Annotated in this window: 50 protein-coding genes, 1 tRNA gene and 1 pseudogene; 12 read left to right on the top strand and 40 right to left on the bottom strand. The window is 49.7% G+C overall.

What is annotated here, in order from left to right; translation table 11 throughout:
* The 3 genes from KJB30_RS18565 to KJB30_RS16960 all read left to right on the top strand — a co-directional run.
* The coding region (locus KJB30_RS18565; protein WP_367619012.1) for a cytochrome c3 family protein at window positions 1-75 on the top strand (75 nt) is incomplete at its 5' end.
* Window positions 76-195: 120 nt separating this feature from the next.
* The gene (locus KJB30_RS16965) at window positions 196-1,035 is read left to right on the top strand and encodes a cytochrome C (RefSeq protein ID WP_214301562.1); all 840 of its coding nucleotides are present in this window, start codon (window positions 196-198) and stop codon (window positions 1,033-1,035) included.
* Between the two features lie 42 nt (window positions 1,036-1,077).
* Window positions 1,078-1,617: a menaquinol oxidoreductase gene (locus KJB30_RS16960; protein ID WP_214301561.1), complete on the top strand. Its 540-nt coding sequence runs from the start codon at window positions 1,078-1,080 to the stop codon at window positions 1,615-1,617.
* A 65-nt stretch (window positions 1,618-1,682) separates the two neighbouring features.
* Here the strand turns inward: KJB30_RS16960 and KJB30_RS16955 are convergent, their stop codons facing one another.
* Together KJB30_RS16955 and KJB30_RS16950 are read right to left on the bottom strand one after the other, a co-directional pair.
* Window positions 1,683-2,630 carry an L-lactate dehydrogenase gene (locus KJB30_RS16955; RefSeq protein ID WP_214301560.1) on the bottom strand — a complete coding sequence of 316 codons (948 nt, stop codon included), beginning with the start codon at window positions 2,628-2,630 and terminating at the stop codon, window positions 1,683-1,685.
* 176 nt (window positions 2,631-2,806) lie between these two features.
* A complete protein-coding gene (locus KJB30_RS16950) occupies window positions 2,807-4,360 on the bottom strand; it encodes a cytochrome B6 (RefSeq protein ID WP_214301559.1) in 1,554 nt (517 codons plus the stop codon).
* 315 nt (window positions 4,361-4,675) lie between these two features.
* Between KJB30_RS16950 and KJB30_RS16945 the strand changes: the two genes are divergently transcribed.
* Window positions 4,676-4,861 carry a hypothetical protein gene (locus KJB30_RS16945; RefSeq protein WP_214301557.1) on the top strand — a complete coding sequence of 62 codons (186 nt, stop codon included), beginning with the start codon at window positions 4,676-4,678 and terminating at the stop codon, window positions 4,859-4,861.
* On the opposite strand, the gene KJB30_RS16940 is transcribed toward KJB30_RS16945, so the two are convergent.
* From KJB30_RS16940 to KJB30_RS16920, 5 genes are all read right to left on the bottom strand, one after another.
* Window positions 4,862-7,330, bottom strand: coding sequence for a PAS domain-containing hybrid sensor histidine kinase/response regulator (locus KJB30_RS16940; RefSeq protein ID WP_214301555.1), 2,469 nt, complete (start codon window positions 7,328-7,330; stop codon window positions 4,862-4,864).
* Between the two features lie 182 nt (window positions 7,331-7,512).
* Window positions 7,513-7,776 (bottom strand): hypothetical protein, encoded by a 264-nt coding sequence (locus KJB30_RS16935; RefSeq protein WP_214301550.1) that lies wholly within the window; start codon window positions 7,774-7,776, stop codon window positions 7,513-7,515.
* Window positions 7,777-7,912: 136 nt separating this feature from the next.
* A complete protein-coding gene (locus tag KJB30_RS16930; RefSeq protein WP_214301549.1) occupies window positions 7,913-9,688 on the bottom strand; it encodes a putative bifunctional diguanylate cyclase/phosphodiesterase in 1,776 nt (591 codons plus the stop codon).
* Window positions 9,689-9,998: 310 nt separating this feature from the next.
* On the bottom strand, window positions 9,999-11,345 hold the full coding sequence (locus tag KJB30_RS16925) for a sensor histidine kinase (RefSeq protein ID WP_214301548.1): 1,347 nt from the start codon (window positions 11,343-11,345) through the stop codon (window positions 9,999-10,001).
* A gap of 60 nt (window positions 11,346-11,405) precedes the next feature.
* The gene (locus KJB30_RS16920; protein WP_246545768.1) at window positions 11,406-13,964 is read right to left on the bottom strand and encodes a chemotaxis protein CheB; all 2,559 of its coding nucleotides are present in this window, start codon (window positions 13,962-13,964) and stop codon (window positions 11,406-11,408) included.
* Window positions 13,965-14,187: 223 nt separating this feature from the next.
* Here KJB30_RS16920 and KJB30_RS16915 point away from each other — a divergent pair, with 223 nt between their 5' ends.
* The gene (locus KJB30_RS16915) at window positions 14,188-15,501 is read left to right on the top strand and encodes a BamA/TamA family outer membrane protein (protein ID WP_214301547.1); all 1,314 of its coding nucleotides are present in this window, start codon (window positions 14,188-14,190) and stop codon (window positions 15,499-15,501) included.
* Here the strand turns inward: KJB30_RS16915 and KJB30_RS16910 are convergent.
* The 20 genes from KJB30_RS16910 to KJB30_RS18550 form a co-directional block, all read right to left on the bottom strand.
* Window positions 15,498-16,463, bottom strand: a complete 966-nt coding sequence (locus KJB30_RS16910; RefSeq protein WP_214301546.1) for an Lnb N-terminal periplasmic domain-containing protein — start codon at window positions 16,461-16,463, stop codon at window positions 15,498-15,500. The two genes, KJB30_RS16915 and KJB30_RS16910, sit on opposite strands and share 4 nt — an antisense overlap.
* A 61-nt stretch (window positions 16,464-16,524) precedes the next feature.
* On the bottom strand, window positions 16,525-16,668 hold the full coding sequence (locus tag KJB30_RS18560) for a putative endonuclease domain-containing protein (protein WP_367619008.1): 144 nt from the start codon (window positions 16,666-16,668) through the stop codon (window positions 16,525-16,527).
* A 64-nt stretch (window positions 16,669-16,732) separates the two neighbouring features.
* Complete coding sequence (locus KJB30_RS16900) at window positions 16,733-16,849, bottom strand: DUF559 domain-containing protein (RefSeq protein ID WP_214301545.1); 117 nt, start codon at window positions 16,847-16,849, stop codon at window positions 16,733-16,735.
* A 122-nt stretch (window positions 16,850-16,971) separates the two neighbouring features.
* Window positions 16,972-17,355 carry a hypothetical protein gene (locus KJB30_RS16895; protein WP_214301543.1) on the bottom strand — a complete coding sequence of 128 codons (384 nt, stop codon included), beginning with the start codon at window positions 17,353-17,355 and terminating at the stop codon, window positions 16,972-16,974.
* A 1-nt stretch (window position 17,356) separates the two neighbouring features.
* Window positions 17,357-17,662 (bottom strand): hypothetical protein, encoded by a 306-nt coding sequence (locus tag KJB30_RS16890; RefSeq protein ID WP_214301536.1) that lies wholly within the window; start codon window positions 17,660-17,662, stop codon window positions 17,357-17,359.
* Window positions 17,649-18,215 (bottom strand): RNA polymerase sigma factor, encoded by a 567-nt coding sequence (locus KJB30_RS16885; protein ID WP_214301534.1) that lies wholly within the window; start codon window positions 18,213-18,215, stop codon window positions 17,649-17,651. The genes KJB30_RS16890 and KJB30_RS16885 overlap by 14 nt, the downstream gene beginning before the upstream one ends.
* 9 nt (window positions 18,216-18,224) lie before the next feature.
* Window positions 18,225-18,704 (bottom strand): Spy/CpxP family protein refolding chaperone, encoded by a 480-nt coding sequence (locus KJB30_RS16880; RefSeq protein WP_214301532.1) that lies wholly within the window; start codon window positions 18,702-18,704, stop codon window positions 18,225-18,227.
* A gap of 408 nt (window positions 18,705-19,112) precedes the next feature.
* The gene (locus KJB30_RS18555; protein ID WP_214301530.1) at window positions 19,113-19,820 is read right to left on the bottom strand and encodes a zf-TFIIB domain-containing protein; all 708 of its coding nucleotides are present in this window, start codon (window positions 19,818-19,820) and stop codon (window positions 19,113-19,115) included.
* Window positions 19,821-19,999: 179 nt separating this feature from the next.
* Window positions 20,000-21,109: an SPFH domain-containing protein gene (locus KJB30_RS16870; RefSeq protein ID WP_214301528.1), complete on the bottom strand. Its 1,110-nt coding sequence runs from the start codon at window positions 21,107-21,109 to the stop codon at window positions 20,000-20,002.
* A gap of 80 nt (window positions 21,110-21,189) precedes the next feature.
* Window positions 21,190-21,468, bottom strand: a complete 279-nt coding sequence (locus KJB30_RS16865) for a type II toxin-antitoxin system RelE/ParE family toxin (protein WP_214301526.1) — start codon at window positions 21,466-21,468, stop codon at window positions 21,190-21,192.
* Window positions 21,465-21,932 (bottom strand): ParC-related protein, encoded by a 468-nt coding sequence (locus tag KJB30_RS16860; protein WP_214301524.1) that lies wholly within the window; start codon window positions 21,930-21,932, stop codon window positions 21,465-21,467. Before KJB30_RS16860 ends, KJB30_RS16865 begins: the two co-directional genes overlap by 4 nt.
* A gap of 226 nt (window positions 21,933-22,158) precedes the next feature.
* Window positions 22,159-22,467 carry a hypothetical protein gene (locus KJB30_RS16855; protein WP_214301522.1) on the bottom strand — a complete coding sequence of 103 codons (309 nt, stop codon included), beginning with the start codon at window positions 22,465-22,467 and terminating at the stop codon, window positions 22,159-22,161.
* A gap of 57 nt (window positions 22,468-22,524) precedes the next feature.
* Window positions 22,525-23,619, bottom strand: coding sequence for an ATP-dependent 6-phosphofructokinase (locus KJB30_RS16850; protein ID WP_214301520.1), 1,095 nt, complete (start codon window positions 23,617-23,619; stop codon window positions 22,525-22,527).
* 76 nt (window positions 23,620-23,695) lie between these two features.
* Entirely contained in the window at window positions 23,696-24,157 is a 462-nt protein-coding gene (locus KJB30_RS16845) for a pyridoxamine 5'-phosphate oxidase family protein (protein ID WP_214301518.1), read from the bottom strand.
* Between the two features lie 361 nt (window positions 24,158-24,518).
* A complete protein-coding gene (locus KJB30_RS16840; protein ID WP_214301517.1) occupies window positions 24,519-27,050 on the bottom strand; it encodes an MMPL family transporter in 2,532 nt (843 codons plus the stop codon).
* Between the two features lie 270 nt (window positions 27,051-27,320).
* Window positions 27,321-28,472, bottom strand: coding sequence for a double-cubane-cluster-containing anaerobic reductase (locus tag KJB30_RS16835; protein ID WP_214301515.1), 1,152 nt, complete (start codon window positions 28,470-28,472; stop codon window positions 27,321-27,323).
* Window positions 28,469-29,233 carry an acyl-CoA dehydratase activase gene (locus KJB30_RS16830; RefSeq protein ID WP_367619011.1) on the bottom strand — a complete coding sequence of 255 codons (765 nt, stop codon included), beginning with the start codon at window positions 29,231-29,233 and terminating at the stop codon, window positions 28,469-28,471. The genes KJB30_RS16835 and KJB30_RS16830 overlap by 4 nt, the downstream gene beginning before the upstream one ends.
* Before the next feature lie 105 nt (window positions 29,234-29,338).
* Window positions 29,339-29,626, bottom strand: a complete 288-nt coding sequence (locus tag KJB30_RS16825) for a type II toxin-antitoxin system RelE/ParE family toxin (protein WP_214301513.1) — start codon at window positions 29,624-29,626, stop codon at window positions 29,339-29,341.
* Complete coding sequence (locus tag KJB30_RS16820) at window positions 29,623-29,913, bottom strand: type II toxin-antitoxin system Phd/YefM family antitoxin (RefSeq protein WP_214301511.1); 291 nt, start codon at window positions 29,911-29,913, stop codon at window positions 29,623-29,625. Before KJB30_RS16820 ends, KJB30_RS16825 begins: the two co-directional genes overlap by 4 nt.
* A gap of 225 nt (window positions 29,914-30,138) precedes the next feature.
* Entirely contained in the window at window positions 30,139-30,867 is a 729-nt protein-coding gene (locus KJB30_RS18550; protein ID WP_214301509.1) for an NYN domain-containing protein, read from the bottom strand.
* A 135-nt stretch (window positions 30,868-31,002) separates the two neighbouring features.
* On the opposite strand from KJB30_RS18550, the gene KJB30_RS16810 reads away from it, so the two are divergent.
* Window positions 31,003-31,263 carry a hypothetical protein gene (locus KJB30_RS16810; protein ID WP_246545767.1) on the top strand — a complete coding sequence of 87 codons (261 nt, stop codon included), beginning with the start codon at window positions 31,003-31,005 and terminating at the stop codon, window positions 31,261-31,263.
* Between the two features lie 47 nt (window positions 31,264-31,310).
* The gene (locus KJB30_RS16805) at window positions 31,311-31,622 is read left to right on the top strand and encodes a helix-turn-helix domain-containing protein (RefSeq protein WP_214301506.1); all 312 of its coding nucleotides are present in this window, start codon (window positions 31,311-31,313) and stop codon (window positions 31,620-31,622) included.
* 321 nt (window positions 31,623-31,943) lie between these two features.
* Here the strand turns inward: KJB30_RS16805 and KJB30_RS16800 are convergent, their stop codons facing one another.
* From KJB30_RS16800 to KJB30_RS16745, 12 genes and pseudogenes are all read right to left on the bottom strand, one after another.
* Entirely contained in the window at window positions 31,944-32,570 is a 627-nt protein-coding gene (locus KJB30_RS16800) for a dihydrofolate reductase family protein (RefSeq protein WP_496198539.1), read from the bottom strand.
* Window positions 32,571-32,602: 32 nt separating this feature from the next.
* Complete coding sequence (locus tag KJB30_RS16795; protein WP_214301504.1) at window positions 32,603-32,929, bottom strand: hypothetical protein; 327 nt, start codon at window positions 32,927-32,929, stop codon at window positions 32,603-32,605.
* A gap of 60 nt (window positions 32,930-32,989) precedes the next feature.
* The gene (locus tag KJB30_RS16790; RefSeq protein ID WP_214301502.1) at window positions 32,990-33,271 is read right to left on the bottom strand and encodes an XRE family transcriptional regulator; all 282 of its coding nucleotides are present in this window, start codon (window positions 33,269-33,271) and stop codon (window positions 32,990-32,992) included.
* A pseudogene (locus tag KJB30_RS18140) lies at window positions 33,268-33,387 on the bottom strand (type II toxin-antitoxin system RelE/ParE family toxin); the annotation flags it as partial. The gene KJB30_RS16790 and the pseudogene KJB30_RS18140, both read right to left, overlap by 4 nt.
* A 148-nt stretch (window positions 33,388-33,535) precedes the next feature.
* Window positions 33,536-34,051, bottom strand: a complete 516-nt coding sequence (locus tag KJB30_RS16780; RefSeq protein WP_214301500.1) for a putative signal transducing protein — start codon at window positions 34,049-34,051, stop codon at window positions 33,536-33,538.
* A 21-nt stretch (window positions 34,052-34,072) separates the two neighbouring features.
* Complete coding sequence (locus KJB30_RS16775) at window positions 34,073-34,516, bottom strand: hypothetical protein (protein ID WP_214301498.1); 444 nt, start codon at window positions 34,514-34,516, stop codon at window positions 34,073-34,075.
* A gap of 90 nt (window positions 34,517-34,606) precedes the next feature.
* Complete coding sequence (locus tag KJB30_RS16770; protein ID WP_214301496.1) at window positions 34,607-35,149, bottom strand: hypothetical protein; 543 nt, start codon at window positions 35,147-35,149, stop codon at window positions 34,607-34,609.
* Between the two features lie 745 nt (window positions 35,150-35,894).
* Window positions 35,895-36,677, bottom strand: coding sequence for a transposase (locus tag KJB30_RS16765; RefSeq protein ID WP_214301494.1), 783 nt, complete (start codon window positions 36,675-36,677; stop codon window positions 35,895-35,897).
* A 601-nt stretch (window positions 36,678-37,278) separates the two neighbouring features.
* The gene (locus tag KJB30_RS16760) at window positions 37,279-37,806 is read right to left on the bottom strand and encodes a hypothetical protein (protein ID WP_214301492.1); all 528 of its coding nucleotides are present in this window, start codon (window positions 37,804-37,806) and stop codon (window positions 37,279-37,281) included.
* Between the two features lie 129 nt (window positions 37,807-37,935).
* On the bottom strand, window positions 37,936-38,490 hold the full coding sequence (locus KJB30_RS16755; protein ID WP_214301490.1) for an Sbal_3080 family lipoprotein: 555 nt from the start codon (window positions 38,488-38,490) through the stop codon (window positions 37,936-37,938).
* 91 nt (window positions 38,491-38,581) lie between these two features.
* Entirely contained in the window at window positions 38,582-39,100 is a 519-nt protein-coding gene (locus KJB30_RS16750; protein ID WP_214301488.1) for a hypothetical protein, read from the bottom strand.
* A gap of 142 nt (window positions 39,101-39,242) precedes the next feature.
* Window positions 39,243-39,593 (bottom strand): hypothetical protein, encoded by a 351-nt coding sequence (locus KJB30_RS16745; protein ID WP_214301486.1) that lies wholly within the window; start codon window positions 39,591-39,593, stop codon window positions 39,243-39,245.
* Window positions 39,594-39,694: 101 nt separating this feature from the next.
* On the opposite strand from KJB30_RS16745, the gene KJB30_RS18135 reads away from it, so the two are divergent.
* The 3 genes from KJB30_RS18135 to KJB30_RS18125 all read left to right on the top strand — a co-directional run bounded on the left by KJB30_RS18135 (window position 39,695) and on the right by KJB30_RS18125 (window position 40,603).
* Entirely contained in the window at window positions 39,695-39,982 is a 288-nt protein-coding gene (locus KJB30_RS18135; RefSeq protein WP_246545766.1) for a hypothetical protein, read from the top strand.
* A 130-nt stretch (window positions 39,983-40,112) separates the two neighbouring features.
* Window positions 40,113-40,466, top strand: coding sequence for a site-specific integrase (locus tag KJB30_RS18130; protein ID WP_246545765.1), 354 nt, complete (start codon window positions 40,113-40,115; stop codon window positions 40,464-40,466).
* Entirely contained in the window at window positions 40,460-40,603 is a 144-nt protein-coding gene (locus tag KJB30_RS18125) for a tyrosine-type recombinase/integrase (protein ID WP_367619007.1), read from the top strand. The genes KJB30_RS18130 and KJB30_RS18125 overlap by 7 nt, the downstream gene beginning before the upstream one ends.
* Window positions 40,604-40,700: 97 nt before the next feature.
* Here KJB30_RS18125 and KJB30_RS16735 read toward each other — a convergent pair.
* Window positions 40,701-40,777, bottom strand: a tRNA-Arg gene (locus KJB30_RS16735).
* Window positions 40,778-41,030: 253 nt separating this feature from the next.
* On the opposite strand from KJB30_RS16735, the gene KJB30_RS16730 reads away from it, so the two are divergent.
* A complete protein-coding gene (locus tag KJB30_RS16730) occupies window positions 41,031-43,550 on the top strand; it encodes an ATP-binding protein (RefSeq protein ID WP_214301484.1) in 2,520 nt (839 codons plus the stop codon).
* Between the two features lie 311 nt (window positions 43,551-43,861).
* Window positions 43,862-45,037, top strand: coding sequence for a hypothetical protein (locus KJB30_RS16725; RefSeq protein ID WP_214301482.1), 1,176 nt, complete (start codon window positions 43,862-43,864; stop codon window positions 45,035-45,037).
* The last annotated feature ends 115 nt before the right edge of the window (window positions 45,038-45,152 follow it).

Here is a 45,152-nt window from a genome sequence, read left to right as displayed (position 1 = left end):
TGCGGTGCGTGTCATGATGGAAAGCAGGCCTTTACGGTGAAGCAAAACTGCGCCACGTGTCATAAAGCAAAGTGAAAACCTGATTTGGTACATGCAAATCACGAAGAGAGGCGGATTCTTTCCCGCAGCTCTTCGTGTTCTTAATTCCTAATGTGTTGAATTGGCGTAAATGATCTGCAGAGAGGGAGAGGCAAAATGTTCAGAACCCTTGCGGGAAGGGCGCTCGTGCCCGTTGGATTGGCAGTTACCGGTTTTGTCGTGGTTTGCTTCCTGCTGTTGTACACGGCCATCAAGAATGTTGTCAGAAACGATGCTGTTGCCCACGCCACCAATCTCGCCGATATCATTCTCAAATCAGCACATGATGCCATGCTCAAGTCCGAGCGCCAGACCCTCACCACAATCATCAACAATATCGGCGAGCAAAAAGGTGTAGAACATATCAGGATCTTCAACAAGAAGGGCATCGTCAACTTTTCCAATCATCCCGAAGAGCTTAACCGCCAGGTCGACAAGAAAGAGCAAGGATGCATCAACTGCCATGCCGGCGCGACTCCTTCGCTGACATTGGGTAAGATGGACCAGTCGCGAACCTTTAAGAACAGGGCGGGGACTGAAGTGCTGGCAATAACGGCCCCCATTTACAATGAGCCGCAGTGCTCCAATGCTGCCTGCCATGTACATCCGCCAACCCAGAAAGTACTGGGGACACTTGATATCGGTCTTTCCCAGGATCTGATGCTTGCTACTCTCTCATCCATCCGCACTGAAATGATTATTTTCACTCTGATGATTCTCGTGTTGACCGTTGGGGGTGTCACAGCACTGCTGCGGCGAAGCGTCTTCATGCCGGTACAGAAACTTAATGAAATGGCGGTACAGGCGGACCATGAAGACGATGTGTGCCCGCCCCCCGGCCACTTCCCGCTTGAGCTCGACAGGATTGCCAAATCGTATTACAACCTCTGTCAAAGACTGCGCAAGTCAAAACAGGAATTGGACTCGATCCGCAACGGCGCCAACCGGCCCCAATAGCCCCACCGGTAAATCAAAGGCAATGCCAGAGATGGATCATTCATGAAAAACAACGACATCAGCCAGCAGGCATCAGCTTTTTATCAGGAAACAAGCGGAACAGAAGCGGCCAGCATACGGTTGGAAACCGAGATAGCCGCCCTGAGGAAAAGGTCCAATCGTGGTATCTATGCGCTTGCCCTTTTTCTGCTGATCGCTATGATCGCCTGGCAAGGGTTCACTCAGCTACCTTCTCCTGAAAAGGTCATTGCGGTCCTGGGAACTCCTCCATCTGCCCAGATGATCAGCATCGCGCTGTTGCTGTACACCTTTTCCGCCATCATGCTCAGCCTGTCTCGCATGATGGGAGGTATCGAGCACAAAAGCAGTTTCAGCCATGTCGGCTATCTCACCGGTTTCTTCCTCTTCTACCATTTTGCCAAGGGACTAGATGACAACTATTGGGCGGTTTTAGGCTCCGGAATGACCATTCTCGGGGTCGAAAGCTATCGCATCTGGACCTTCTGTAATGAAGCAATCGTCAGAAAAATTGAACAACTGGATTACATCAGGAGGACAGGTCGGCTGCCGCTGGAAGATTAAGAACCCAGAGCTGCCGATCTGAACATCCTGTCACAAGGTTTCACCACTCCCCTTCCCTTCTTTTATCAACCGTGCATGCCGATACTTTCTATGGAATTCCGTACAATCTGGGCGCTCTCACGCAGCGCCCTCCGTTCCCTCTCATCCAGAGTAGGCGGAAAGGTCTCCAGAATCCCGCTGCCCCCTATCAGATGTGGCAATGAAAGGGTCACGTTCCCTACCCCCTCGCAATCCACCAGTGGCGTGCAAAGCGTTAGTATCGAACGCCGATCATTCAGGATAACGTCAGCCACATTAGCGATCGCACTGCCAATACCATAGTAAGTTGCCTGCTTTCCGGCAATTATCTTATAGGCGGCATGTCTGACCTGATGATCGATGGATGCTATCTGGTCAGGATGAAGCGGCAAAGATCGCCTTTTTGCAAATGTTTCAAGCGGCATCCCACCAACCGTGACCAGTGACCATCCAAGAACCTCAGAATCCCCATGTTCTCCAACTACGTGGGCATGCACATGCCGGGGATCTATTCCGAGCGCATTGCTGAGCAGACTGCGGAAGCGGGCAGTATCCAGAGTTGTACCGGTACCGATGATACGGGATCTTGGAATCCTGAAATCCCGCGCCAGTGCGGCCGCCAGGTGAGTCATGATATCCACGGGATTGGTAGCCACCAGCAGCACAGCCTCCCCTGCATGTTTCAGTACAGCAGGTATCACTGATCTGAATACCGCGGCATTTCTCTCCAGCAATTGAAGTCGCGACTCCCCTGGCTTCTGACCGACTCCGGCGGCTATCACCACCAGTGAAGCTCCATTGAGATCCTCATACTCCCCGGCAGTGACTTCAAGGGCATGGGCAAAGGGGACGGCGTGGGAGATATCGGCAGCCTCGGCCCGCGCTCTGTCCCGGTTAAGGTCCACCATGACAATTTTTCTCCCAACACCGCGCATGACCATGGCATATGCCGCAGTGGCTCCGACAAAACCGCAGCCAACTATTCCTATCTTCATGCTACCCCCTTTGTATGTTTACCTGAATCCGTGACGCCTTCGCGCTTGCACAGTGTTATCGGTTTGGTCTTTGCATTCAGCCTCCCCTCCCGCAAGGGAGGGGAACTTTAAGGCAAATGCAAAAACCACGGTCAACTTCGGCATTCCGAGTGTTCCAGCGCGCAGACGTTACGGATCTACAGTGCCCGCATGAAAGCAACCAGGCTTGTTTTTTCCTCTCCGGTCAGTTTCAGGTTAAGTACGAGATTGAAGAACTCCACCGTATCCTCAAGAGTGAGACAGCGGCCATCGTGCATGTAGGGGGGGCTGTCCTTGATGCCGCGCAGAGTGAAGGTTTTCATCGGACCATCACCCGGTTCCCGCGTGAAACGCTCAAGCTTCAGATCGTGCATCTGCTGATCCATATAAAACGGAGGAATATGGCAGGAAGCGCATTTTCCCTTTTCAAAAAACACTTTTTCCCCGGCCAATTCTATCGGGGTCGCCTTTTCGGGATCAAGACGCCCTCCAACCGCAAGTTTTGGCGCTGGGGGAACATCGAACATGTTCTGCATCTGGGCCATGTGCGGCACCAGCAGACGCGGAATCTCCACGATGCCTTTCTTCATGGCATGGATCGGGTCCCCGTTGAAATAGGCGGTACGCTGCTCAAACTCGGTAAAATCTTCAACAGAGCGAAGGCTTCGTTTGGAAGCATGGATCTGCTGATTGAACATACCCCTCAGACTGGTGGTATCCAGCCTGAAGCGGCGCTCCTGGGGACGAATATCCGGACTGAGATGGAACTGACCGGTGGTGTGACCGTTGACGTGACAATCCATACACGCAACTCCCAGGGTGGGCTGTGCAGTCTTGCGATCATCGGTTAGATTGAATTCTTCCTGGGGAAGCGGAGTCAGCAGCAAGCGCAGACCATCGAGCTGTACCGGCGTAAGCAGGTCCTTGAACAGACGGTGGAAATTGTTGATGGACACGACTTCGCCCCGCGAAACATCACCGAGTTCCGGTCGGTTCTGAAGAAAAATAGCGGGAGGAAATTCCGGCAGGAAGGCCTCGGGCAGATCGAAATCAACGTCGAACCGCTCCAATCGCGGAAACATCTCTATCTGCATCTTCGGAAACACCTGGCCGCCGGCCACCTGCTTGGGATGAGGCAGCGGTGGATAAGGGAACTGATTATTCCTGCGGATTTCCTCTGCCTTCATGGAACTCAGACTATCCCAGGTAGTGCCTTCGGGAAGTCGCGCAGTCGGCCCCACAGGCAACGGTTTCCCGCGACTCATGGTTGACTCCTTGTCCAGCTTCGGGGTCAGGTCGTATCTCATTTCCAGCAGTTTCTGCTGTTTCTCCATCACAACAGGTTTGGCAGCCACATCTGCCTCGTACACCTCTTCAAAGGTCATCATCGGTTTCTTGGCGTTCAAGGGATCACGATAAAATTCGAAACCGTTAAGCTTTCCTTCTTCAGGCTGGTCCTTGAATGCGGTAGAAGACGGATCTGCCTTTACAGCCGTGAAAACATCGGATTTATCCCGCTCTGTCTTGCGCTGTTCGGGCCGCTTTATCTGCACTTCCTGTGGAGTCTGGGCGTCCAGTACAGCATCATGTGGTGCAGTCTTTGTTTTACCCGGCTTTGACGCACCTGATTGGGTCCACGATTCAGAACCGATAAACAGAAGACCAACTGCCACAAATCCGGCAGCAATACCTCGTATGCTACTTTTTTGCATATGCCTTCTCCTTTGTAGTTGGGATAAAAATCCGTTTAACAAAGGTTACCACTCGATTTTAAAGGCTATGCTCAGAATTTGTCTGTTTTTTTTATGTAAGCATTTAATCTAATTAGAAAAAAATCCAGAACAATAATGCTCAGCCCTTGCGCTAAATCACGTAACTCGAAAATAAATCTTCCCACAAAACCCCGTAAATACTACCTTTCCCGCTTCATGACTTGGTCTTTTCACTGAAAATATCAATTAAGAAATTGACATATAATAACGTGAATGTTAAAAAACAAATTAATAAAAAATTACAAGAGACAGCATATGTGCGATCCGGAAGAGCCAGAAATATCAGCTTTGAACAGAGTCATTGCTCATTTTGACGAGGGTGATGAACTCCAGATGAAGGATAAGGCACAACTTGTTTTTTATCGGGATAAAATTCTTGAACTGAATAAAGACATTGCAGAAATAATGGCGAGACTTGAGTTGGAAAGAAACAAGGAATAATTATGAATTGTGTTGAAAAGCTGAACAATCTGTCATCTGTTCACCTCTTTGGACAAGACAGGTAATCACCTGCAAACCTTTCTTCAAATCCAGCGGTTTCGGAAGAAAAGCATCCATCCCGATCTTTAGACAGTAATCTTCATCTTCCTTGTTGGCATAAGCCGTAATAGCCACAATGGGCGTATGTTTGCCGACAGCGTTTTCCTTTTCACGAATGATGCTGGTCGCTGTAAGGCCATCCATTTTCGGCATCTGCACATCCATGATAATCAGGCCATAGTCGTTGTTTTCCCATTTCGAGATAGCCTCCTGGCCGTCGTGGGCGACATCCCATTCAAAACCTTCTATTTCAAGAACCTTCCCCAGAATCTCCCCTGCCAGAACGTCATCCTCTGCCACAAGTATCCGCACTTTCCCGTAATGATTAACAGGGGCAGCAACAGGCACTTCTTCAGCTTGCAAAGGTGCCGGCTCTTGAGTAACAGCTTCCACCCGGAAAGGAATCGAGAAGGAAAACGAACTGCCGGACCCCACGCTGCTCTCGATGTCTATAGCTCCACCCATCATGCGGATGATATTTTCGCTGATAGGAAGACCGCTGCCAATGCCGCCGTAACGGCGGGTGTGAGACTCGTCAAGCTGGCTCAGCGGTTTGAAGAGCAGGTCTTTTTTGTCGGGGGAAATACCGATGCCGGTATCGGATATCCTGAAGAAGATTTCCACACTCCTGTCATCAGATCCCGGACCGGCCGAAATCTCAAGCATCACCGAACCCTGCTCAGTAAATTTGAGAGCATTGTCGATCAGGTTGATGAGAACCTGCTGCAAACGGACATAATCTCCCCATACCTGTAGAGGAACCTCATCAGCAATGGAACAGGTGAGGTTGATGCCTTTCTTCTGGGCTTTATCGGCAAAGAGCTCGACCCCCTCCTGAGCGCATTGCCGGATACACATGCTTTCCTGCTCAATAGACAAGGTTCCCGCTTCAATCCTGGACATGTCCAGCAGATCGTTCAAAATCCGCAGCAACGACTTTCCGGCGTCATAGGATTTTGTCAGGAGCTCGCGCTGTCTGCTTTGGAGAGGTTCCGCATACCCTTCGAGCACCAGTTGAAGTGTACCCAGTATGCCATTCATTGGGGTGCGGAGCTCATGACTCATGTTTGAAAGAAACTGGCTTTTAGCATTGCTGGCGTTTTCAGCCGACTGTTTTGCATTCTGAGCCTCTTGCAGAAGCCTTCTCTGGTAGGTCAGATCGGTGGCAACAATAATAATGCCGCATGGAGCACTGCCGGGGTCGCAATCAGGGGCTATGTTTACCCGCAGGAAAAATTCATCACCCGACCGGTGACACGTAACCTCACCTTCAAACTCGCTCGCCACACCTGCGATTCCCTTTTCAAACCTGTCGCCAAACAGTACTTCAGCAGCCGTGCGGTGTACCTCGGTAAAGGTATGGCCAAGTACTTCCTGCTGCTGCAGCGAGAATTTGTGCAGGTACTCGGCATTCACAAACACGAAGCGCTGATCCCGATCAAGGTACCCGATTGGAACAGGTGCCGCGTCAATAATCAGCTGCAGCTGCCGCCTGCTCTCCTCACGGGCCCGTTCAGCCTGCTTCCGGTCAGTTATGTCTATCACACCGGTCCGATACACAACGGCACGTTTAGGGTAATCTGCAGAGGGAACACTTGAAAGCTGTACATCCAGTACGGCGCCGGTGCGGTGCTTCAACTTCAGTTCAGTGTTGATTTTGGTCCCTTCCTTGCGGCAACGGCTCATGTGCTCAAGAAAAAGATCCAGGTCTTCCTTTGAAGCGAGAAAAACGCCGAAAGGAGATCGGAGCACCGTTCGCTGATCAATGCCCATCATTCCCACAAAAGTAGCGTTAGTTTCCTCAATAATCCCGTCATGGTTAATGGTGATATATCCGACAGGAGCAAAATCATACAGGTCGCCATAACTTTCGCGGGACTCCTCCAGAAGATGCTGGGTATTACGCAATTCGGACGTAAGAAGATCAATAACAGCTTCACGTTCAAGAAGCCTGGTGTTCAGGTTCCGATTTTGGGAAATCTGCTTTTCAAGAGAAATTTCCATTTCAAGCTGTTTGCTGTCTTTAGCCATTCCGATGCCCTGCCTGTATTCTATTTCTTCAAATACCAGGAGGATCTTGCCGTCCCCCCCCTCTTCTTGAAGCTTGCGTGCATTCAGCAGCATTCGCCGCTTGCCCAGCCTGGGAAAATCGTGCTCAATTTTATAATCGCTGAAGGATATCTCCCGTGGGAGGATTTCTTCGAGAAGCCGACGAAACTCGGGGATATTCCACTGGCCGTTTCCAAGATCGTAGATGTAGTTGAATAAAGGCCATGCCGGTATCAGAGGGAAGAGCCTCCAGAAGCGCACAGAAAGCCTCAATTCCGCCTGCCGAAGCGCCGGTTCCCACCACAAAGGGAATGGAATCATTCTCTGACTGCGTTTGGTCGGTCTGGGCTTCTTCTTCGTTCACAACTTCTTGCGTGTCATCAACGCCGGGCATGGTTTCCTCCTGTAAACTCCAGTTCCTGGCAAAGCCGGCAAAGATTAATTTAATTTTAATTAATTGTCAATCGATGTTCTTCTGGAGTGGCCACAGGATGTTTTTTTCTTTATAAATTCCGGATCAGTTGTTGGATTATAATCTTCTGCTCTATCAGCTCACTGACCTGTTGTTCATACCTCTGATTCTCTTTAGGCAGCTTTTCTTTTATTTCCTGTGCTATCCGGCGCAATGAAGCGATTTTTTCCTCAAGTGTCCGCATAGCCGAATAAAGTGCCGTCGTCACCGCTCTGGTCTGGTCTGCCAACAAACTTTCAGGCAGATAAGAGTGACCGATATGGCAACGAAAGCGCAAATATTTCCCTTCCTTCAATTCCCATAACGCTCCATTACACTCAGGACAGGTAAAACTTTATCAAATGAGCATAACGGGATCTGGGTCGAAGTAAAAGTTGAGAACCTGGCTCCGGCGTGACACACTCATTCCATAGTGCAAATTGCTTCGACTGTTAGTGTGCTCCCCTGGCTGCCAGTAAGGCGGCAAATTCGTCGGCAGGAACAGGCCGGCTGAAGTAAAAGCCCTGTCCTTCCACACAGTGATGGGATTGCAAAAATGCCAGCTGGTGCTGCGTTTCAATCCCCTCGGCCACGACACGCTGCTTGAGGCTCGAGCCCATGGCAATAACCGCGCTGACGATGGCTTCGCCGGAAAAGCCGGTATCGTCATCATCCAGGTCACGCACAAAGGAACGATCAATCTTAAGCGTGTCAATCGGGAAGCGCATCAGATAGCTGAGGCTGGAATAACCGGTCCCGAAGTCATCAATGGCGATATGAACGCCCAGCTTCTTGAGCGCGTGCAAGAGCACCGTTGTCGGCTCCGTATCCTGCATCAATCCACTTTCGGTCATTTCCAGTTCCAGGTGCCCCGGATCCAGACCGGTTTCATTGAGAATAGCAATAAGACCTTCCAAAAAATCCTTGCTATGGAATTCCCTGGAGGAAACATTGACCGCAATCTGTCCGATGTCAAGACCCGCTTCCAACCAGGCTTTTGCTTGACGACACGCTTCACGCAGTGCCCATCTCCCTATCGGCAGAATCAGACCGCTCTCCTCGGCAATCGTGATGAAGTTCATAGGATAGACGAGCTGGTCGTCAGTTTCCTGCATGCGGATAAGAGCTTCTGCGCCGGTAATTGCACCGGTATCAAGATTAACTTTTGGCTGGTAATGCAACAAGAACTTGTGCTGCTCCAGCGCCCGGTGCAGCGCCTGCTCAATGGATTGTCGCTCTACTGCGCGAATATTCATTTCAGGAAGAAAAACCTGAAAGGTGTTACGACCGCTATTCTTGGCCTGATACATCGCAGTATCGGCATTTCTCATCACCGTCTCCACATCCATGCCGTCATCGGGATAGATACTGATACCGATACTGACGTTAACGCGGAGTTGGTGGCCAAGGATGTAGTGTGGCTCAACCATCGCGTCCAGCAATTTATCCGCGGAAAGTACGGCGTCCTGCACCCCGTCAATTTCCGAAAGCAGCACCACAAACTCATCTCCTCCCTGACGACTGACCGTATCGGAAAGACGTACGCTTGCTTGCAGACGCTTTGCAACTGACTGCAACAACTGGTCACCGACCGCATGTCCGAGGGAATCATTAATGTGCTTGAAGTGGTCAAGATCGAGAAACATCAAAGCGACCTTCTTTTGATGACGTTGGGCCAGCGCTATTGACTGGGAGAGGCGATCGGTCAACAAAGACCGGTTCGGCAAGCCGGTCAGAAAATCGTGTTCAGCCATATACGACATCTGCGCGGTGGCCAGTTCGGCAGCCGCTGTCATCGTCTGGGCACGAATTGTAGCGAGGATGAGGCGTTCGTTAGCCTCTCGTATCCTGGCATTGGCGTGCTCACTGTTTATAGCTTTTACTCTGGCTCTCTCTTCACGCTGATCAGCAGCATCCTGGCGCAGATCAGCGGTATCCTGGCGCAGGTCTGCAGTACCTTCACGCAGATCAGCAATTTCTTCACGCTTGTCGGCGGTATTCTGGCGAAGATCAGCAATTTTTTCGCGTTGATCGGCAGTGGCATTGCGCTGTACTGCCGTATCTTGCCGCAACGATGCTGCTTCCTGGCGCAGGCCTGCAGTACCCTGTCGCAGATCGGCGGCCTGTTTGCGCTGACTGGCATCCACATCGGGAGATCCTGCATGTTTGTTAGCCGCAGGCAGATTCCTGGCAACACCCTTTTGATCTTTATTCCCTTTCTTGCCCATAATGTTGACCTCTATCGATATTTAATACTTTATCCGTGTCGATTGCTCGCCAGACTCCTCTCGCAGTCAGATACCTGACCGGCACAAGAAGGACGCTGGACACTAAATTATAGCAAGTAACTGCATAAAGTCCGCTCATAGCATTAAGTTGTATGAAACGACATTTCAGGGGAATTTTGCGGTTTGGGGGATACAGCGAGGGACATGTAGACTTATTGCTACTCAGGTTGTTCAAAAAGGTGCAGCAGCGCTACGCCGTACAAGGTGGCTTTCGAGGACGGCGGCGAGATGGCTGTTTTTCAACAACCTCTCAGACTTCGATTCTGAATTCCGCGCCGCTATCGGTATTGCGCACCGTCAGTCGTCCTCCCATGTTTTTCTCGATTATAATTTTGGACATATACAGGCCGATTCCGGTCCCCTTGTCCGGTCCCTTGGTGGTGAAGTACGGATCGAACAGCTTTCCAATAAATTCCTCCGCAATGCCGCCGGCGTTATCGCCGATAGTCGCCACCGACCTTTCACCTTCTGCAAACGCATAAATCGTAATCATGGCATCCACCGGGTGGCGTTCAAGTATGACATCGCGGGCATTCATCAGGATATTCAGGAGAACTTGCGCATATTCATTCGGGTAGCCATTGATCACAGGATCACCTTCTGGGTTAAAAGCAATACCGATCTTGTGATTTCCGAATGATTTATCTACGAAAGTAAGTGTATGCGAGATCGCCTCGTTGAGATGAAAAACAGTCATCTTCTTGTCAGACCGGAAAAATCCCCTGAAGTCATCGATGGTCCGTGACATTTGCTGGATCACCTTCATTGCCATTGCAACGTTTTCATCCAAGAAATCTTTGCTTAGGCTTCCCGTCTCGTGGGCAAGCGGCAGGTGTTGGACAACCAATCCCAGCGTGTTAAGCGGCTGACGCCACTGATGGGCGATGTTCTCGATCATTTCGCCCATAACAGCCTGGCGGTCCTGCAGAATCAGCACCTGGTCCTTCTGGCGCAAATCATCCACCGCCGTGGCGATGCGTGCTTCCAGATCCTTGTTGAGCTCTTCGAGTTCCCGTCGTTTCTCCTCGAGCTCCTCCTGGGCGCGCCTGCGCTCAGTGATGTCAATGATGCCCAAACGGCACTCCCGCCCGAGCTCATCCCACAAGGCCTCGATTTGCACCCAGCGGGATTGGCCATCACTGTTGTCGAGCAGCACTTCCAGGGAAGCTTTCTGCCTATTGTCCAATGCAGTGCCGAGAAAAGCAGAGAAAGCCTGGCGGTCTTCCCTTGAAACACGAAGCTCAAAGGAACGGCCTACCAGCCCTGATCGATCGCTCCCCAAAAGGGAGGCCCCGGTAAGGTTCACCTCATGAATGATCCAGTCATGGTCAAGGGTACAGTAACCGACCGGGGCAAAATCATAGAGGTCGGCATACCGCTTCAAAGCGGTTTCCACCTCATCCCTGGCCTGGCGGAGCTCTTCATTCTGCATCTCCAGCTCAATATGATGCACCTCAAGTTCATGAACGAGCCGCTTGGTTGCCTCTTCTCCTTCGGATGGGGACAAGCCAGCCCTTTTAGCATTCACACGCTCTTCGGCCCGGCGGCGCAGCTCTTCACGATTCATTTGTAAGGTTTTCTCTTTGTCGATTGGCATAGTATTCCTGCCTTGATAGATTTTCGAAAATTTCTAGTCGTTGATCGTGCGAGCTTCAGCTTAAAGCTGACTTTTGAGGTGTGAGATTTCTTCGCGCAGTTCCGCTTCCAACACCTTGGCCGCGGTGATATTTGCAAAGGTAATCACCACGCCGCCGATGACGTTTTCCATCGTGCGGTAAGGCATGATACGCACAAGGAACCAGCACCCGTCAGCGGACGATATCTGCCTCTCCGAAAAGACCAGCGTCCGCAGCACTTCGCTGGCTGTTTCGGTCATCTCGGGATAAATGAGGTTGTTGACGATGTCGGACAGCGGTCGCCCCACATCACCCGGGATCAATTTGAAGATATTATCGGCCCCCGGAGTGTACCTGCGCACCTTGAGCTCGTTATCCAGGAACACGGTGATGATTTCCGTACTGTTGAGCAGGTTCCTCATGTCGTCATTAACCCGCGACAGTTCGTTCATCTTGGATTGCTGCTCGGCATTGATTGTCTGCAGTTCTTCGTTGAGGGACTGCAGCTCTTCCCTGGAGGTGGTCAGCTCCTCGTTGGTGGATTGCAGCTCTTCATTGGTGGACTGCAACTCCTCGTTGGTGCTCTTCAATTCTTCCTGCGAAGTCTGCTTCTCTTCGCGAGTGGCCTGAAGTTCCTCGCGGACCTGCTGAAGTTCCTGCTCCAGTTCGAGAGCCCTGGCACCGCAAGGAGAAGAGCTCTTGGGGGCGCCGGACATTTTCTTCGCCGGTGGAGTTTCCACGTCGGTAAAGACGATCATCACCATTCCCCGCAGCGCCTCCGGCTCTTCGATGGCCTGCACTGTGATGTTGACGGTCTGACTGCCGGCACCCTCCCCGACCTTGAGCCCTTTGACGGTGACACTCTCTTTTTGGCGAAGAGCCTTCTGAAAGGCGCTGCCCAGATCGAAACGAAGCCCTTCTCGTGCCATGGCGAAAATATTCCAGTTGGCCTTGCCGGCCGCAGGCTCAAGATATTTGCCGGTTCGACCATTGATATAAAGAATATCCCCCTTTTCGTTGGTTAGCACGGCAGGCGGAGAAAAATGCTGCAGCAGCAGCTGATCGGCAAGCGATTGAAGATTAACTGCTGGTTTCAACATCGGCAACTCCATGGGGGCCCCTTTTTGGCCGGTGGCAAATGAGGCCGGAAAGGAAACCGGCTCAGCGGGCAGTACGGACTCGCGTTTTCGATAGAGTCGCATCTTGCTGTTGATTGGAGTGAACAACTGTTCGAAAGAGCCCACTGTTTCCGAAGTACCTAGAAGAAGGACACCGCCCGGGTTCAGGCTGTAATTAAAAAGCGGCAGAAGTTTTTTCTGCAGTTCCGGTGTCAGATAGATCAACAGGTTACGGCAGATGAGAATATCGAGCCTGGTAAACGGCGGATGCATGATGACATTCTGGGTGGCAAAAGTGACCATCTCGCGAATCTCTTTTCCCACCCGGTATTCGTTCTGATCCTTGATGAAAAACCGCTGCAGGCGCTCAGGTGACACATCGGCGACAATGTTCTCGGGATAGACACCCTGGCGCGCTTTATTGATGGCGTCGCTATCCAGATCGGTGGCAAAGATCTGCAGTGTGAAATGACCGGGGGGCTTGATCTTTTCCAGCGCCTCCTTGAAGATCATGGCCAGGGAATACGCCTCCTCTCCGGTTGAGCAGCCAACCGACCAGGCCCGCAGTATACCGCCGGTCGCAAGGTTTGCCAGGAGCGCCGGAAGGGCCACGTTCTGCAACTGTTCCCAGGCCGCCGGATCGCGAAAAAAGCTGGTCACGCCAATCAGAAGCTCCTTGAAGAGAATCTCCACCTCCTGGGGGTTCTCCTGCAAGAAACGAACATAGGAGCCGATACGTTTTATCTGGTGAATGCCCATGCGTCGCTCTACCCGCCGGTCCACGGTGTTCTTCTTGTACATCGAAAAATCGTGGCCGGTCCTGGTCCGTAAAATAATCAGGACTTTTTCCAGAGCGTTGTAGTCCCTCTCCACCAGAGGTGATTCGCTTGTGGCAAGCACACGGGCATAGCGTAAATAGTCGATGATCTTGGTGGGTAGATCCTGGGCCGGGGCTATCAGGTCGGCCAACCCTGCACCAATGGCACTCCTCGGCATACTGTCGAATTTGGCCGTGGCAGGTTCCTGCACCAGCGCCACCCCCCCCTTTTCCTTGATTGCCCGAAGGCCCATCGTGCCGTCCGAGCCCATGCCGGAAAGGATCACACCGATGCTTCGCTCCTGCCGGTCATCGGCAAGCGAACGGAGAAAGTAATCGATGGGGAGGCGCAGGCCGCGGGGAGCCGCGGGCTCGAACAGGTGCAGCACACCGTGCAAAACGGATAAATCCTTGTTGGGGGGAATTACATAGACGCAGTCCGGCTTGACTCGCATACGGTCCCTGATCTGGAGAACCTGCATGGGGGTGGCGCGTTGGAGCAGTTCGGGCAGGATACCCTTATGATTCGGGTCAAGGTGCTGAATGACGACAAAGGCCATGCCGCTCCCGGGGGGCACATTCGCCAGGAATTGCTCCAGCGCCTCCAGTCCGCCGGCGGAAGCGCCGATGCCGACAATTGGGAAAGGGAGCAGTTCAGGTGCCAAGGGTTTTTCCGGGGGGGGGGGGTAGCTTGCCCTTATTTGTTGGGTGCAGTTTCTTTACCATGTCACTTTGTATAGCAGTATTCTTAAAAATCACAAAAATATTTCTGCTGTGCAATCGACAGTTTATTTAACCTTGCCATCCTTGAATCGGCAGCAACGCATGATATTTTTATAAGGCACTTTAATTACTCTTCCCTCCCCTTGAAGGTGGAGGAACTTTGAAGTGAGAGCCAGCATGTTCAGGCACCACGTTAAAATTTTATGTACTCTGGCTTGTGTGTTTGTTTTCGCCACTGCCCGGGCCGAAGAGCCACTGCCCGTGGAGCAGCGCGCCGGTCAAGCCTTGGATGGTGCGCATGATGAATATCGCACCCCCCTTGCCGGTGATGAATTGAACACTACTTTCTTAGGTTATCCCATTCATGTCCCACAACGCAATCGTGACAATGTCTTTGCCGTGATCACCCTGGGTGGCATGTATTTCACCCCTCAACTGGGGGGCTCCGATGTATTGCCGATCGGTGCCCTCTACTGGCGCCATCGTTGGGAAAAACACAATGTACGCGCCCTGGTATCGATTTTTCAAAACGAACTGGATCTGACCCGAAGCTTTGGCGAACTGGAACTGCTCGGGCATCTGGAGAACGAGACTCTTCCGGTTCCAACGACAGAAATCGTCAATGGTAAAGAAGTCAAGGAGAGCTCGATCTGGTGGGGAACTTTCTCCGGCTGGCTCGGTACTGGCTGGCGTAGACCGGTCGCCCCGTATCATGTGGACAACGATCTGAAGCTGCAGGCGTTCTACCATGCCGGCTATCTCTACTCAAATACCTCCAGGGATACCGGTCCGCAGGTGCGACTTCCTCCTGACACCCTGGTACACGGCTTAAGGCTGCGTGGACGCTACGACAGTTTCAGTCGAAACCTGCTGGAACTTCCTCACTCGGGTTGGGCCGGGGGTGTGGATCTGGAACTGACAAGGCGGGATACCTGGTCGGATGCCAATTACGGAGGTGGCGATTTGCGAGGCGCAAGCACCAGGGATTATGTGAAATTTTCCGGCTATCTTTCCGGTGCCATGGGAATACCTGGACTGTCCGAACGGAACCGACTGCTTGCCAGCGTGTACGGCGGGTTCACCCCCGATCACAACCTGGACCGTTTTTCATCCTTTCGCATAGGGGGCGGCCCCTTCCCGAGTGAAAACGTCGATCTCATCCGCCACCCCTACCCCGGGGCAGTGTTCAGCCAGTTCTATGCATCCGATTACGCAATCGGCACCCTGGAGTATCGTAGAGAGCTGTTCTTCTTTCTGTACCTCCACCTGAGAGAAACCTTTGTGTGGGCCAATCGCAACATCTTTTCCTCCCCACAGCAAAAATTTTCGGAAGCCAGGGGAGACGCTTTTTCGGTTGGCCTGACCAGCGGCTTTTTATGGCAATCCCAACTCTATCTGGAATATACCCGCGATAACGGCTTTCTCAGAAATGGTGCCTCCGGGAGCAGCCTGCTCGTGCTGTGGTCGAAAATCTTTTAAAGCACTCCTGCCCTGATGCGCCTCGAAAAATCGGAAGCATCCCCAGTTGCGTTGGCCGTTCCATTGATATAACTACGCTTCTTCAAATCAGAAAGCGGCAGGCTCCGGTCAAGCACCCCCTCTTCATACATGAACCTGTCCACATAGCCGTTGGCAACAAGCCTCCAGTCCCATTTGCCCCTGGGATTATAGGGTGCGGTATGGCCGCGGAGGTTGGGGGTGCAGTTGTTGGTGAGCGCGTTGTACCATTCCGGCTGTTCCCTCAGCCGATTCACTACCCGCAGATACTCCAGGAGCGTTGACCGCATGACCTCCTTGGACGCATTGAGACGGAAGAGATAGACATCCTCATGGCGATAATTGGTGCGCAAGCGGACCAGATCCCGCTCATCGGCAACCACATAGGTCAGTTCATACTGTTTGAAAAAGCCCTTCACTGCTGAGTATTTCTGGCCAATGCATTTGCGTGTTTCGATGGAAAAACAGAGATAGCGTCCATCATCGAATCCAAAACTCATCATGGTATGTGCTATGAGCGGTGACCCCCAGTAGACAAGGAAATTGTCGACACTCCTCAGCTGGGCGAGATTAAAGCTTGCGTCATAGTGCCGCACGGTATAGTCGCTTTCGCTTCGATAGTCCACATTGCGGATGTTGTGGATGGTCACCATGTTGCCATCGATGGTGGCGGATGGAAGCAGGGCCACATCCGGCTGCCAGTCCCGATTGTTCGAGGGGGGGATGCTGAGCCACCAGAGCAGTACGACGACGAAGATGGCACCAAAACCAGAGATCGCGAATACATGCGCCCGGATAAAGTAAAAAGCGCCGAACGACCCAATCGCGAACAGGGCCGCAGCGATCGGGCGAACCACTGCCGGAAGGTTGGAATAGTAGATCGCCAGGCTAGCCCAGCAGACCATGCAGGTCAAGATGAACCAACCCAGTATATGCAAGCACACCTTCAATTCTCCCTCCGAAAGTAACTGATAATGGCCGAACCTTTTTCAAATTCCCCGGTAATCATCGCCCCCCTCCCCTGGCGGACCCACAGGGCCTAAAGGAGGGGGCTGGGGGTGGGGAAGTCGCTTTCAGGCAATGCAGCCTGATGAGTTCAAGAACACCTTCAATGTTTTCAAATACTTCATTGTTCCAAAATCGTTGCACAACAAAGCCGTTTTTACGCAGACAAGCATCTCTTTGTTCATCGTACTACCCCGTTTTCCGCGTGCTATCCACCGTCAAGCTCAATGATAATCCTTGTATCGAAGGATACGAAATCAACAATATATGCCTCAATCACATAGGCAGCACGCGCGATGCCGATACGGGCGTTGGCGGAAGACATGTGACGTTCGCTCGAAGCGATATCCGGCCATCGTTCCAGCAGCTCCGAAGGGAGGATCAGCGGAATTGTGGGGGGAGTGTCAACCAGGGGCCGAGTGGCAAGTGAGAACGACCAAAAACCGTTCAGGGTTCCTCCGGCCGATGGCGCTTTTTACGTTCTTCTATGATAACCCGAAATTTTTCCCGCTGTTCCGGAGTCAGGATGGTAGCGATGCGTGCCTGTCCCTGCTCGAGAATGGCCTGAATCTGAGGGTGATACTGTTTCCTGATCTGCTGCATGGCACGATGATTTTCATGGATGATCGCTCTGACCTGCTCCTGTTGCCTGCTGTCAAGGTCGAGCTTTCGTGTCAGCTTGGAGACGATGACTTCCTCCTTTGCCTCCGGTCCCCCCTTTATGAATGACTCCATCCTGGCACGATGAACCATATGCGTCACGATGGCGCCACTGGCGGCCCCCAAGGCAAAAATAAGCAGTATCCCGATGATCGCTTTCATGTTTTTCATCTCACTCTCCCAACAGATAGTTTCTTGCCATCTGCTCCTCCTGCCCCCCGGTGATGGCCGCAAACAGGTCACTGGATCTCGCCGGGTTGAGGGTAAAGCTGCAGATCAGTATGAGCAGGGCAATAACAGCAAAAGCCGGCAGCATTCGCCAGATCATCAATTGCCAGGGGACTCTGGTCCTGCGCTCTGACAATCGTGCCATCAGCCTGGTTTCAAAATGCGCTTCAAGGGCCGAGGTATCAGGCTGCTCACGTCGCGCCGTGGCAAAAAGAGCATCCAGTTTTTGATCACCATCATTTCGCATCATGTTTCTCCAGAATTTTCCTGAGTGCCTGGCGCGCACGGAATGCGCGCACCTTCACATTTGCCTCGCTCCAACCTGTCAGCTGTGATGTTTCCCGCAGGGTCATTTCTTCCAACTCCATCAGGGTGATCACCAGCCGTTCATCAGGCGAAAGAAAAGTCATTGCCTGATGCAGCAGCTGCCGTGCCTGTCGTGCATCACTGCGTGCCGCTTCGGCATCGTCTTTAAGTTCAAACGGCATGTCATCCAACGTCTGGTGGCGTTTTCCATGCCGGTTTCTGCGCAGTGCATCGTAGCCGGCATGAACTGCAATTTTAGTGACCCAGTGCTCAAAAGGAGCCTCCTGACCGCGAAACTTCCCCAGATTCTCATAGGCCTTGATAAAGACCTCCTGGCAGATATCTTCCAGGTCGTCGTTGTCCCGCGCAAACCGTGAGGCAAGCCGGAAGATGCGACCCTTGTGCCGGGCAACAAGACGGGCAAACGCCTCATCATTGCCAGTCAGAGTGGCCGCGATGAGGCGTTCGTCGGATAATTGCTGTGTAACATCATCCATTGATTAGAATCACTGTACCCGTTTGGATCGTTTTCCCTGATGGGCGCGATTTTCCATACGCTTGTCGCGCTGCGCCTGAAGTTCCTTGGCCTTGGCAATTTGTTCCGGTGTCAGGATTGCCCTGATCTCCTGATGGACACGAGCGCGCTGCACTGCCAGGTCAGCCTGTATGGCAGCAACCTTTGCAGATTGTGCCCGAATGGCAGCCTCGTCGATGGTGTCTGCCTGAACAAGTGACCGCAACGCAAGCCGTTCGGTCTTCATCTGCTTGAAAAGAGGTTCTGCCGCAGGCTTGTTACGATCGAAGATTTCCTTGATCTGCTGCTTTTGCTGTGGAGACAGCTGCAGTTCCTTTGCCATCTGTTTCATGTGTTGGGCAATCGGTGCCGGACCATCGTCACCAATGTACGCAGGGGCTGTGGCGGGTGCAAGAGCTACTGACGTCATAATCACCGCAGCAGCCAGAGTGTATTTAATTCCAGGCTTCATGTTGTTTCCTCCTTACTGAAATGGACATCTGTCTGGTTAGACGGCAGCGGGGAGATAAAGGTTACAAAAAATAATAATAAAATGTAAGGACGGGTTTAAAACCCGGCCATAAGATGATCTTGAATTGCCCGGGTGCCATAGCGGGCAAATTCGTTTTGATAGTGTGAAACAGAGAGAGTACCCATCTACAAAGTATAGCAGGGATTTGGGATCTACCATGTGTGGCGGGGGTTAACGGAGATTGTGAAAATGGTAAGCGAGAAACAATACCGGAAAAGAAAACATTAGCCTCACGAAAATCCCTTGATTTAAAGACCTTTGATCTAAGCTAAAACGGTTTCGGTTGTGCTTTTCTCTGCGTTCTCCGCGGGCTCTGCGAGAGACAACTTTGCAACGAGATCAGCTGATCTAGATCCTTGTAAAGAAGCGAACAACTGTGGCTACGACATCAACAATATTAAGTGTATCACTACCTGAAGTTCCACCAAAGATTGAGGAATCATCTTCGGCTGGACACCTGCCGGTGGCAGAATCCATCGACTTTTTCCGCAACTCGAGATCCCTCTCCTTCTCTTGCCTTTTCTTCTCTTCTTCAAGCTTTTCTTGGTGAAGAAGCTTTCCACCTGCTTTCATCCATTCAAACAGATGTCTGAGTTCGCCACCGTCAAGCCACACCCCGTGATCTTTGCAGCGGTCCACGATGACACCACTTTTTGCGCCGAAGTTCATGCGATTCATCAATGTGCAGCACACAGGGCACTTGATATAGGTAATGGCATAATCGCCGGTTCCCAAGACCTTGTTGATGCTGTCCAACCGTACTCTGTTGATTTCAAAGACGTTGGAAACCGTGGAATCAAGAAGCGCTTCCAACTCACCCGGATCGAAAAACAGGCCGCAACACTGATCACACCGTTCAATCAGGAACTTCCCATCTGCCTTCAGATTGATGGTTCTCAGGCTAACGGAGCACCGCGGACAGGTACGCCCGGAATCCGTTTTGTGGGTTGTATAGTAATGGATACCAGCGAGGTCGGTATCGTTGCGGCTTCCACAATATTCACATATGATCGAGTTCGGCGGAAGCGGCGCCGAACAACTGCTGCAATGTGCCACGCTGTCTCCTGTGCTGATTTGTTAGATCAAAATATTGGAACCAAAGACATTGATCAATACTAATTTCCCGCTAATCATTTCAACAGGTCTCCTCCCCCCGCTGGGGGGAGGAGACCTGTTGTGCTTCTCTCTGCGTTCTCTGCGGGCTCTGCGAGAGCCGACTTTATGGGTAGAATTTTCTATTGTGGCAACGGCGGCGGGTTACTATCAAACAGCAACACAAACTCGGGGAATTTTCCTGCTGCCTCCCACCCTTCCATGCCTGCCTTCCACATCAGCGTCTCTTCTGTGATTGCCCCTTTTCCGATGTAGGCAGCGACTGCAGTTTCATCAAAAGGTCCAGCCTGTTTGCCGTTTTTGCCGACAAAATAGTTAACAGCTGCCGCCCCCGGGGGAAGAGTCGGAGGAGACGAGCCTTGCGGTTCCACCGGAGGCGGAGCCATGACTTTACCCATTTGGTTGGCCATGGCAAAACCGATTCCCATACCTACCCCCGCCGAAGCATCGCCACCGGGATTTTTAGCCGCCATTTCCATGGCATTTGCGCCCTGAAACTTGACGAAATTGTCCAGGTTGCCGATGACTCCTATGCTGGTTCTTTTGTCCAAAGCCTCCTCAACCTCTATCGGAAGGGAAATATTTTCAACCAGCAGCTTGGTCACATCCAGACCATATTCCAGAAACTCCGGGGCAATTTTATCTTTCAGGCGCGCGGAGAGCTCATCATAATTAGCCGCCAGGTCGAGCACAGAAATTCCGCTTTCACCCAGCAGGTCCGAAAACCGGGTCACAATCAGATTTTTCAACTGGTCGCAGATTCCTTCAAGCGTAAAATGCGCGCCGGTTCCGACAATCTCCCGTACGAAACGGGCTGGGTCAACTACCCTCACCACATAGGTACCGTAAGACCGCAGCCGCACCGGACCGAATTCAGAATCGCGAAGCATCACCGGATTCTTGGTCCCCCACTTGAGGTTGGTAAAGTTCTTTGTGTTGACGAAATAGACCTCTGCCTTGAAGGGGCTGTCAAAGAGGTACTTCCATCCCCTGAGAGTGGAAAGCACCGGGAGATTTCGGGTTGCCAGCTCATGCCGACCGGGGGAAAAGACGTCGGCAATTTTGCCCTGATCCACAAACACCGCTGCCTGGGACTGGCGCACGATCAGTTGCGCGCCCTGCTTGATTTCATTTTCATACCGAGGAAACCGCCATGCCAACGTATCGTTGGACTCGTCGATCCACTCGATGATGTCGATAAATTCAGCTTTGATCTCTTGCCATAAAGTCATTGGATCTCCTTTGCTCTGTATAATGCGGTGCTCTTCTCAGAACAGCATGCCGAGGCTTCAAAGTTTTATCCAGCGAGTGCTCATTTCGGCCATTTCTGCGCCCCGTGAATGAAGCGTAATATTTCTATCCTTTTTCCCTCGATGCGGTAAACCACAATGAATGGGGTGCGACTGATTACCAGTTCACGAGTTCCCCTTACTCTCCCTACTCGCCCCATTTTAGGTTGTGTGGTGAGTAGGGATGTTTGACGCTCTATCTCTTCGTCTTGGGAGATTGCCGCGAACGGATCGTCCAAGGCGATGTAATCAAGCTGGTCGTATCGCTCATTTATGGCTACTTCCAACCATAACAGTTTCACGCAACACGCTCTTTAGCCTGTTTGGTCCACGCTGCACGACGTTGCGCGCCCCTCGCCTCAACTTCTTCATTGGACACCCATACTGCGTTTGGATCGTCCGCTTGCCGGATGCCTTCTTCAACCTGATCTCTAAACCACTTGTCATGCTCGGCTGCGTCAAACGTGCGCTTCATCCGGACAGCTGAGTCTGGACGGTGAGTTTTTTTATTAGTTGGATCGTAATTACTTGCATTGACAAAAAATTGAGAGATGCCAATTTCTTTCAAGTAACTTACAAGGGTTTCGAATCGGCTGAATGTACGTATGGCCCCGCGGCGTGCTGCTAATGCCCGTTCGACCATGCCGTATTTAATAACGATTCCCCATCCTCCTGGCTGGCCCACTACGTCTGCAGCTTTGACGGCTCCCGCTTCGACTAAATGTTGCAAGGTCACATGATCTATAGTTTCGCTTGATAGTGCCATATGTACCTCCTTTATTTGCTTCTATCACAATAACCATTTAGTATCTAAATGGCAACCACTAAATATTTGTTTGCGATCAACTCCTAAACATTTACAGATCGGCCTGGATCAGCCGGACACAGAGCAAAAAGCAAAGAGGCCACAAGGCAGGGATTAAAATCAAAATCCATTGCCTTATGGCCACATGAAAATTTAAAGAATTTTTTCCTTTGCACTGCCTAATGCCTCAAAGCAGCTCTATCTGACTTGCACGGACAATCAGCGATTCCTGCCTGAAGAGCGACTCCAGCCTCTCTCTGAATTCTTTCCACCAGTCATGGTTTAGTTCCTTTGCCATGACTTCATAGATGACGATCTCATCCCGTACAGCGCAACACTTCCCCTCTTTCCATAACCCTTCGGCGGGAGACCTAAGGTAGGTCGTTATGCCTCCGAAGTGTTCGGCAAGTTCATCCCTGACCTGGAGGTACATTGACTGGGGGAAAGGATGTCCTTCATTGTCGCACAGGGGCAGCAGCAGTTGGATCAGATGCATGAAAAACACCTCCCTTTTAGCAGGCTCTTAAAAACGTATCCAGGTCCCGCAGTAGTTTTAATCTCCGAAACATATGCCCAGATCCCGGGCGGTCAGCACAGTATCCCCATCTACAAGAACCCTTTTCTGTATCCCTAGCGCTTCTCCAAGCGGGACCAGCGCAATTTCCGGTGAACGGAGAGCGACCATGTGATTGAAATTTCCATCCTCAATGGCTCTCACGGCAGCTGCCCCGAACCTTAAGGAAAGCAGGCGGTCGAAAGTGGATGGCGATCCCCCTCGCTGCAGGTGTCCCAGCACGATCGAACGTGAATCCTTGCCGGTGCGCTTTGTAATCTCGTTGGCAACGTGTTCGGCAATTCCTCCCAGAACCACATGCTGCCGGCCCGCCTCACCGGCACCCTTTGCGATCACATTACCATCCTTGGGAACTGCACCTTCGGCAACGACGACGATGGCATATTTGTGACCATGCAGCTCATTGTCCATCAGCTTGTCGCACACCTTTTCGATATCGTACGGAATTTCGGGGATCAGGATTACATCGGCGTTACCGGATATACCGCTGTTAAGGGCGATAAAGCCGGCATTGCGCCCCATCAATTCTACCACCATGACCCGATCATGGGATTTTGCAGTGGAGTGAAGACGGTCAATTGCCTCGGTTGCGATGCTGACTGCAGTATCAAAACCAAAGGAAATGACGGTTCCCCCCATATCGTTGTCAATGGTTTTGGGAACACCGATCACAGGCATCCCTTTTTCGGCAAAACGATGGGCAATTTCGAGGCTGCCGTCGCCACCGACTGCAATAAGCGCATCAAACCGGAGACGGCGGAAGTTGTCCATGACTCTGTCGGACAGATCACGCTGTTCGTATTCGCCGATGGCATTCATAACCGGCATCATGAAAGGATTGCCCTTATTGGTGGTTCCGAGAATGGTCCCCCCGACACTGGCAATTCCATTAACCTTCTCGGGGGTCAGGTGGATGAGTTCATCCGGATTCAGCAGGCCGGCATAACCGCTTTTAATACCGTACACATCCCATTGACGGTTACAGGCAGCCATGGTTACCGCCTCGATGACAGCGTTCAAGCCCGGCGCATCACCGCCGCCAGTATTGATGCAAATCTTCATTCTCTTTGACATGCGTTACCTCTGCTGATCGGGATTGGATTATTAAACTAATCGCGGATTGTTATAGCATAAAAATTTTAATTATAAACTACCTTCGGGCCTTCCCGCTGATATGATTTATCTCGATCTTGAACACCTTTGTGGCCGCATCTTTCTGCCCGATATATGCTTTGCCCTCTTCGACATAACCCGAACAATATTTTTCCAGAAGCCACACCAATGCATCATAGCGCTCGGCACCGCTGACTTCGGAGACAACGCCAAAGACCACGGCACTTTCATATTCGGTGGCAAATTTATCGGGAAGAATTTTCGTCGTACCGACAACGCAAAAAGATACTTTTGCATTGTCCTTAAAGTTGTCAAGCTTGTGCCCACTGACAGCGCAGTGGAAATAGATGGCATCGTTCCTGTACACATAGCTTAAGGGCATGCCGTATGGCTGACCCTCTTTGCCTACCGTGGAGAGGACCCCGTATTCAGCCTTACCAAGTAGAGCCCTTGCCTCTTGACCGGTTATCTCCCGGTCACTTCTCCGAATGGTTTTCATGTGAAATTCCCACCTGACTTTAAAATTCCTGAGGATTAACCTAGCCTGTATATCAGCTTTCATCAACTCAAAATAATCCGCGTTGCCAGGTTTGTATTATCTCGGCAAAATGAAAAGGGCTTCCGATGATGGAGGCCCTTTTTTTATAAAATCAGGTGCGATGGTCATGGCGAATATGAACAGAGTGCAAAAAGGTTACTTCTTGGTGCAGAAAAAACTTTTTCATTGCCCATGACCGAAAGAAAACTGTTGCCAGCCTTTATCCTAATTGCAGGTTCCAATCAGGAGTACCAATGTACAAGGCCACTTTTCTGGTTAAAAGTGGCCTTGTTGTTTGACGCAGCATGGAACTGAATTCTTCTCAGGATGATCGCTTCAGAAATGTAAAGTGTATGATTGCAGGCACCGCTACAAGTGTAAATATCGTAGTCGCAGCTACCCCGATATTGGTCGCCCACCCGATTGAGGCCATCGCACCATAATCGGTAAGTGCGAGAGAGCCAAATCCTGCAATAGTTGTGAGACCTGAGAGGAAAACAGCGCGGCCGGATTGTATGAATCGTCTCTCGAACTCATCTTCTGGGCAATTTCTGACCCGGTGTGCGACATGCAGGCCGTAGTCACTGCCCATCCCCAGGATCGTCACCAGAACCATCACATTCATGAAGTTGAGACTCATGCCGGTCAAAGACATGACTCCAATCATGGCGATGACACCGGCTGAAACAGGGAAAAGAGAGCAGAGAATCCCTGTGAGTGAACTGAAGTGCGAAATGAGCAGAAAAAATACCATGACTGCACCGATCAAAACCGCCCACACGAAACTATGTTTCACCGATTCGGTCAATTGCTGGCTGACTAAATCCACACTGGTAGCGCGAACACCGGGCACTGCTGCTTTGAGATCCCGAAGAAATACATCCGAGTGAAATTCATTACCGATGTAATTGAGGTACGTGAGAAGGTGATAACCATCGGTAGTGTGCGCAAGGTGTCGTTCAACCAACCCTCTGAAGGGAGACGCCGCGAGACGCTGAACCCCTTCGGAAAACGGGATTACCTGGGCACCAGGGAGTCCGGCAATGCTGTTGACATAGTCCGAAAAGTGCTCCAATGAAAAATCTTCCTTCTGCAACGCTCGATCCAATTCAGTCTTCAGTTCTCCAGCCACCGGCCAGTTCTTGACACGGCGTATCACTTCCTCCTGCTTGTTTTCATCATTGATCACATTCATCAGCGATGAATATGCAACCAGCTCTCCCTGCTGCTTGTATCGTTCTGCCAAGGCAGCGACAGCGCCCCCCTTTGTTGTGATTTCCGCCAGATTTTCACCTTCTACCGCGACGATCATCTCCTTCGGACTGATACTCAGATGCTGCTCAAGTTTTTGTTGTGCCTGAAAAGCCTCCGACGATTTTGGCTGGAGATTTTTGAGTTCCGATTCAAAAGAAATTTCAGTCGCTGACACAAAAAAACAGGCCGTGACAATGAGACAGGCAGCCACTGCACTTTTAGGACGGCTGTAAGCCATATACCAGACACGGCCGAAACCGAATGTAGGGAGTGGGCGGTATTGCATCCGTGGATGTTTTCTGTCCAGGAACAACAGAAGTGGCGGCAGGAAGAACAGCGTCGCATACAGTGAGGAAATGACACCAAGCCCAACCAGGACGCCTAGTTCAGCAAGTGCGCGCACGTCTGAAACAACCAGCGCTAGGAATGGAAAAGCCGTGGTCGTGCCGGCGGTAAACAAGGCATGTCCTGTATCCACGACAGTGAGCCGCAGTGCCTCTTCCGTCGATCGTCCCGAATACCGTTCAAAATGAAATCGGTCATACATATGAATGGAATAGTCGGTGCCGATGCCAATGATGAGCGAAGCAAAGGCGAACGAGATGACACTCATTGTTGGATAAATCAGGCCTCCGATAGCTACTGCGTACACGATGCCGAAACAGAGAATGACCGGTATCAGGAGTGTCGGCAGGAACCTGCGGTATGACGCATAAAAAAGCGCCAGAACGATCACCAGCGATAGGAACACACCCTCGATAACGTTCTTCTTCATTATCTCTTCATCGGTGACTGCGCTCAGGTGGGCACCAGCGCATGAAATACTGACCGGTGAACCCTTACGTGCTTCATTTATGCCGGCGACCAGCTTCCTGGCGAATACTATGTCAGTAACCGGGCGGGCCGGCTCGGCTATGATGATTAGGACCTTCCCGTCACGCGACATCAAGAACGGTGAAGAGGTATCGAGGTCAAGGGCTTCCGAAGCCTTCTTCAAGCGTGGCAGGATCAAGTCGCGGAGGTACAGAGGATCCACTGCAATCAGATCTTTAAGAGATGCCAGGGTAGCGAGCTCTGTTTTTGCTTTCTGAAGAGACTGATCAATCTTCGGCTGAGAAAGGTACTGTAAGAACTTTTCCGTATCCGCAGGTGGCACAAAGAGCTGAGGATGGGTTACCGCATACCCGATGAAGTCGGTGAAGGGCTTTGCTTCTTCCGCATCGAAGATCCGGTTTTTTACCGTCTTGAAAGCCGGCTGACCATCGACCCGCAGTTCTCGCAGTTTTGTTGCAAAGACATCAGCTTCACCCGTCAGCTTCCCCTTCTCTCCCTCAAGCAGAAAGTAAGCGTTTCCCGAGCTTCCTGTCCATTTCATGGTGTCGACAAAAAGAGACAAGGGACCCTTATGGGGGAACATTTTGAAGATGTCAGCTTCAAATTCGATTCTGGTGATCGAAAAGCAGGATATCAGGAAAAACAGACAGCAGAACGCAAGCACAATTGCAGGCTTCTGGGTGGTCACCCTGTAAACCCATTCAAGATGGTGCTGGATGGCAGAACGCGCTGTGGAAACAACTTTGCGAGGCAATTTTAGGAACATGGCTCTCATTCGACTGAAGTATTTTGGGGTCGTAAGCTTTGCATAACGGACGCAACTTCGCAAGAGCTTATGACAACGCTGCCGGCATTGTACTTCCTGTTATACTTTAGCAGAGGTATCCCCAACAGTCCTCGAAACAGGGAGTAGTAATGGGTAACTGAAACGTTTGAGACCATAAAGGGTCCCTTGAAGTGATTAAAATTCATCATTCAAGGGACCCTTTACATTAAACCTGCGCCTTCCAGAATAACTACAATCTGCAATCTGCCACTACATCTCCAAAGCTGCACCGATTCTTGTCTTTAATTGCCCAAGATCCTGAGCAGAAAAGTCTGTCACAACTTTAAGATAATTCACTCCAAGATCATTTCTGACATACGACTCAACTTTTACTGCTTCAACATTGTAGGTATGGCACGATTGCAACACGAGGTCGATAACAAGATCAGGTTTTAGCAGAGCAACTTGCTTCTTAAGCGTATCTGTTCGCCCGGTGTTTGGAGTCATGCACGCACATGGAATTTCCAGGTAACGTTTTGCAATAGCCATCAGTGGATCGCCACTTCCTTCTTCAATCTTGCCGACATAGGGCTTAAGGCCGGTACAACTATCCAGACCCACAATTGTCGCCCCCTCCTCGTCAACCAGCTTGAGCACTTTCAAAACATCGCCACCAATTGGGCATCCTGTTATCAATACACGCTTGGCATTCTCTTCTGAGGTAAAAATACCCTTTTCTTGGCGTTCCGTAAGTATCGCAATAATTTCATTCAGTTTGGCAATTGTCTCAGCGCCACTTGAAACCATGGCATAGCTCGAAACTTCATACATTTCCTGCCAGGTAATTACCGAGGGTTTATGGGCACCAAAGGCGAAAATTCGTTCCACCAGACTGTTTTTGATATTGCTGGCCTGGATGCTCTCCTCAATGTCGCTATCACTTATCGTAGTAGCAAACTCTGATTCCAGAAACTTTTTAAACCCGGTGACAGAATGTTTCCAATACTCGACCGCTCCTTCGTTTGTCGGACACTGGGGAAGATCCATGACATACAGGGGACGATGCTTTTCAATGAGCTCGAACATTTTCTTTTTGCCATCGCAGGTTGTCTCGCCAACAACGGCATCAGTCAGTTCAAAGAAGGGGCAGGTTTTCAGTTCAATAAATCCAAAACTTGATTTAATCAGCGGACAGAGGTTGGTGGGAAGCGTCTCTTCTGCCTTGGCTATTGGTGCGTTGGAAAAAGCGCATAATACCGCTGGGACGCCACCCATGGCCCAGACCAATTCTACCGGCGCATAGGAACAGTAGGCCCCCACAACTTTGGAGCCGGTTTCACGTTTTTTTATGACCTGCCCAAGCGCCCGTTTTAAAGGAAAATCGGCATAATCATCGGTAAAGAGCGGTGTCAGTTGACTCATTGCTTCTCCTTGTTTTTGTTGAGGAAGTTTTTTGATAACAGAGCGGCGCCATAGGCACCGAAGAAGTCGGGATATTCCGGAACGATAACTTTTTTATCAAGTGCGTCCGCAAGAAAGGTAACAAGCGCCCCGTTTTTAGCACCACCGCCAACAAATAGAATTGACGATGAATCAGCGGTTATCATCTTTGACGCAAGTGAGACTAATTTTTTCAAAAGTGACTCGTGGATAGCTCTGGCGATATCTTCGACGGAAATTCCAGTGGTCAGAAGCGAGATCACTTCCGATTCAGCAAACACAGTGCAGGTGCTATTGATCTCGAGTGATTTGTCACCTTTGATTGCCGCTGCAACGAGTTCGTTCAAACTCAGGCCCAATGTCGCCGCCATCATTTCAAAGAACTTTCCGGTGCCGGCAGAACACTTGTCGTTCATCTCGAATTTAAGGAGCTGACCATTCTGGCGATTAATCAACAACGCTTTCGTATCTTGTCCCCCAAGATCGATCACGGTTTCAATTTCTTTGTAAAAGTGATGCGCAGAAGTAGTGTAGGCCTTGATTTCCGTCGCCGCCTCGCCACCTAATATCTTTTGCGATAGATGACGGCCATAACCGGTCGAGACCAGTGCATCCCAACTGTTACTTTCTTTTATTACAGATAACTGCGAGGCCAGATCTATCGAGGTCTCAGCCTGGAAGCGATTGGTAATTTCATAAGTCTCGCCATCCAGGAGAACAAACTCGATACTTCGCGAACCGATGTCAATTCCTGCAAGTTTGATAAATACTCCTGACTTTACAAATTAAAGCTGCACAAATTTTACATCCAGAGTACCCAGGCGTCTTGAATGTTTTTCATAATCCAGTCAGCTCAGTCGCAATAGCCGATACCCTTCAAAAACGGTGAGTATGTCGATTCGGTCACCATTCAATCGGTAGACAATGCGATATCCTCGGTAAATGAGCTCTCGGATATCGGGATTACCTATTTCCGGCACAGTCCTTCCGCTTCTCGGATTGTCAGCCAAAATTGCTTCAGTCTGGTCAATCAGGGCATCAACAAACCGAACAGCGCGCTCTACACTGTCACGTGCAATAAACTCCTCTATATCAACCAGATTTTCTCCAGCTTCCTGTGACCATGTTACGATCATAGATTACCCGCACTTCTTCGAGCTCGCAGGGCTTTTCGTAGTTCGTCTGTAGTTTGGGTGCGCCCGCCTTCAACGTCTGCAATCCCCTTCTCAACAGAATCAAGAAAAGATTTTCGGTAAACCAATTCATCATAATCCGAAGGGGACAATAGTACACCAGCTGGTTTGCTGTTTTGGGTAATGATAAGTGGATGTCTGGATGTCTGAAGTGTTTTGAACCACTTGGAAATATTGGTTTTAAATTCTGCAATTGGAACAATGTCATTACTGATTGAAATAGTTCTCATTATTTACCTCCTTGATACGAATCTATTATGGTCAAAATATAGACCAATAAAGCGACCAATACAAGTGCTCGACTTCATACTTCGCTCAACGGCTCGGTCGGTGACCCGGAGCAGGTTTATCGCGACCGGGTCAACTAGTCTCGTTAGAACATTAACTTATGCTTTTGATGTTTTGAGCATTGCCTCTCTATTTTCTTCTACATTCAAATTGATGCTATTCCAAAATTATTTGCGTGCATCTCTAATGTACATGGCTGTTCCGTCTTTTCTCATTTCCATATCAAATAATTCGCTTGCTCTTATTAAGTCGCCGAGTTTTTTATAGCCGTAGTTTATAGATGAGAACGAGCTGTTGTTTGATATGTAATGACCAACTTTGCTCAAATGAGCCCATCCATCATCCTCTGATGTCTGCTCAACAGCAGTTCTGAGCAATTTTACCAATGCAGTGTCTTTCCTAAGTTCATTTCTACTTTTCTTAACTGGTTGTTTATGGTTTTCCGATTTTTCTTCCTTCTGAGCAACGAGATTTTCTGTGTATATAAATGTAGAACAAGCATCTACAAATGGTTGAGGCGTCTTCGTTTCACCAAAACCATAAACCGGTAGACCGCTCTCCAGTATTCTCAACACTAGAGGAGTAAAATCACTGTCGCTTGTCATTAAAGCAAATGCATCGACGTTTTTACTGTAAAGGAGATCCATTGCATCAATAATCATTGCAGCATCAGTGGCATTTTTCCCTTTTGTGTATGCAAACTGCTGCATAGGTCTAATTGCATGCGGGTGCAATCTATCTATCCAACCAGATAAGGACTGGCTTTTCCAGTCTCCATGCGCATGACGAACATTAACCATGCCGTGTTTTGCGAGTTCTTCTAATACTCCTTCAATTGAATTATGGCTGACATTGTCGCAATCAATAAGAAGAGCTATTCTTTTCCGTTCAGGCACGTTTTCCTCCTAAATTTATAACGGCTTGGGAGAACAGCGGCGGTTTTAGGCAGCTGCTTCTCCCTGGTTGAACACTTCGTTTCTCTCAATGAATTTGCCGGTTGACTTTATACGTCAATGCCGTATATTTGACTCATGGTTACTTCTGTCGAATCGCCACTGTTCACGAAACAGGTTCATGATTACCTGACAGATACCGAATACGGAGTCTTTCAGGAATATCTTGCCGCCAATCCCGATATGGGCGATGTCGTGCGTGGTTCCGGCGGTGTTCGCAAGGTGCGCTGGAGCCGTCGGGGAACCGGTAAGAGCGGCGGTGTCAGGTGTTCTCTATTTTGCCCGGACAGAGGCCGGGCAAATTTGGTTACTTCTGATTTATGCCAAAAGTGCCGTTGACAGTATTCCCGGTCATATTCTCAAAGCACTTAAAGAGGAGATGGAACATGCCACTAAATGAAAAAGAACTGCTCGAACGTGATGCAAAGCGCAACATTGACGAGGAACTGCTCCAGGCCGTGCGGGATCTCAAGGCCGGCAAAGTTGGTCGCGTAACTAAAGTAGAAGTTTCTCCTCTGGCAGCGTCCCGCCTCAGAATAGGTCTCTCTCAGAGCGAGTTTGCCAAGTTGCTCGGCGTGTCACTTCGTACTCTTCAAGAGTGGGAGCAGGGTCGTCGTGCGCCGTCGGGAGCGGCAAAGTCACTCATCACTATTGCCATAAAAAAACCGGATGTTTTGAAAGAGCTGCTCGCTGCTTGAATATCAGTTATTGATGTAAATAACGATGGCTGCCATTACTGCAAAAACAAGGAGAGCTATCAGACTACTTCTGAGCTCATCCTTAAACGAATCGACCGATCGCCCAATACCCACATCCTCAAAGTCAAAGCCACAAATCCAACTCCTAGAAATCCTGAAATAATAAGCAGTTTTCTTGTTAGTTCCATTTTGTAATCCAACGGGGGCGGGCCTTGACCCGTCCGGGGCGTTTTTCAGCCCCGGTCGGCGTCCAAGGGCCTGGTTGGCATCGCATTTTCATTTCATTCCATAATCAAGGACAGATCTGCTTCTGTTCCTTGTTCATAACTCTTTAGCGGGCTGTTTGCCTATGTCATACCGCAGCTCAACCATGCCTACCGCCATCTGGCGAACTGAAACGAGGCGGAGGATTGGGCTCAGAACTCGGCGCGGAAACACTTGTTTGCCTCTGCCCAGAGTAACTGAGCCAATTTGAACGATGAGTTCATCCAGAAGTCCTGCATCATAAAACTGTCCCGCCAAGTCTCCACCACCCACAATCCATATGTTCTTTGTACCCGCGACAACACGCATCTTATTGTGAACCTGGCGCACATCACCTTTCACGAACGTAATGTCCGAACCTTCAACTGCCTGGAGTACGCGAGAGGTAAATACCCAGACAGGCTGGGTGTAGGGCCAAGATGATCCCGTCTCGGCAGTAATCTTATTGGCATTGCGGACGATCCATTCGTAGGTGGCAGACCCCATTGCCAGTGCGCCGACCTCAGCAATGAAATCTGGGTAGCTGGAGTCATTCAGATCCGCCAGTGGAAACAGCCACTCCAACGAGTCATCCTCGGTAGCAATAAATCCATCAAGACTTGATGCGGTGTAATACTGGGTCTTCATACCTTCGCTTACCTCCAGTGTAGCCGATTTCGAATGCCTAACGGGGTGGGATATCACCTGACGGCCTTTAGGTCAGGTGTATCTTCCTGTTAGCCATCGCCTCTATTTGGATTTGTAATCAGGTTACCAAATGGGTTGACTAGCGGGCGATTTCGCAGCGTCATTTTAAAATTCTCGACCCAGGAATCATCATTAAGGTGGTCAGTCCATCTTATTAGATTAAGCATCTGATAACTAAGAAGATCGGCTTGCCCTATGCCAAATGCGATCTTTGCGGCTCGTCCTGCATATTGCTCTAGTATTTGCAAGTCTCTATCGGATGCATAATTACCTGAAACCGCAAGGCTCGATAACAGATCGTCTGCCGATCGTTCGAGATTTTCTAGTTCAAGTTTTTCTGTTTCATTAATTTTCATAGTGGCTAACGGGGGTGAGCACACCGGCGGCGGATTATTGCCGACCCGTACTACGCTTAGTTATGCCAACTCTACTTTGAGGCTTTTACCAAGGGCAAGGGCCGCTCTTTCGAGGGTTTGGAGGGTGACGGAAACATTGGCGGGATCAAGGAGTCTGTCCAATGCCGTGCGGCTGGTGTGCATCTTTTCGGCCATGGCGGTTTTTGAAAGGTTCGCTTGTTTCATTTCCTGTTCTATCTGGAATGCAATAACCCTCTTGATTGCTGCCGCTTCTGCCTCTGCACGCAGACCTTCCTCTTCAAGAAAATCGTCAAAGTTTGATCCTAAATGTTCGTTTTTCATTTTGAACCTCTTTTGTAGGTGCCAAGGCGGCTCAATGCCGTCTTGAGTTCATTTTGTGGGGTCTTCTGTGATTTCTTTATAAATCCATGCAGTAAAATCAGGTACTCGCCGTCTACCGTAAAGAAGACTCATGCAATACCGTCTGCCAATCTCGTTCGTACTTCCCATAAGTCCTTGTCGATCTTCAGAACAATAAAATACGACTTTAAGGACAAAAGAAATATCAGTCATTTGTGATCCATTGTACCAACATTGGTACACTTGTCAATTTTTGATTTTACGTCGATCTGAGTCTGGTTTTGAGCAAGCGCGACAAATCCTTGATTCAGGCAGTTTCAGCTTTGCAATGCTCATGACCTTACCTAAACCGAAGCATATGTGCATGTTGGCACCCCCAGCTTTTACAGATTCCACCGCTAGCGGTGATTGTAGCTCGTTATTTACTTCAGGCCGTTTCTTACTGCGCTTTCTCCCTGGTATGAACCACCAAAAGACGATCGTCTCCAGTATTATTCTTAGCTTTTGACCGATTGAATATTGTTCTTGCTCTTCCTCTTCTGGCAACCGGCGTTCAAGTAGATTGGAAATAATGTCCTTTGCGCGGCCCACGTCTTCAGACGCAACCATTATGGTTTTCTTGTTTAAGAGATCGATCTGCGGTCCAACGCGCATTGATCCAAAGTTGTCGTTATGCACGAAGTAAGAAATGCCCTCGGTATCGAAAATACCGCGAATCATCGAAAGCTCAAGTTCATCATTTGGCGAATAGATTTTTATCATTTCTCTTTATCGTATAACGGTTCAGGGGGTGTGCGGGGCCGGGCTTTTCCCGGCATCCGTCACCACCCCCATGTTGGCTGTGTTTTTGATTGTTCTTGCTCCGTCACCCTTGATGCATATCCTCGTCCGCCCATTCCTTACTCCCAGTTCGATGACAGACAAAATTCCTTCTTTGTATTGGACTATGGTGAGTTGATCAAAAGGAATAGTGATGGCTGGAATCCAGCCCCAAATTCCGGTGGGGATGAGGCACAATTGATTTGGGGTTATCCTGAGCTTAATGCTGTATCGGTACCCGGCTGGGATAATTCCGTGGACAATGTCAACAACTGAAGAATCTTCTATTATTCCTCCGTCAGAGCAGGCCCCTTTGAACTGCTTTGTCAGTTTTTTCAGAGATACTACGGTGAAAAGCCAATACAGAATCGCAATCGCTAGAAATGTCCCGAAAATCAAGAAATCCATCTTTTTCCTTTTTCAGCCAACGTGGCCGGGGCGCACCGGCGAAGCGCTAGCGAAACCCGTGTGCCGCCGCGTTGTTGGCACTGCGTGGTCCTATTTTGTTAGTTCGAATTTTGCCCGAAGAGGTACGGAGATTTGACGGTAATTATCATGGACAGTTACATCAATGATCCATTCTCCAATAGGATCAGATGGCTCCCCGACAAACTTAATGACTGATTCAGTTAAAAAGGTATTTGTTATTGCACCTTGCAATTTGCCGGTGAAACCTCGTAGTCCTTTGTTTTCAGTTACCTTACTGTTTGGACGTGAAATTTTAACATCGCAAGTCACATTCACGTTGCCATCAGAATTCAATTTTGGATTTGCGAAAAAAATCAGTATGGTTGCTTCCGATCCAACCTTGAGTTTGTCCACTGTCGAAAATCGTGGGCTTGTATCAGCAGGGGTATTCCATTTCGCATCCCAGTCAAGGTCTGGAGTAATAATGAGAGCGGCTCCGAATCCGTTTATGGATTTACGTGCATCTTCATTTTGAATCGATTTGCCATCCTGTCGCCATCCCATTGTCTCATTTCCGAAAACGGAGGCTGTTACAGACAATAATAGGAAAAAGCAAGTCAGTAAAATTTTCATCATATTCTCCTGTGCCAACGGTTCGGGAGATCACCGGGCGGTCTTTTGGCCCGGCGGATCTTCCTGGTTAGCAATTGATTTATTGTCCAAGATTCAAAACCTAGCCGATCATGCCTATTGCAAGAATCAGGAGGACTCCGCTCAACAATGATAATGTGGTTTGCCCAACACCACTTAGAAGCAGTGTCTTCCATTTGATTTTGTCTTGCCGCTCATTTTCAATTTTTATCAGGGTTTTGAAATGTATGACGAGGTTTCCAAGCCAACAGCCTGAAGAGAGAACAACCGACAACATGCCTCTTGATAATGTGCTTTGTAAGATTCAAGTCCGTAGGCTTGAATTTGCTCAGGATTTGGGAAGGCAAGTACTGTCTCTGGTGAAAAATGAACGACAAGAAAACCTGGCAATATCTCGTAATACGCAAACAGCAGCCCGCATGGAAGTATAAGCGAGTTAGCCAATGGGAACGGCAAAAGGCACCAAATAAGCCACAGCCTGCGTACTCTCTGTCTTGTGAAATTAGAATCTATCATAATTCGATTCTCAAATTGGTTTTGCCAACGGCCCGCCGCTGAGCCGTGAGCGTCAGCGGTCGGCTCTAGTGGCATGTTATGCAATGATTTATTTCGGCAGATGCACAAGGCTTCGGGCAGCCTCGAAAATTGCTGTCTCAAATTTGTCCTGTAAGCGTGACCAGACTTTTTGCAGGGTCGGACCAAACCAACGCCACGATTTAATTCAGGTTTATTCCCAAAAATAACAGTTATTCAGGCTTAGAGCTTCGTTTTCGAGGTCAAAAACGGCCTTGTAAGGAACTGGTTCTTCCCTAAGAATGCAGACGTCGTCTTGCTGCCTCTCAATTCTTCTGCCGGCGGCCTTCATCCCAAGTCTTGCCTTTATTGCTTCAACGTAATAACCACTGCCCACGGCAATAGCATCTGTCCAACGATTGTCCCTCTTACTTTCACTGTTCTGCAAGGCGTCCTGGACCCATTGCCGATGATGATCGGCAAAAGATTCATTTGCGGGGACACCGCAGAATTCATGCAGTCCCTGACGGTCAATCACGCCATACCGCATAGGTGGGTTCTGGATTTCGTTGAAGCCGCCTGCCTCCCACTCCAATGGATGCTTTACCACTCCTGCGCGGACCATATTTAGATCGATGTACACAAGGCAACGGATCAGATGCTCATTCCGCTCGATTGCAGTGGCGTGGTAGCGATCTTCCCAGAACGCACCTTTCCGATCTTTACGCAGATTGAATTCCTGGGCGGTCCTCCCGGCTATCAGCTGGATACTATTGGGGATGACATCGGGGCCACTGTCGACAACCAGCAGATGAATATGGTTGGAGGTCACCACGTAGTTGAGCACCCGCAGGCCGAAACGTTTCTTGGCTTTAAATAGCCACGAATGCCAGCGCCTCCGGTCCTTTTCGAATTTGAGGAGAAATTCCTTTTTGTGGCAGCGGTGGGTGATATGCCACACCTGCCCGGGGATGTGATGACGGTTTGCTCGTGCCATTTTCTTAAAGACTCGTTTTTAGTACAAAAAAAGGGTGTTTAAGGCCGAAATGAGGCCGATTTTTGGATGAAATTTATGTTATTGCAGGACGTTAGCTTGGTCCGACCCAAGCCACAAACCCTCAAAAGCAGTGAACTGCCAAAGAAAAGCATGGTGAAAAATTCCTTCATATTCTCCTTCTTCATCTAACGTCGTGGGGGCGCAGCGGCGGAGCGTAGCGAAGACCAGCTGCCGCCGCCTGGTTAGCCCTGTTCTCTTTCAATAGCTGGCCGATTTGTAGACGAAATGAATTCGATTAGTTTCGTCATACGTGATCTCTCTCACCAGCGGTTGGATTCCTGTTGTCTTGATTTCTGCAATCTTTATGTCGTTCAAAACACATATCCAAGCATGACCGACTCCGGCGACATTTGGCAAATATCCTGATGCAGCCTCTCTGGCTAATGCATCAGGATCAGTAAATGAGTGTACCTTTATGGTCTTCTCATGGGGTGCATCACAATCGTCCCGAGCACAAACCGAGTCTCTTGTTAAAACCACAGTGGATTGGGGGTCTGTTTTTGAGAACTTGAAATTCTTTCTTCATTTTTATTCCTTTGTGTTAATTCCTGACTATAGTCCCCCAAAGGTTCAGATAACCTCGTATGAATCGTCCATCCGTCGATCTTTCTATCTTTTTTCCAGTATTGTCATATGCATTAACAATTAACTCCGTGCTCACCTTTTTTTCTTTTAATTTCGCATCAAAATCAGTTGGTACTGTTACTATAAACTGAATTTCGACATCCTCTACAGAACGCCACGGGATGGGTGCTTTTCGAATGCTTATAACCTTCACATCAGGAATGGTCTCAATGGAAACTGGCACAAACTCCACTTTGTCAACATAGCCTGTTTTGAAGGAAGCGTTTTTAAATCTGGGAGTGATGCTGAAGTGGTACAGGAAGTTGTTTTTGCTGTCGATCTTGCGACCAATAAGCTTGTCGTTGTAGTTAAAAGAGGAATATTTGAGATTTGGTTCGAGGTTGACGAGGTAAATAGTGCAGGCGAGAGTAACGATTCCGATTACCGTCGACCATTCCCACCTTTTTAAGTTAAACCCCTTCAGTGGTAGTTTCCTTTTGTGCATAGCCTCAATTTCTCTTTATTCAGATCACGTGATGCCCGGTTCACCGCCCTTAGGCCGCGTGCAACCGGCTGGTTGGGAATCATTTTCCATTTTCAAGGGCACCCGCTTTTTTTATTACTTAGCCGACTTTCAATTAGGATTGGCGAAGAACTTCGCTTTCTCTCGTTGGAATTCTTCCTGAGTAATTACACCTTCATCAAGTAGTTTCTTGGCTTCCCTGAGCGAATTGTATTTGTTGGATAACATTTTGTCATCTGAAGCTTTGGCAACTCTCTTGAAATCGATAAACAGGGAATCCAACACTGGCGTTAGTTTTGATTCTGCATCCTTGAACTTGCTAAAGTCTAAACCGCCATAGTGATGGTATTTAGCGGTTGCAATCTCGGTGTCACTTTTCTTAATGAAGAACTGGGCGTCGGCAAGAAAAGAAACAAGATCCCATTTATAGTCAGTGGTATACGAAAGTGAGTATTCGCACTGTACGGGTAGTTTTTCTCTATAAATCGATGTGTTGATCCCTCTCGTATCCGCTGCGTCCTCAATCAACCTGAGAACCGTGGTGTCTTTATTTTCCTCGATACAGAGCGACTTCACGTGATACTTAGATCCGTCTATTCTGTTCACGTCTACGGAAGTGCATGCAGAAAAAAATACAAGCACAACCAGTAGCAGCACAATCTTCATGATAATCTCTCCTATTGTTCGCGTCTTTGTGACGTTGAGTTTTGGGTTTACTCTATCTACACCAACGTCTCAAGGCACCAGCGGCGGAGCGTCAGCGGAGACCGCTGTTGCCGCTGGTTGAGGTCGCCTCTGACTGCTCTTCGCTGATCCGTCCAAAGGAGCAATTGAGAGCGTAATAATAGAGGTAGGTTATGAATGGACTACAGATATAAATGATGAAGGAGGATAGATCCGGAACCTCCGGAAATGCCTTCTTAGCAATGACAATGATAGCAATGCTTAATGGCGCCAGCACGGCCCCGAAAATCACTGTCCAAGGCACCCGGAGACATATGAATCTTTCTATGAATTTTTCTTCTTGGTTATTTGTGCTGTAGCACTTCCTGACTCCCTTGTAGGTAATGTAAAGACCTACTATTGTCGTCATTAGTTGAACCAGCGCTGTAATGCCAGTGTGCTGCTCCTTTACTGTTGGAGTAACCCAGAAGAGTGGGCCTGCAAGTGCGCTTACAACAACTGCGAGCACAAGATATTTTGCCTTTTCCCATGCTGTAATACTTTCATTTAAAAGCTGCTGCTCTAGTTTTCGCGGCGAAAAAAAGATCATCATTCCTCCGTTTCATTCTCTGCTCAACTCGGTTATATACGGTTTCCCTATATAAGAAACTTGTTACCTATATAGGATGCTTGTTTCTTATATAAGAGGCCTATCAGGATTCCTATATAAGATGCCTATACGTTCTTTTCGCCAATCAACATTTTTCTGGAATCCGATTTTCCAACTCTGTGCCACGCATCAAACGATAGGGAATAAACCACAATTTTTCTTCGGGACTCCATCGTGCTCTCAGCTTTCGCAACTGTTCCCTCAGATCTATTTCGTCATAGCCCACCAGTACCGGTGCGATATCCCCATCCTTGAAACGGGGCTGCTTCCAGGGCTTCTCTTCAACAATAATCTCGACTGTTTTAAGGCGTATGCCTCGACTTTCGTCGTAGCGGTAGCGCACACAAACCAGCGACTTGCCGTATTGCTCAAGAAGCCGCCTTGTTCCTTTCTGTCCTGGCTTTAGGTGGCAGTGTGTTTTCATATCCTTCAGCATAAATTCCCCGCCATTGGTGCATTGACGAACAGCAAAATTGACGGCACTATACGGCGTTCCGCGGCACCCTGTAAATTAATTTTAACGAAAGAGAAAAGCACATGATCCAGCTACCAGATCAGCTTGTAACTGCATATAGTACGTATCTTGGCGACAAAGGTATTAAACACGAGTTTTTGCCTGACTATCTGAAATGGTTGCGTTTTTTCCTGGATTTCTGCGAAAAATATAAAGTCGAGGGGGATGAATCTGATCGCCTTCGTCAGTTCGTCAACAAGCTAAAAAGTAAGGGGCAATCAGAAGATCTGCGCCGGCAAGCATATCATGCGGTGACTCTCTATTTGGGGGTGCTGAAAGAACGCTCTGAGAATTCCGGGGCGATGCTGTAGGGCTCACCGTTGGGCAGACGCTACAACCGGTGTCTGCAATGTCGGTTCAGATTGCTCGAAAGTCATACTATTCCGAATCCGGTTACCAGGAAAAATCCGATTCGCCAGAGTGGGTACGGCTCTGGAAGCGATGGCCAATGAAATCAAAGTGCGGCATTATTCACGCAAGACCTTGAAAACCTACGCCAACTGGTCACGTCAGTTTCAGCGGTTATTGAAGAACAAATCGCCTGCTGAACTGGGCAGTGAAGATGTCAAAGCATACCTGACCTATTTGGACGTCAATTGTCATGTGGCCTCCACAACACAAAATCAGGCCTTCAACTCACTTCTGTTCTTCTATCGCAACGGGCTAAAGCGTGAGTTTGGTAAACTGAAGGATGTACCGCGAGCCAAGAAATCCCGCTATGTACCGATGGTGCTTTCCCGTGAGGGATCGACGCCATACTTGCCCACCTTTCCTATCCGTTCGATCTGGTGGTAAAGCTACTGTTTGGTTGTGGACTGCGGCAGTTTGAGTGCCTGCAACTGCGGGTGGGGGATTTCAATTTTGATGCGGGTAAACTGACGGTGCACGGCAAGGGGAAGAAGGATCGGACGGTGCCGATAGCGGTGGGTTAATTCCACCGCAGCGAAAGAGCCCATATTATTAAAAAGGTTGCACAAGAGGTTGCATGAAAAAAGGGCCTACACCATAAGATGTAAGCCCTTGATATTATGGCGTCCCCTGCAGGATTCGAACCTGCGGCCTACAGCTTAGAAGGCTGTTGCTCTATCCAGCTGAGCTAAGAGGACATAAATTGTAATTTACGCGAAAAACCGTTTCATAAACAGGTCGAAATGTATATCACAAAGAGATCGACTGGTGCAAGCTTTAACAGACAAAGTAGCACCCCCTGGCGCCCGGGTAATTTGGAAATCCCATCTGTTGGATCTTAGGGCATTGCCAAATGCCGTACATTGCTATATGGTAGCCAACCATTTGCAAAATGCCATTAAAACTATTTATCCATGTATTTTTACTTACAAATCCGCTTTCGAGACCTGTATGTCCTCATCCTCCACCAATAACAGCGCCCTACCGGCAAAGATCAACCGCTCCAAGACCCACTTGCTGACGCGATATGCCTGGCTCCCCATACCTGTTCTGCTGATATTCATGCTGATTGTATGGGCATGCGATATCCATTTACTCTATAACTCTCCCTACACCCAAATCGTAACCTATCTCGCCTTTTCATCTCTCGCAGGAGTCGTAATAGCATCCTTGACGGGACGTAGATTTTCCATAAACCCTTCACCCGGGATTCTCTTATTGGGATGCGGTGCGCTTTTATGGGGATTCGCAGGCATATCTGCCATCATTGCTAGTCTAATCAAAAAATCTCCCCATGCAGTTGATGTCAACATCCAGGTCACCATACATAATATCTGCATGTGGCTCGCTGCCTGGTGCCATCTTGCCGGGATTGGCATCTCATTGCGCTGGCAGGTGCGCGTGACACGATGGAAGCTGTGGCTGGCTGGAGCGTACCTTGCCATCCCGGTCGCAATCGTCTGTATTGTTCAAGCAGTTTTCTCGGGATCATTCCCCCTGTTTTTCCTGCAAGGATCCGGAGGAACTCCGATCCGGCAACTTGTGCTCGGATCCAGCATCGGAATGTTGCTTCTCTCGGCATTACTGCTGCAAGCCATGCATCGCAAACGCTATTCACTATTCTTGTACTGGTACAGTCTTGCGCTGCTGCTGATGGCCACCGGCCTTTTCGGTGTGATGATGCAGTCAGTACACAGCGGTTTATTAGGTTGGATCGGGCGCAGTGCCCAGGCCCTTGGTGGTATATATATGATGCGTGCGGCCATGGTTGCCAGACGCGAGAGTCTGAACAGCCCAATCCCTGAGCAGGCGTGTGAGAGAAGATTCAGCTATGGTGTTTCCGCGGTGTTCGTTGTAACAGCCGTCATCGTGCGATTGCTCTTCATGCAGAGCATTGAACTGCCATACATTTTTTTCACCTTCTATCCTGCAATAATTTTTTCAGCACTTTACGGGGGACTCGCTTCGGGTCTGCTGGCAACTGTTTTTTCGCTGCTGATGGCCAGATATTTCTTTGTATCCCCTATGGGGCAGATAAGCTTTGCACCCGTTTATACCGCCAGCATCCTCTTCTTCATCGCAAGCGGGGCCATACTTTCATGGATCACCGCTGCAATGCAGCAGGCCCAGGACCGCGCAATCAGAGCCGAGGCGGAAACCGCACTTGCAGCAGAACGGCTGCACAATGCCGAATTACTGAAAGAACACAACACCCTGCTTGAACAACATGTCACCGAACGCACTGTTGAACTTGCTTTAACTGTTGAGAAGCTGAAACAGGAAATAAGCTTCCGGTCAATCATTGAAAAAGAGTTGCGGCACAGCGAAGAAACTTTGCAACTGGCAATCAAATCCACCGGGCTTGGCACCTTTGATTATTATCCTCAATCCGGAATGCTATTCTGGTCGGAAGTCAACAAATGGAATTTCGGAATTTCACCGAATGTAGAAGTTGATTTTGATCAGTTCGTGAATTCAATTCATCCCGAAGACCGCAACCAGGTCCTGCACATGATGGATAAAGCGCTGCAACCTGGCAGCAGCGGTGAATACAGGCTTGACTACCGCATTATCGGCATTGTCGACGGCGGCGTGCGCTGGATATCCGAACGCGGACAGGCTTTTTTCAATGATGCCGGCCAAGCGGTTCGTTTTATAGGTGTTTCTCGCGACATCACGCGCGAGATGGAAGAGGAAGACCGTCGTCATGCAGCTGAACGGGCGCTGCAACAGGAAACGGAAGAACGGTTGAAAACCCTGGAAGCCTTACGCAGAAAAGAACAGATGCTCATCCAGCAGAGCCGCCAGGCGGCCATGGGCGAGATGATCGGCAACATCGCCCATCAGTGGCGCCAACCGCTGAATACACTGGGACTCACCATCCAACAACTGCTGCTGTTTCACGAGCTGGGAGAACTTAATCGGGAGTTCCTTGAGGAATGTGTGGGTTCCTCCATGCAACTTGTGCTGCACATGTCCCAGACCATAGATGATTTCCGCAACTATTTTAAGCCTGACAAGGAGAAAGTTGCATTCAGCGTTAATGAGACACTCAACAGGACCATTTCACTCATGTCCGGAAGCTTGAACGACAAGTGCATCACCGTTCAGGTAAACGCACAGGTAGACCCGGTTGTCTGGGGCTATCCCAATGAATTTTCTCACGTGTTACTCAACATCATGACCAATGCCAAGGATGTACTGATCGAGCGAGCTGTCAGCAATCCTTCCATATCTGTCACCGTTGCCGAGCTGGACAAAAGAGCCATCGTGACTATCACCGATAACGCCGGCGGTATCGCCGAACAGAACGTGGAAAAAATCTTTGATCCTTACTTCACAACCAAGGGGCCGCAAGACGGAACCGGGGTTGGCCTGTTCATGTCAAAAGCCATCATCGAAAAAAACATGGGTGGGCGTCTCAGCGTACGCAATCTGGAAGCAGGAGCTGAATTCAGAATAGAAATCTGATCTACCCTTCCACCTCTTCGCCTTCCCAATCCCCGCTCTCCCGCCTTCTCTCCGATATCAAATTCAGACACACTCCTACCTCCTCGTATCCATTGTTATGATAAAAATTCAGACAGTATATTTGAGGGTCGTAATGACTCTTTTTTACGTCAAACTCTAGCTACAGACATACCATCAGATTGTTCAAAAATGGTCAGATCGTCGCCACCGGAGAACGCCCCGCGGAGGCGTAGCAGCGCTACGCCGCACAAGGTGGCTTTTGAGGATGGCGGCGAGATGGCTGTTTTTCAACAAGCTGTTCGTGAGGTTCCATGACAAATTCCATCGCCGATCGTCACCAATCACTGTTCAAATCCTTTTGGATGGCTGGCTTTGAGGGAGCCTCCCATATCAACGGGTCCCGTCACAGACTTGACATGATTGCAGCCACTCAGCATGACCGGCAGGTGGATCATGATTATCAGCTGATACGTAGTCACGGCATGTTCGTAGCACGCGAAAGCGTTCGCTGGCACCTGATCGAAAACCACAACAAGTTTGATTTCTCCACCGTGGCTCCCTTTCTGAAGGCGGCCAGTGACCATGGCATCCAGATTAACTGGACAATGTGCCACTATGGCTGGCCAGATGATCTGGACCTGTTTTCACCAGCCTTTATCACCCGCTTTGCACGTTTTTGCGGTGAAACAGCCAGCTTCATTGCTGACCACAGCAACGCAGTGCCCATCTATTCACTGATCAACGAGATGTCGTTTGTCACCTGGGCTATCTGCCACTCTGACGTCATGTATCCCTATGCGATTCACGGTAAAGGGCGTGACCTTCAGCTAAAAAAACAGCTGGTACAGGCAACCATCGCTGGATGTGAAGCTATCTGGGAGGTGGATTCCCAGGCAAAATTCGTCCATGTCGATCCGATCATCCATATCATCGCCCCCCCGGATCGTCCGGATCTGGATGCTGCCGCTGCGAGCGCACGAGCTTCCATGTTCGAGGCGTGGGATATGCTCTCCGGCAAAACGTGTCCCGAACTTGGGGGAGATCCAAAGTATCTGGATGTGATCGGGGTCAACTATTACCACTCCAATCAATGGGAATACCTGAGCAATGACCGCCTGCACTGGCACTTGAACGATCCGCGCCGCATACATCTGCACAAGCTGCTGGAAGAGGTGTATCAACGGTACCAATCCCGGATCATCATTGGCGAGACCAGCCATGTCGGCATCGGACGTGGCATTTGGATCAAAGAGATAGCGGACGAGGTAGCTAAAGCAATCGCAAATGGAGTGCCTGTTGAAGGCATCTGCCTGTATCCGGTCATAGACAGGCATGATTGGGAAAACCCCCAGCACTGGCATAACAGCGGACTGTGGGATCTTGTGCACCAGGATGACGGCCTGCTGAAGCGGGTTCTTCACGAACCCTATGCCATCGATCTTCTTGAAGCTCAACGTATGCTAAGAGAACAGGGATGCCCCATGTAATGCTTTACAGGTTGTTGAAAAACAGCCATCTCGCCGCAGTCCTCGAAACCCGCCTTGTGCGGCGTAGCGCTGCTACGCCTTGTATGTTGGACTGACAGTAACTAGATTCTCTGTT

Origin of the sequence: Pelotalea chapellei (assembly GCF_018531195.1) — a bacterium.
Taxonomy (GTDB): domain Bacteria; phylum Desulfobacterota; class Desulfuromonadia; order Geobacterales; family Pseudopelobacteraceae; genus Pelotalea; species Pelotalea chapellei.
This window is presented reverse-complemented; position numbering and strand designations above follow the sequence as displayed.

What these genes read in the sequence shown, in the direction of transcription:
- KJB30_RS16855 (WP_214301522.1), bottom strand. Translation starts at nt 22,467, where the DNA reads ATGCATCTGATCCAACTGCTGCTGCCCCTGTGCGACAATGAAGGACAT.
- KJB30_RS16730 (WP_214301484.1), top strand. Translation starts at nt 41,031, where the DNA reads ATGTCCTCATCCTCCACCAATAACAGCGCCCTACCGGCAAAGATCAAC.
- KJB30_RS18130 (WP_246545765.1), top strand. Translation starts at nt 40,113, where the DNA reads ATGGCCAATGAAATCAAAGTGCGGCATTATTCACGCAAGACCTTGAAA.
- KJB30_RS16820 (WP_214301511.1), bottom strand. Translation starts at nt 29,913, where the DNA reads ATGAGAACTATTTCAATCAGTAATGACATTGTTCCAATTGCAGAATTT.
- KJB30_RS16960 (WP_214301561.1), top strand. Translation starts at nt 1,078, where the DNA reads ATGAAAAACAACGACATCAGCCAGCAGGCATCAGCTTTTTATCAGGAA.
- KJB30_RS16725 (WP_214301482.1), top strand. Translation starts at nt 43,862, where the DNA reads ATGACAAATTCCATCGCCGATCGTCACCAATCACTGTTCAAATCCTTT.
- KJB30_RS16795 (WP_214301504.1), bottom strand. Translation starts at nt 32,929, where the DNA reads ATGAAAATTAATGAAACAGAAAAACTTGAACTAGAAAATCTCGAACGA.
- KJB30_RS16770 (WP_214301496.1), bottom strand. Translation starts at nt 35,149, where the DNA reads ATGAAAATTTTACTGACTTGCTTTTTCCTATTATTGTCTGTAACAGCC.
- KJB30_RS16755 (WP_214301490.1), bottom strand. Translation starts at nt 38,490, where the DNA reads ATGAAGATTGTGCTGCTACTGGTTGTGCTTGTATTTTTTTCTGCATGC.
- KJB30_RS16890 (WP_214301536.1), bottom strand. Translation starts at nt 17,662, where the DNA reads ATGATGCGAAATGATGGTGATCAAAAACTGGATGCTCTTTTTGCCACG.
- KJB30_RS16780 (WP_214301500.1), bottom strand. Translation starts at nt 34,051, where the DNA reads ATGATAAAAATCTATTCGCCAAATGATGAACTTGAGCTTTCGATGATT.
- KJB30_RS16845 (WP_214301518.1), bottom strand. Translation starts at nt 24,157, where the DNA reads ATGAAAACCATTCGGAGAAGTGACCGGGAGATAACCGGTCAAGAGGCA.
- KJB30_RS16790 (WP_214301502.1), bottom strand. Translation starts at nt 33,271, where the DNA reads ATGAAAAACGAACATTTAGGATCAAACTTTGACGATTTTCTTGAAGAG.
- KJB30_RS16765 (WP_214301494.1), bottom strand. Translation starts at nt 36,677, where the DNA reads ATGGCACGAGCAAACCGTCATCACATCCCCGGGCAGGTGTGGCATATC.
- KJB30_RS16955 (WP_214301560.1), bottom strand. Translation starts at nt 2,630, where the DNA reads ATGAAGATAGGAATAGTTGGCTGCGGTTTTGTCGGAGCCACTGCGGCA.
- KJB30_RS16885 (WP_214301534.1), bottom strand. Translation starts at nt 18,215, where the DNA reads ATGGATGATGTTACACAGCAATTATCCGACGAACGCCTCATCGCGGCC.
- KJB30_RS16900 (WP_214301545.1), bottom strand. Translation starts at nt 16,849, where the DNA reads ATGTCTTCCGCCAACGCCCGTATCGGCATCGCGCGTGCTGCCTATGTG.
- KJB30_RS16860 (WP_214301524.1), bottom strand. Translation starts at nt 21,932, where the DNA reads ATGGCACTATCAAGCGAAACTATAGATCATGTGACCTTGCAACATTTA.
- KJB30_RS16750 (WP_214301488.1), bottom strand. Translation starts at nt 39,100, where the DNA reads ATGATGATCTTTTTTTCGCCGCGAAAACTAGAGCAGCAGCTTTTAAAT.
- KJB30_RS16870 (WP_214301528.1), bottom strand. Translation starts at nt 21,109, where the DNA reads ATGACTTTATGGCAAGAGATCAAAGCTGAATTTATCGACATCATCGAG.
- KJB30_RS16895 (WP_214301543.1), bottom strand. Translation starts at nt 17,355, where the DNA reads ATGAAAAACATGAAAGCGATCATCGGGATACTGCTTATTTTTGCCTTG.
- KJB30_RS16760 (WP_214301492.1), bottom strand. Translation starts at nt 37,806, where the DNA reads ATGCACAAAAGGAAACTACCACTGAAGGGGTTTAACTTAAAAAGGTGG.
- KJB30_RS16805 (WP_214301506.1), top strand. Translation starts at nt 31,311, where the DNA reads ATGCCACTAAATGAAAAAGAACTGCTCGAACGTGATGCAAAGCGCAAC.
- KJB30_RS16965 (WP_214301562.1), top strand. Translation starts at nt 196, where the DNA reads ATGTTCAGAACCCTTGCGGGAAGGGCGCTCGTGCCCGTTGGATTGGCA.
- KJB30_RS16880 (WP_214301532.1), bottom strand. Translation starts at nt 18,704, where the DNA reads ATGAAGCCTGGAATTAAATACACTCTGGCTGCTGCGGTGATTATGACG.
- KJB30_RS16775 (WP_214301498.1), bottom strand. Translation starts at nt 34,516, where the DNA reads ATGGATTTCTTGATTTTCGGGACATTTCTAGCGATTGCGATTCTGTAT.
- KJB30_RS16745 (WP_214301486.1), bottom strand. Translation starts at nt 39,593, where the DNA reads ATGCTGAAGGATATGAAAACACACTGCCACCTAAAGCCAGGACAGAAA.
- KJB30_RS16930 (WP_214301549.1), bottom strand. Translation starts at nt 9,688, where the DNA reads ATGGGCAAGAAAGGGAATAAAGATCAAAAGGGTGTTGCCAGGAATCTG.
- KJB30_RS16925 (WP_214301548.1), bottom strand. Translation starts at nt 11,345, where the DNA reads ATGCCAATCGACAAAGAGAAAACCTTACAAATGAATCGTGAAGAGCTG.
- KJB30_RS18135 (WP_246545766.1), top strand. Translation starts at nt 39,695, where the DNA reads ATGATCCAGCTACCAGATCAGCTTGTAACTGCATATAGTACGTATCTT.
- KJB30_RS16945 (WP_214301557.1), top strand. Translation starts at nt 4,676, where the DNA reads ATGTGCGATCCGGAAGAGCCAGAAATATCAGCTTTGAACAGAGTCATT.
- KJB30_RS16840 (WP_214301517.1), bottom strand. Translation starts at nt 27,050, where the DNA reads ATGTTCCTAAAATTGCCTCGCAAAGTTGTTTCCACAGCGCGTTCTGCC.
- KJB30_RS16810 (WP_246545767.1), top strand. Translation starts at nt 31,003, where the DNA reads ATGGTTACTTCTGTCGAATCGCCACTGTTCACGAAACAGGTTCATGAT.
- KJB30_RS16950 (WP_214301559.1), bottom strand. Translation starts at nt 4,360, where the DNA reads ATGCAAAAAAGTAGCATACGAGGTATTGCTGCCGGATTTGTGGCAGTT.
- KJB30_RS16940 (WP_214301555.1), bottom strand. Translation starts at nt 7,330, where the DNA reads ATGATTCCATTCCCTTTGTGGTGGGAACCGGCGCTTCGGCAGGCGGAA.
- KJB30_RS16835 (WP_214301515.1), bottom strand. Translation starts at nt 28,472, where the DNA reads ATGAGTCAACTGACACCGCTCTTTACCGATGATTATGCCGATTTTCCT.
- KJB30_RS16825 (WP_214301513.1), bottom strand. Translation starts at nt 29,626, where the DNA reads ATGATCGTAACATGGTCACAGGAAGCTGGAGAAAATCTGGTTGATATA.
- KJB30_RS16850 (WP_214301520.1), bottom strand. Translation starts at nt 23,619, where the DNA reads ATGTCAAAGAGAATGAAGATTTGCATCAATACTGGCGGCGGTGATGCG.